Consider the following 57,090-nt stretch of genomic DNA (forward strand, 5'->3'; position numbering starts at 1 on the left):
GCCTCACCCTCACCTGACCCCACCCCCTCCCCACCGGGGGGGGGGCACAGCCAGGGGGGGGGGCGGGTGCGGGGGGCGCACGCGGTGCGTGGACGGCGCGCCGTGCGGGGGGCGGGTGCGGTGAGGCTGGTGCGGTGGGGGGGCGGGTGCGGTGGGTTAGCGGGTGCGGCCTCGGGGCTTGAGGGGGAGGTTGGGGATGGCCGGTGCGGGGGTGCGGTCGCCGTCGTAGCCGTGGACGAGGCCGAAGCGGTCGCTGTCCATCCAGTCGGCGCGCGCCTGGGTGATCTCCTCGCTGGTCCGCCCGACGAAGTTCCACCACATGACGAGGCGCTCCTCGAAGGGTTCGCCGCCGAGCAGCATCAGGGAGCCGCCGACGTCCGAGCGGATGGGCAGTTCGCGGCGTCCGCAACCGAGGTAGAGCATCGACCCGGGGTCGAGCGGCACCCCGTCGACGACGGTGTGTCCCGCCATGGTGAGGACGGCGTACTCGAAGTCGGGCTCCAGCGGGAGGCGCAGGTCCGCGCCGTCCGCGACCTCGATGTCCGCGCCGACGATCGGGGTGAATGCGCGTCCCGGCGAGGAGGCGCCGTCCACATCTCCCAGCAGCACGGTCGCCTGGAACCCGGGCCCGGTCGCCACAGGCAGCTCGGCGTGGAACTCCCAGGTCGGGTCGGTGTGGCGCGCGCCGTCCGGCAGTGCCACCCACAGCTGCGCGCCGTGCAGCATCCGGCTGTGCTCGCGCGGCGACTCCTCCGAGTGGGAGATGGCCCGTCCCGAGGTCATCAGGCCGAGTTGGCGCGGCCTGATGGTCTGCAGGCTGCCCAGGCTGTCGCGGTGCAGCACCTCCCCCGCGTGCAGCCAGCTCACGGTCTGCAACCCCATGTGCGGATGCGGCGGCACCTGCATGCCCGGCTGCCGTGCGATGTCGTCCGGCCCGTAGTTGTCCACGAAGCACCACGCGCCGACCATCCGCCGCCCGAGCGTGGGCAGCAGCCGCCGCACCTCCGTCCCCTCGCCGAGCGAGACGATCCGGGGCTTCAACAGCTCCCGCACCGGCTCACCCTTCACGTCGTCCCGTCCCCCGCACGCCACGGCCTCCGGCCGCGTCTGAAGATCACTCACCAGTTCCCCTTTCCCACCGACAACCTTGCCATCCGCCTCGCTGAACACCTTCACGAGGACCCCTAATCCCGGCATACGGCGGGGCCTCGCCTGCGGCCCGCAACTCGCACGTGGCGGCGTGCGAACTGCGGGGCGCGGGCGGGCGGGAGTCGTCAGGCGGCGGGTGCCGCGGCCCGGGCGTCTCGAGCGACGCGGATGAACTGGAGGACGACGCCCAGGGCCAGGAGCGCGGCGGCGGATCCGTGGACGGCGAGTGCGAAGGCCACGGTGCCGCCGTGGGTCATGACGGTCAGCATGTCACCCACAGGAAGGAGCAGGTCGAACAGCATGATCCAGGCGAGGGCCCGGTGCTGGCGGAGGGCGAGGAGGGTGAAGACGGCTCCGCCGATGGCCAGGTCGCGGAAGCCCTTCACGTCGAAGTAGCCGGTGGCGTTGCCGGTCGGCCAGGGCTTGATGCCGAAACCGTCCGCGGCGTGCGGGTTGAGCAGGAATCCGAGCCCGAAGTAGGTGACCAGCAGACCGGTCACGATGGCGATACCGGTGGCAGTGCGGCTCAGCAGACGTCCGGCAGGAGCCGGGACAGCGACCTCAGCAGTCGCGGCGGGCGGGAACTCGGCGACGAGCGGTCCGGCAACCGGGCCGGAGGTCGAGCCGGAGGTCCCACAGTCAGTGGCGCCGTCGGTGGCGGGAGCGGTGGCGGCAGCGGTAGCGCCGTCGGTGGTGGCAGCGGCGGTTTGGGCGAGGACGGCGGCCTGGGGAGGGGTGGTGGCGGTGACGTTCACGGGGGGCTCCTTCGTGGCGATCTAGCGTTGCCAGGAACAAGAGCGACGCTAACACTAGCTGTGCTCGAATGTCTAGCAGTGCTAGAATTCGGTCATGTCCGTACAGCAGCGTCGCGAACGCGAACGAGCCGACCGTCGGCGACTGATCGTCCAGACGGCGCGGGAACTGGCCGAGGCCGAGGGGTGGGACGCCGTCACCACCCGTCGGCTGTCCGAGCTCGTCCAGTACAGCCAGCCCGTCTTGTACAGCCACTTCAAGGGGAAGGCCGCGATCGTGGCGGCGGTGGCCGTCGAGGGGCTCGCCGACCTCGCGGCCACCCTGCGCGCCGCGCGCGAGAAGGCGACGGACGACGTCGGCGCGCTGCGCGCCATCACACACGCGTACATGGACTTCGCGGCCAAGCATCCGGCCGCCTATGACGCGATGTTCGTCCAGCCCATCGACGTCACGTTCGGAACGGGCGAGTCACCGCGGGCGCTGCGGGACGCCTTCCACGAGCTAGCGACCGTGCTGGAGCCGTTCGCCGGAGAGCGCGACCTGGAGACCTTCACCGAGCTCGGCTGGAGCTGGATGCACGGGCTGGCGACGCTGACCAAAGGAGAGCGGCTACGGCCCGACCACGCCGATTCGCGTCTCGAACTCATGGTCGCCATGCTCAGCCGCAGCTGAGTGCACCCGCCTCCTCCAGGGGAAATCCCGTTGATCAAGGAACCCGGACACCACCAGGCTGCACACGTGGTCACCTCCTCCCGATCGCGATGTTCCCGTCGCGCACTGCAGCGTCCCTTCCCAGTCACTGCGAACCACCGGCTGCGTCAAGGCGGACACCTATCAGGGGCAGCGGCGGGCGCCTGCCCCAATCGGCGGACACCTGCCGGGGCAAGAATGCCTGCTGCAATCAGCGGCGGGCGCTTGCTGTGGGCAGCGAGGGGACGCCGCCGGGTGGGTTTTGGGGGTGCGTCCGGGGGTGGGGGTTGTGGGTATCAAGTGGGGGCGGGAGGGGCTATGGGCGCTGCGGGATCGGGTCGGCGGGTCGGCGACGTGGACGGGGTGGTGGTACTTCGGATGGTGTTGGAGACCGGCATCGTGGAGTTCACGAACGCGGATGAGCTCGACGATGACGGCCTCACCGAGCACATCCGGTCGCATCTGGACGACGCGGACGTCCTCCCCCGGCTTCGTGGCGAGAGCGGGCAGGGGTCCTGCTCGGACGTCCTGGACGAGGTCCCCGCGCTGTCCGCCGGGTTCTCGCTCGACCTGGACGGACGCTGCCTCATGCCGCCCGGATGCTGCTCCGACCTGGGCGTCCTGTCGGATTGGCGGGAGGCGGTGGGGCAGCGCTCGACCACCCCGGCAATGCTCTGGGTCGGGCATCCCTGGCTGCTGGTCGCCACGGGACCGGACGACCGGCTGTCCCTTTCGGGGCCGACCGAAAGCAGCCGAGGCCCAGCGGACCACCTGCTGACCGTCGGGCGGACGGCGCTTCGCCGAGCCGTCGACGCGGCGACGGCCGACCGCGCCCGATTCGCCAGGAGAGTCACCGACGTCTGCGCCGAGCTGGCGGGAGAGCCCCTGGCGGTCCCGCTGACCCGGACACTCCTCGCGGACGCCGACTGACGTCCCGCAGAGGCCGCCTCTACGGCTCCAGGACCAGGCGCCCCAGGACGGCGCGGTCCTCCAGCAACTGGTGCGCGCGCACGGGCTCGTCCAGCGGAACCCGCTCGCCGATGACGCCGCGCAGCTTGCCGGAACGCAACAGCTCGGCGAGTTCGTCCAGGTCGGCGCGCGCCTGGTCGGGGGCGGCGAGGCGGTACGGCATGATCGCGAAGCCGATGAGGCTGGTCAGCCCGAAGACGCTGGTCACGGGCACGCTCGTCAGGTCCCCGGCGGACGCGCCGTAGACGACGGCCCGTCCGAAGGGCGCGAGCAGGCCGAGCGTGCGGTGCAGTGTGTCCCCGCCGATCGCGTCCAGGGCCAGCTGGACACCCTCGGGCGCGGCGGCCTTGACCTGCTCGGCCCAGTCCGGCGCGGTGTGGTCGATCACGACGTCCGCGCCCAGCTCGGACAGCAGTTTCCGCTTCGCGTCCGACCCGGCCGTCGCGATGACCGTCCCGGCCCCGCGCAGGCGCGCGAGCTGGACGGCGAGGTGTCCGATCGTGCCCGCACCGGCCGTGACCAGCACGGTCTCCCCCGCGGCGACCCGTCCGACGGTGAGGCAGCCGAGCGCGACCGCGCCGGCGAGAGGGACCAGGCTGGCGGTCGCGGCGTCCAGGCCGTCCGGAACCGGGACGAGCCATCCGGCGTCCAGGATCACCCGGTCGGCCCACGCGTCCACCGACAGCCCGGCGACCCGGGTTCCGGTCAGGGCGGAATCGACGTCCGGGCCCGTCCGCTCGATCGTCCCGACGACGTCGCCGGTGAGGGTGCCCGGCACGTCCCGGTACCAGATAGACGCCGGGTCGGTCTCGCGCCTGAGCTGGACGTCCACGTAGTTGGTGCCGATCACCTCCGGCCGGACGAGCACCTGGCCGGGACCGGGCTCGGGGACCTCGGACTCCTCCACCGCCAGGACCTCGGGGCCGCCGTGGGCGTGGAAACGCACGTGTCGCATGATGTCTCCCCATGGACGGCCGCGCAGGGCCGCCCGATAAACTGGACCATCGGTCAAGATTCACCATATTGACCGCCGGTCAACTTGTCTACGGGAGGAGGCCCGCCACATGGCGAAGGAACGTGCCGACGCGGCCCGCAACCGGCGCGCCATCCTGGCCGCGACCGAGCGGCTGCTCGCCGCGCACCGTCCGCAGGACATCTCGATGGAGCAGGTCGCGGCCGAGTCCGGCGTCGCGAAGGGCACGGTGTTCCACCGCTTCGGGAACCGCTCCGGCCTGATGCTGGCGCTCATGGTCGAGCGCGCGCACGCGCTGGAGGACGCCGTCCGCACCGGCCCGCCGCCCCTCGGCGAGGGCGCCCCGGACCGCGACCGCCTGCTCGCCTTCGTGGACGCGATCGTGGACGTCGTCAGCCGCAACAAGAGCCTGCTCGCCGAGCTCTCCCGCTCCGGCGTCACCATGCCGTCCAGCGACGAGTACCACGCGGAACAGGAGAACCCGCACGCCGTCTACACGTTCTGGCACGGCCACATCGGCGCCCTGCTCCGCGCCGAGAACCCCGCCGTGGACGCCGACACCGTCGCCCACGTCCTCCTCGGCTCCCTGCACAGCGACCCGGTCCTCGTCCAGCTCACCGCCGAGGGCCCCGACCGCCTCAAGATCGCCCTCCGCACCATGGTCACCGCCCTCCTGGACGCACCACCCACGTCAGACGCGTAGCGCGACGCGCATGAGTAAGGGCCGGGACGAGTCCCGGCCCTTCGTTCGACGCCCGACGTCACGGCTTGCGGGCTACTCCGCCCAGGAACCAGACGAGGTCGGAGTCGTCGGCGGGGACCTCTTCGGGACGCCACCAGGGGACCCAGACCAGGCCCGGGTCGATCATCTCGAAGTCGCCGAAGAAGCGCTGGACGTCCTCGCGCGACCGGGCCAGCGCCGGTGAGGCCGTCCGGGAGTAGATCTCCTCGAGGCGGTGCACCACGTCGGGGCGCAGGTCGGGCGAGCCGTGCGTGATCGCAAGGTAGCTGCCGCTCGGCAGGGCGTCGCGGAGTTCGGACAGGATGGCGTGCGGTTCCGCGGCGTCCGGCACGAAGTGCAGTATCGCGAGCAGCAGCAGCGCCACCGGACGGTCCAGGTCGAGAAGCCGCCGGACGTCCGGGTGCGCGAGGATCGCGCTCGGGTCCCGCAGGTCGGCCTGGATGACCGTGGTCCGGTTGTTGTCGGCGAGCAGGGCCCGTCCGTGCGCCAGCACCACCGGGTCGTTGTCGACGTACACCACGCTCGCGTCCGGGTTGATCCGCTGGACGATCTGGTGCACGTTGTCCTGCGTCGGCAGCCCGGTGCCGATGTCGAGGAACTGATCGATCCCGTGCTCCTCGGCGAGGAACCGCGCGACGCGTCCCAGGAAGGCCCGGTTCTCACGGACGACCCGCGGGAACAGCGGATCGGCGCCCACGGCCTCCCGGGCACGCTCCCGGTCCACCCCGAGGTTCTCCTTCCCGCCGAGCAGGAAGTCGTACATCCGGGCCACCGACGGCGTCCGCTCCTCGACCTCCGACGGACGCCACTTCTCCGGCCGCGCGGAGGGCAGCTCGGTCGGTTCCGCCATGTTCTCCTCGTTCCACCAAATGTGCCGCCAAACACACCTGGGGATCAGTAAACCAAGCCGAACCGCCCCCCGCACGCGTTTCGCCACGTCCGTCCGACCGGCCGCCTCTGCCCCGAATGAAGCACGCGGTTTCGGCGAATGCGGGTGAGCGACTCTCCAGTGGCAGCGACTAGTAGGCCCTCACCGGCAGAGTGCGGCTCGTGGCCCCCAGGAAGAAGCCCTGAGCCGGGAAGACCACCCGGAAGTAGTAGCCCTTGCCGCGCTTCAGGTTGTTGAAGGCGAACCACTCATTCCCGACCTTCGCCGCCCTCAAGGTGGTCGTCTTGTAGAAATGCCAGGTCTTGGTGCCCTTGCGGCGGTAGTACAACCTGACCTCGCGACCACGCAGGGAGGCGAACGTCAGACCGGCGATGTAGTCGGTCATCTCGCCCGTGACCTGGGTGGGCTGATTGACGTGCGAGCGCCACGCACGGGCCTCCGAGAACCGGACCTTGTCCGTGAGCGTGGTGGTCACGGCGGCGCTGGTGCTCGCGAGGGTTCCGGAAGGCTCGGCCAGAACATGGGCCCGCAGCGACCACGTCCCCGGGATCACGCCCGTCGACGCGCGGATCGTCCCGTCCTTGCGGGTGAAGACGTCCTGGCCGTCGTCGTGCCACACGGTCGAGCCCTTCGTCCGCCAGAAGAACCGGAGATGCGCGAAGGGCAGGGGCGTCCACCGGGCGCCGTCCCACTGCTGGACCATGCCCGTGATCGGGAAGCGGCCCGACACCGACATGGAGTGGACCTCACCCGAACGCGGCATCTTCAGGGACACCACCCGCGTGGCGCCGAAGGGCGTCGTCGACGCGGTCGCCACGCCGGGAACGGTCAACGCCGCTCCCACGGCCGAGCACGTGGCCGTCGCGAGCGCGAGAGAACGGAACACGAGCAAGATCGACTCCACTCGGACCAGGGGGAAGGGGAGGATGATCTTAGGCCCGCGCCCTCTCGCTCCGGCCGATCCACCACTGACCACCATCGGCCGCCCAGGACGACGCCCCAGGCCACCCCGAGACTGAAGGCGCCGTCGGATACGCGGAAGCAGCGGCGGAACGTCAAGGCCTTCGGCCACCCGTGAAAACGGCGGCGGGAGCCGACGCGATGCGCCGGCTCCCGCCGTCGGTGGTTCAGCGCCGTGGAGGCGCGGTGGGTCAGCTGCAGCCGCTGGTGGAGCCGCAGCCCTCGCAGACGTAGCAGCTACCGGCCGGGCGCATCTTCGTGCCGCAGGTCAGGCAGAGCGGCGCGTCGGCCGTGCGGCCCTGGCGGCTCTCGATGACCTCGACCGACGAGTGCGGCGCGGCCGGGGCCGGAGCGGGCTCCGGGTTCGAGGCGGCGGTCGGAGCCGGGGCCGGGGCGGCCGGGGCCCGGGTGATCTCGGCGGACTGGGCCAGGATCTCCCGCTCGGTCTCGGCGTCCGAGGAGTGCAGGGACGCCGGGTCCTCGCCGTTGGCCTGCATCGCGCGCTCGGCGGCGGACAGGATGCCGAGCTCGGAGCGGGTCTCGTAGTCGAGGTGGTCCAGGGCGAGGCGGCGGAAGATGTAGTCCATCACCGAGGTCGCCATGCGGATGTCCGGGTCGTCGGTCATGCCCGCCGGCTCGAACCGCATGTTGGTGAACTTCTCGACCCAGGTCTCCAGCGGCACGCCGTACTGGAGGCTGATGGAGATCGCCATGGAGAAGGCGTCCATCACGCCGGCCAGGGTGGACCCCTGCTTGCCGAGCTTCAGGAAGACCTCGCCGAGACCGTCGTCCGGGTAGGACGAGGCGGTCATGTAGCCCTCGGCGCCCGCGACGGAGAACCGGGTGACCATCGCCGGACGCTGCTTCGGCAGCCGCTTGCGGACGGGCCGCACCTCGACCGGCGCCGCGACGGCGGCGGGCTCGGCCTTCGGCTCCTCCTTCTTGCCGGCCGCCGACAGCGGCTGGCCGACCTTGCAGTTGTCGCGGTAGATCGCCAGGGCCTTCAGGCCGAGCTTCCAGCCCTCGAAGTACACCTTCTCGATGTCCTCGATGGCGGCCTGCTCGGGCATGTTGACCGTCTTGGAGATCGCGCCGGACAGGAACGGCTGGACGGCCGCCATCATCCGGACGTGCCCCATCGGGGAGATCGCGCGCTCGCCCATCGCGCAGTCGAACACCTCGTAGTGCTCGGGGCGCAGGCCCGGAGCGTCCACGACGTGGCCGTGCTCGGCGATGTACTCGACGATCGCCTCGATCTGCTCCTGCTGGTAGCCGAGCCGGGTCAGGGCGCGCGGCACCGTCAGGTTGACGATCTGCATGGACCCGCCGCCGACGAGCTTCTTGAACTTCATCAGCGCGAGGTCCGGCTCGATGCCGGTGGTGTCGCAGTCCATCATCAGGCCGATGGTGCCGGTCGGCGCGAGCAGCGACGCCTGCGCGTTGCGGTACCCGTTCTTCTCGCCGGTCCTGAGGCACTCCTGCCACTGCTTGGTCGCGGCGGTGTGGATGGCCTTGTCGATGTCGTCCAGGGTGCGGATCTCGTCGTTCGCCGCGGCGTGCTTGCGCATGACGCGCTTGTGCGCGTCGGCGTTGCGGGCGTACCCGGCGTACGGGCCGACGACCCCGGCGATCTCGGCGGAGCGGCGGTAGGCGACGCCGGTCATCAGGGACGTGATGGTCGCGGCGAGCGACCGTCCGCCCTCGGAGTCGTAGGCGTGGCCGGTCGCCATCAGCAGCGCGCCGAGGTTGGCGTAGCCGATGCCGAGCTGGCGGTAGTCCCGCGTCGTCTCGCCGATCTTCTCGGTCGGGAAGTCGGCGAAGGTGATCGAGATGTCCATCGCGGTGATGATCAGCTCGGTCATCTTCACGAAGTTCGCGACGTCGAAGGTGTCGTCGGCGCGCAGGAACTTCAGCAGGTTGATCGACGCCAGGTTGCAGGACGAGTTGTCCAGCGACATGTACTCCGAGCACGGGTTGGACGCGGTGATGCGGCCGGTCTCGGGGTTGGTGTGCCAGTCGTTGATCGTGTCGTCGTACTGGATGCCCGGGTCGGCGCACTCCCAGGCGGCCTTGGCCATCCGGCGGAACAGGTCCTTGGCCCTGATGGTCTCGATGACCTCGCCGGACAGGCGTCCGCGCAGGCCGAACTCGCCGTCGCCCTCGACCGCGCGCATGAACTCGTCCGACACGCGGACCGAGTTGTTGGCGTTCTGGTACTGGACGGAGTTGATGTCCCTGCCGCCGAGGTCCATGTCGAACCCGGCATCCCGCAGCGCGCGGATCTTGTCCTCCTCACGCGCCTTGGTGTCGATGAACTCGGCGATGTCCGGGTGGTCGACGTCGAGCACGACCATCTTGGCGGCCCGGCGGGTCGCGCCGCCGGACTTGATCGTCCCCGCCGACGCGTCCGCGCCGCGCATGAACGACACCGGGCCGGACGCGGTGCCGCCGGACGACAGCAGCTCCTTGGACGAGCGGATCCGGGACAGGTTCAGGCCCGCGCCCGAACCGCCCTTGAAGATGATCCCCTCTTCCTTGTACCAGTCGAGGATCGACTCCATCGTGTCGTCCACCGAGAGGATGAAGCACGCCGAGACCTGCTGCGGCGACTTGGTCCCGACGTTGAACCAGACCGGCGAGTTGAAGCTGAACATCTGGTGCGCGAGCGCGTGGGTGAGCTCGTGCTCGAAGATCTCGGCGTCGGCGTCCGACGCGAAGTAGCCCTGCTCGACGCCGGTCGTCACGTACATCCGGACGACCCGGTCGATCAGCTGCTTCAGGCTGTGCTCGCGCTGCGGCGTGCCGACGGCGCCGCGGAAGTACTTGGACGTCACGATGTTGACGGCGTTCACCGACCAGAAGTCGGGGAACTCGACGCCGCGCTGCTCGAAGTTCACCGAGCCGTCGCGCCAGTTGGTCATGACGACGTCACGGCGTTCCCAGGTGATCTCGTCGTACGGGTGCACACCGGGCGTGGTGAAGATCCGCTCGACCTTCAGCCCCTTGCGGCCCCCCTTGCCGCGCCGGGCCGCCGAGCCGCTGCTCACCGTCTCCGTCATGACCACTTCCCCCTCTCGGGCCCTCCCGCAAGGGCCCTGTCCAGGTAAAACCCCGCCCAGGGGCCGCCTCATCCCGCCCCGGGCGCTGAAAAACGTACTGCTGGAAGTCTTTTGAACCGCTGAAACGTCACGCTCGAATCCGCCGTGCGCCGTGCTAGCTGGACGCGTCGGCGCCCGTGGGAGGTCGTACCCCCACGTCCTGCGGGGCGGACGCGTCCGCCGCCGCTCCGCCACCGGGGGAACGTCCCCCCGCGGCGCCGCCCGGCCCGTCCGGTCCGCCGGGTTCACCCGGCCCGGCCTCGCCGGTCTCCGTCCCGCCGGCCACCCGGCGCAGCACCTCGATCTCGCGCGCGAAGTCGTCCAGCGACTCGAAACCCCGGTACACCGAGGCGAATCGCAGGTAGGCGACCTCGTCGAGCTCGCCGAGCGGCCCCAGGATCGCCAGGCCCACCTCATGCGAGGGAACCTCGGCCGATCCGGTCGCGCGCAGCGCCTCCTCGACCCGCTGGCCGAGCTTGGCCAGCGCGTCCTCGTCGACCGGGCGGCCCTGGCAGGCCCGGCGCACCCCGGCGACGATCTTGTCACGGGAGAACGGCTCGGTGACCCCGCTGCGCTTGGCCACCATGAGCAGGACGTTCTCCTGGGTGGTGAACCGCTTGCCGCACTCCGGGCACGACCGGCGGCGCCGGATGGCGGCCCCGTCGTCGGTGGAGCGGCTGTCGATCACCTTGGTGTCGGGGTTGCGGCAGAACGGGCAGTGCACGCGCGTCCCTCCCTCTCCCGACGGTCAAGCCATGTCCACGGAACCGCCCGCACAAGACACAACTTGTGGTTAATGACGTCCGTGTAACTACTAGATGTTGTGGTCAACCGTAGAGCGCGGGGGACGCCTTCGCAACCTGGAACGGAGGCCCCACGCGTAGACCCTGGTCACACCGAGCGTCCCGGCGTCGCCCTCGGCGTGTCGCGTCCGCCCGACCACCGTCCGTCACCACGAAAACCCACCATGACCTGCGCGAACACCGATCCCCCGAGGTCACGGCGTCATCCCGCCGGACGCCTCCGCGAGACGTCCCCGGCGGGCGGTCACCGCCCCCTGCCGCGGGCCCCTGCGACCACGTCTCCGCACCGCCACAAGGCGTCCGCGCGGCCCGGGTTCCGCAGGGCCGCTGCGTCCGACACGAGCGCCCGGCTCGGGCGTCCGGCTCGGGCGTCCGGCTCGGGCGTCAGGGCGCGGGCACGCGCAGGCGCTGCCCGGGCTGGACGATCGCGTCGTCCGGCAGCCCGTTCAGTTCCAGGATCCTCCGCACGGTCGGCCGCGGGTCCGTTCCGGGCTCGGCACGCCCGGCGATCCCCCACAGCGTGTCCCCCGGCCGCACCACGACCGGGACCACCCTACGTCCGTCCGGCACCGGAAGATCCCGATGATCTTGTCCACCCGCCGACGCCGACAACGCCCCCGCCATCCACAGCGCCAGCAGCACGATCACCGCCCCGAACACGACCACCACGACCCGCCCCCGCCGCGTCAGCCGCACCCCACCGGCACGACTGTCCTCCCGCGCGCCCGCGCGAGGCATCGGACGCCCCGACCGCCCGCCAGACCCCACTCCCCCAGACCCTCGCACCACCCCTCCACCAGGACGCCCCAGACGCTCGCCCCCAACCCGCCGCCGCACCGGACGTGCCCCGCGCGCCGCCCCCACCGAACGCATCGCGTCCGGCGAACGCACCGGGCGTGTCGGCCGCTTTGCCCCCGCCGGAGTCGCCGAGCGTGTTGGAGCGGCGGGACGCGGGCGGCGGGCCGTCGTGGGAGATGGCGCGTCGGGGCGTGGGCGGGAATCCAAAGTGCCCGGATCGTCCGGGATATCGGGCTCCTGTAGGGGCGGGACGAGATGGAGATGACCTCGGCGTCGGTCGGATTGCCGCGGAGGTCGGGCGGCCGGTTCGTTCGCCGTCACACGTCCCTCGCGGGGCATTTGCACCGCCATGTCGGCCCCCTTCACCGCGCGTACCCGCCGTTCGTGATCGAAAATGTTTTCGATCGAACGCATGTACGATGTTGTAGCGCACGCGAGGGTGAAAATCGAGAACCATCTTCGAACAATTGTTTGATCATTAAGCGGATCCGCGATATCGTGCCGTGACGAGGAGTGACGGAGCGACGCGCCGGGAGGCGAACGAGCGATGAGCAGCAAGGTCCGGGAGCTGCCCGACGGTCCCAGCGACGAGAGCGGCCTGACCCAGCGCCAGCGCATGGTGCTGGAGGTCATCCGAGACTCGGTGACCAGGCGCGGCTATCCGCCCTCGATGCGCGAGATCGGCGAGGCGGTCGGGCTGACCAGCACCTCCAGCGTGTCGCACCAGCTCCGCGCGCTGCAGCGCAAGGGCTACCTGCGCCGCGACCCGAACCGTCCGCGCGCCGTCGAGGTCCGGGTGCCGGGCACCACGCCGGTCCGCACCGAGGACGAGAACTTCGAGGCCCCGAACGGCGTCGTCGACTCGCACGGCCGCACCGCGCCCGCCTACGTCCCGCTCGTCGGGCGGATCGCCGCCGGTGGCCCGATCCTCGCCGAGGAGGCCGTCGAGGACGTCTTCGCGCTGCCCAAGCAGCTCGTCGGCGAGGGCACCCACTTCCTGCTGAAGGTCTCCGGCGACTCGATGATCGAGGCCGCGATCGCCGACGGCGACTGGGTCGTCGTCCGGCAGCAGCCGGTCGCCGAGCAGGGCGACATCGTCGCCGCCATGATCGACGGCGAGGCCACGGTGAAGACCTTCAAGCGCCGCGACGGGCACATCTGGCTGATGCCCGCGAACTCGGCCTACGAGCCGATCCCGGGCGACGAGGCCAGCGTCCTCGGCCGGGTCGTCGCCGTCCTCCGCAAGATGTGACGCTCGCTCCTCCGGCGTTCCGCGCACGCTGAAAAGGGCCGTCCCGCTCGAAGGAGCGGGACGGCCCTTTTCACGTGCGCGTCAGACGCGTCTCTCGGAGTCCCGCCGCGAACGGCAGCGGCGGACTCGCCCGAGCCGCCGGAACGCCCGTTGGCGTCCCGGCGGCTCGGATGGTGCGGGTCGTCCGTCCCGCGAGAAGGTCAGCGCTTCGGGACGATGTTGACGATCTTGGGGGCGCGGACGATGATCTTCGCGATGTCGGCGCCGCCCAGGGCGTCCTGCACCTTCGGCGAGGCCAGGGCCAGGCGCTCCAGGTCGCCGGCGGTGATGGCGGGCGGGACGTCCAGCCGGTCGCGGACCTTGCCCGCGACCTGGACGACGCAGGTCACCGACTCCTCGACCAGCAGCGCCGGGTCGGCCTGCGGCCAGCCCGCCCTGATCACCGGGGCCTGGCGGCGCAGCAGCGCCCACGCCTCCTCGGAGGTGTAGGGCGCGAACAGCGACAGCGCGATCGCGATGGTCTCGGCGGCCTCCCGGACGGCCGGGTCGGCGGCGCCGGGGCCGGAGTCGATGGCGCGCCGCGTGGCCGACACCAGCTCCATGACCCGGGCGATCGCGACGTTGAACCGGCCCGACTCGACCAGCGAGGTGACCTCGTCGATGGTGCGGTGGGTGACGCGGCGCAGCGCGACGTCGCCGTCCGACGGCTCGACGCCCGGCTCGGAGGCGACCTCGGTCGCGATCCGGTGGACGCGGCCCAGGAACTTCAGCATGCCGTGCTGGGAGACGTCCGCCCAGTCGATGTCGTCCTCCGGCGGGCCGGAGAACAGCATCGCCAGCCGGACGACGTCCACGCCGAACTCGTCGATCTGCTCGCCCAGGTCGACCAGGTTGCCGGTGGACTTGGACATGCCCGCGCCGTTCAGGATGACCTGGCCCTGGTTCATCAGGCGGCGGAACGGCTCGGTGAAGTCGACCATGCCCATGTCGTACAGGACCTTGGTGAAGAACCGGCTGTACAGCAGGTGCAGGATGGCGTGCTCGACGCCGCCGGTGTACTGGTCGACCGGCATCCACTTCCGGACGGCCTCGACGTCGAACGGGCCCTCGGTGTACCGCGGCGAGCAGTAGCGGAAGTAGTACCAGGACGAGTCGACGAAGGTGTCCATGGTGTCGGTGTCGCGCCGGGCCGCGCCGCCGCACTTGGGGCAGGACACGTTCACCCAGTCGTGCGCGGACGCCAGCGGGGACTCGCCCTTGGGCGCCAGGTCGGCGCCGCGCAGGTTGTCCGGCAGGACGACGGGCAGCTGGTCGTCCGGGACGGGGACCTCGCCGCACTCCTCGCAGTGGATGATCGGGATCGGGCAGCCCCAGAACCGCTGCCGGGACACCAGCCAGTCGCGCAGCCGGAAGTTCACCGACGCCTTGCCGGTGCCGCGCTCGGCCAGCACCTCGATGATCTTGGCGATGCCCTCGGCCTTGGCCAGGCCGTCGATCGGGCCGGAGTTGACGATGCGGCCGTCGCCCGCGGTGGCGACGCCGGTCTCGGCCGGGTCGGCCTCGCCGGTCTCGAGCACGACGCGCACGGGCAGGCCGAACTTCAGCGCGAAGTCCAGGTCGCGCTGGTCGTGCGCCGGGACGGCCATGATCGCGCCGTGCCCGTACTCGGCCAGGACGTAGTCGGCGGCCCACACCGGGATGCGCTCGCCGTTCACCGGGTTGACCGCGTAGCGGCCCAGGAACACGCCGGTCTTCTCGCGCTCGGTGGACAGCCGCTCGATCTCGCTCTCCCGCGAGACCTCGTCGCGGTAGGCCTCGAACGCGGCGCGCTGCTCGGGCGCGACGATCTCCTCGGCCAGCGCGGCGTCGGCGGCGACGACCATGAACGTCGCGCCGTACAGCGTGTCGGGACGGGTGGTGTAGACGGTGACCGGCTCGTCCCGGCCCTCGATGACGAAGTCGACGTCGGCGCCGGTGGAGCGGCCGATCCAGTTGCGCTGCATCAGCAGGACGCGCTCGGGCCACTTGCCCTCCAGCTGCTCCATGTCGTCCAGCAGCCGGTCGGCGTAGTCGGTGATCTTGAAGTACCACTGGGTCAGGACGCGCTTCTCGACCAGCGCGCCGCAGCGCTCGCAGTGCCCGCCGACGACCTGCTCGTTGGCCAGCACGGTCTGGTCGTTCGGGCACCAGTTGACCTGGCCGCCCTTGCGGTAGGCCAGGCCGCGCTCGAACAGGCGCAGGAACAGCCACTGCGTCCAGCGGTAGTACTCGGGGTCGGAGGTGTGCAGGCGGCGCGACCAGTCGAAGGACGGCGCGTACCGGCGGAACGATCCGGCCTGGGTCTCGATGTTGGCGTAGGTCCACTCGGCGGGGTGCGCGTCACGCTTGATCGCGGCGTTCTCGGCGGGCAGGCCGAAGGAGTCCCAGCCGACCGGGTGCAGGACGTTGAAGCCCCGCTGGAACCAGAAGCGCGCCGGGACGTCCCCGATGGCGAACGCCTCGGCGTGCCCCATGTGCAGGTCGCCGGACGGGTAGGCGAACATGTCCAGCGCGTAGCGACGCTCGCGGCCGTCGTCCTCCTCCGCGGCGGCGAACGGCAGGAGTTCGGCCCACCGGGCCTGCCACGTGTCCTGAACCGCCCGGGGGTCGTACTGCTCGTCGCTGCTCACGGTCGCTACTCCGGTCCTTCTGAAACGGGATGGTCCGACTGCTCTGGGTGGAGTTCCGCGCCCTGGGCCGTGCCGAAAAAGGGCCCCGGAACATGCGAAGACCCCTCACACAGGAGGGGTCGCCGCGCCGACGCGTCTCTATCGCGTCAACGCGGCGGTCCAAGGAGCAGCCTGGCTCGCATACCCCAAGAGTAGCGCAGAGGCAAGGCCACCGGCCTCCCCGATACCGCGGCGGTGGCGGGCCCGGCGCGCTCCGCGCGGTCCGGGCCGTCCGGGCGGATGGGGGGTTGACGAGAATCCGACAGGAAGGTTTCTTGTCAGTAAGGGCCGGTCCCCGGTTCCTCCGGTCCCGGCCACGCCCCCTCCGGAGCCCTGCCCGAAGGCTCCCCCCGCCAAGGAGACGCGCATGCCCGGAACGCGCACGTTCACTCCACGCAAGACCACGCTCCTGCTCGCCGCCGTCGCCGGACTCGGCCTGCCGCTGCTCAGCGCGGCCCCTGCCCTCGCGCACGGCTACACCACGTCGCCGCCCAGCCGGGCGCTGCTCTGCAAGCAGGGCGTCGTGAGGAACTGCGGCCCGATCCAGTGGGAGCCGCAGAGCACCGAGGGCCCGAAGGGATTCCCGTCCGCCGGGCCCGCCGACGGGACGCTCTGCGCGGCGGGTGACTCCCGCTGGGCCCCGCTGGACGACCCGCGCGGCGGCGCCTGGCCCGCCAGGTCCCTCACGTCCGGCGCGTCCTTCTCCTTCACCTGGACGCTGACCGCCGCGCACGCCACGACCTCGTTCCGCTACTTCGTCACCAGGGACGGCTGGAACCCGGCGCAGCCGCTCACCCGCGCCCAGCTCGACCCGACGCCGTTCCTCCAGGTCGACTACGGCGGCAGGATCCCGCCCTACAGCGTCACCCACACCGGAACGCTGCCGGTGAAGCACGGCCGCCACATGATCCTCGCCGTCTGGACCATCGCCGACACCGCCAACGCCTTCTACCAGTGCTCGGACGTCGACTTCGGCTGATCACCGCGCCGACAGGTCCGCCCGCCGCCCCGGGGAGGGACGGCGGGCGGACCTTCGGGCGCGAAACCGGGGCGGGTGAGGGTCAGTTGCCGGAGGAGTCGCGCGCGAGGGAGAGGACGCCGGTGATCTGGACGCGCGTGAGGGCCAGGTCGGCGCCGACGGCGTTCAGGGTCTCCTCCTCGGAGAAGGTGAGCGGGCCGTCCAGGAGGGCGATCTCGGCGGCGGCGCGGAGGATGTTCTCGCGGGCCTCGGGGGCGAGGGTGTCCGCGGAGCGGGCCATCTCGACCCGGATGTCGTCGAAGGACCGGCCGAGGTCGGCGTCCAGGGCGGCGGTGTCGTACCCGACGCCCGCCTGCCGGACGATCTCGACCGCGCGCTCCCGGGCCCCGGGGTAGGTGACGTCCCCGGACCGGAGCACCTGGACGACGGCCATCCGCAGCAGCGTGCCCGGCATCGTGGAGAGCTGGGCGCTGGTCGGGACGGCCAGGACGCCGGTCGTCCAACGGCCGTGGCAGGTGTCGCACTGGACGATCTCGGGCCCGGTCTTGTTGAGCGGAAGGACCGGGATGAAGAACAGGGTGAAGAAGTTGCGCCCCTGGCGGCGGCGGTACTCGCGGTCGCCGCCGCAGTTCGGGCAGTGGAACACGCCCCGGTCGAGCGTGAAGTACACGACCCGGAAGCCAAAGATGATCAGCACGTGGCAGGTTCCCCTCTGTCGCGGCCCCGGCGGCCGCCTCGCGGCGGCCCTTCGGCCGCGTCCCCGCCCCCGGCCGCGCCTTCGGGACGGTCCTCGGGACGGGGTCGCCGCCATGCTAGCGATGAACCACGACACATCCGGTAAAACCGGGCGTTCAGCATTCCTGCAGCAAGAAAGCCCATGTCAGGGGCTGGCGCGCCCGCCCACCCATGGGCAAGGATGTCGGCAAAACTGCATAAACTCGTCAGTAATAACTGCCTGGTGACTCAGCGCGAGGAGTGCCATGTACAACCTGTCCGTCCTGCTGGAGGACGCCGCCCGCGAGACCCCGGACCGCGACGCCCTGGTCTTCGGTGATCTGCGGCTGTCCTACACGTTCCTGAACACGGTCGCGAACCAGGTCGCCAACCTGCTGCGCGAACGCGGGATCGGACCGGGCGACAAGATCGCGCTCTCCTCGCCGAACCTGCCGTACTTCCCGATGGTGTACTTCGGGGCGCTCAAGGCCGGAGCGGTCGTCGTCCCGCTGAACGTGCTGCTCAAGCCGCGCGAGATCGCCTACCACCTCGCCGACTCCGACGCCAAGGCGTTCTTCTGCTTCGAGGGCACCCCGCAGCTGCCGCTCGGCGAGACCGGGCACGCCGGGTTCGAGCGGGCCGAGAACTGCGAGCACTTCTTCCTGCTGCCCGCGAACCCGGCCGCGACCGAGTCCCCGATCGACGGCGCCGAGCTGTTCTGGGCGGCGCTCGCGGGCAGGTCCGGCGAGTTCGAGCCGGCCCCGACCGAGCCGACCGACACCGCCGTGATCATCTACACCAGCGGGACGACCGGCCAGCCCAAGGGCGCCGAGCTGTCGCACAGCAACCTGCTGACCAACGCGATGATCGACGACACGCTGTTCGCCCGGTCCCCGCACGACGTCACGCTCGTCACGCTGCCGCTGTTCCACATCTTCGGGCAGAGCTGCGTGATGAACGTCAGCCTCTACCGCCGCGCGACCATGGTCATGCAGGCCCGGTTCGACGCCGACGAGGCGATCAGGCTGATGGTCAAGGAGAAGGTGAACTTCTTCGCGGGCGTCCCGACGATGTACTGGGGGCTGCTCACGCACGAGACGTCCGCCGAGGACATCGCGACGATCAAGGAGAACCTGAACGTCTCGGTCTCCGGCGGCGCGGCCCTGCCGATGGAGGTGCTGAAGGGCTTCGGGGAGAAGTTCGGCATCCAGATCCTCGAGGGCTACGGGCTGTCGGAGACCTCGCCGGTCGCGTCGTTCAACCGTCCGGACCGTCCGACCAAGCCCGGCTCGATCGGCCTGCCCATCTGGGGCGTCGAGATGAAGCTGATCACCGACGACTGGAAGGACGTCGAGGGCGAGGGCCCCGGCGAGCTGGCCGTCCGTGGGCACAACGTCATGAAGGGCTACTACGGGCGGCCCGAGGCGACCGAGACCGCGATCAGGGACGGCTGGTTCCGCACCGGCGACATCGCCCGCCGCGACGACGAGGGCTACTACTACATCGTCGACCGCTCCAAGGACATGATCATCCGTGGCGGGTACAACGTGTACCCGCGGGAGCTCGAAGAGGTCCTGATGAGCCACCCGGACGTCTCCCTGGTGGCCGTCGTCGGCATCCCGCACGACTCGCACGGCGAGGAGATCAAGGCGTACGTGATCCGCACGCCCGGCTCGTCCCTCACCGAGGACGAGCTGATCGCGTGGGGCAAGGAGCAGTTCGCGAACTACAAGTACCCGCGCGTCGTCGAGTTCCGCGAGGAGCTCCCGATGACCGCGACCGGCAAGATCCTCAAGCGCGAACTCCGCTAGCGGACCCCGCGGTCCGTCCGGGAAAGCGGCCGGACGGTCCGGCGAACCTCTCGTGACGGCGGCGCACCGAGCGCCGCCGTCACCACGGGAGGAATCGCATGGCGTTCAAGACGACACGGACCTTCAGGGCGAAACCGGCGTTCAAGGCGACCGTGGCGCTCTCCACGGCGACCCTGCTCGCGGGGACCGCCCTCCCCGCGAGCGCGGCCCTGGCGGCCCCCGCGCCGTCCCGGGCCCCCGCGGCCCCGTCCCACCCGGCCCCAAGGCCGCCCTACCTGCACGGGAACTTCAAGGACGGCCTGGTCAGGAGCGGCCCGGACCGCGAGGCGAAGGCGCGGCGTCCGCACGCGACCCCGGCCGCCGGCGAGCACGTCCTCAAGGCGGACGTCCTGGACCGCGACGGCAAGGCCCCGTCCACCCAGCGCGCCAGCCAGCTCTACGTCTGGCCGCTGAACGGTGACGACCCGATCGGCATCGACGTGGCGGACGGTCACGGAGAGGCGCCCGTCCCGGACGGCGGCTACGTCCTCGCCATCAAGATCCGCGACACCGCGCCGGACGGCCGGACCAGCGTCGTCCAGCTGTACGACCCGAAGGTCGAGGTCAAGGCCGACACCACCGTGACGCTGGACGGACGCGCGGCCCGTCCCCTCCGCGTGACGGCCGACCGGCCGGACGCCAAGACCGCCGACTCCGCCTCGGTCATCTCCCAGCGGCTCGGCACCAAGTACCGGGCGGTCACGACGCTGCGGGCCGACGACGTCTACGTGACGCCCGCCGCGCCCGGCGACGACCTGCAGCTCGACGTCGCCGCGCGGCTGACGAAGGACGGGGCGCAGAAGGGCAGCCCGTACGCCTACAACATCAGCTCGTCGGTCAAGGGCATCCCGGCCGACCCGAGCGTCCGCGTCCGCACCGCCGACCTCGCCGAGGTCCGCACCGGGTACGCGAGTCCCGGCGGTCCGAACTGCTCCAGCGGCTACGCCTCCCCCTCCTGGACGACCGACATCGAGTACGCGCTCCACAACGATGTGGGCTCCCTGCCCGCCGAGCGCATCGAGTACTTCACCCCCGGCGTCGACTGGTACCTGAGCCAGGCGGTCACCGACGAGTCCTGTTCCTACAACGACTACGACCTCCTCCTACGCCACGAGTGGTTCCCCGGCCCCGGTCGCCACGCGCGCACCTGGGGACAGGCGCCGTTCGGGCCGGGCCAGGGCGGGCTCACTCCCGACAGCGACGGCGCGAACCTCGTCGAAGTGCCCATGGTCAGCAGCGCCGACGCCGACACCGTCGCGGGTGGCCTCTCGTTCACCCAAGGGACGACCTACCTGATCGACGCCTCGGGCACGGTCGTCGCGAGCAGCAGCGTCCCCGGCTACCTCAACGGCTCGCCACCGGCCGCGCCCGGCTCGTACACGCTCACGGTCGACGCGAAGCGCTCGGCCCCCTGGACGGACCTCTCGCCCCAACAGCACATCGCCTGGAACGTGAAGGTCACCGACCCGAAGGCCACGCTCCCGCTCGGCGTCGTCCGCTACAAGGCCCACGGCCTGGACGCCTCGAACCGCGCCGCCGTGAGCTCGTTCCAGACGCTCTCCCTCACCCCGGACGGCCTGACCACGAACACGGCCCCGAAGCTCTGGACGTCCACCGACAACGGCACGACCTGGCAGTCCGTCCCGGTCTTCAAGGACGGCACCGGCTGGAAGGCCGCCTTCCGCAACCCGGCGCGGGCGGGCTTCGTCTCGCTCCGCACCCAGGTCGGCGGCGTCGTCGACCAGACCGTGATCCGCGCCTACGGCGTCCGCTGACCGAACGCGAACGGCGTCCTGGCCTCACTCGGAGGCCAGGACGCCGTTCCCTGTCTCAGCCGGAGGCCCCGGCCGATGCGTCGTTTCAGACGAAGAACCCGATGACGCTCCGGATGCGTCCGTCCTCGAACTCGACCGCGTCGTAGCCGGTGGCGACCTCGCCGAGCTTCCAGGTGAACAACGCCTTGCCGTGGTGCTCGCCGATGACCTCACCGAGCCTGAACCTCAGGTCGCCGAACTTTCCGTGGGCGACGCCGATCGCGTCCGACAGCGCCTCGTGCCCGCGCAGGCCCGCATAGTCGGGGTCGGAGTAGACCGAGTCCTCGGTCAGGACGGACTTGATCAGTTCCATGCGGGCGGCGGCGTCCCGCTCGTTCCAGACCTCGATGTAGTCGCGGATCAGCTGGTCGTTGTTCATCGGACGGCTCCTTCGAGCGAGGGTGACTGTTCTGAGCTGGAAACAGATCGGGGGGACTTGAGCGCGAGGGCGATCAGCCCCCCGACGACGGTGACGGCCGCGGCCGTCCATCCCGCGGCGTGCAAGCCGGGGAGACTCTGGGACGAGGAGGTGGCGATCGCGACGAAGACCGCGAGGCCCATCGCGCCGCCGACCTCCTTGGCGGTGCTGGCCAGGCCGGACGCGACGCCCTGCTCGTCCGGTGCGACGCCCGCCCCCGCGGAGGCGAACAGGGTGACGAAGCCGAGGCCGCCGAACAGCCCCCACACGACGCTGCCGGGGAGCAGCGTCCAGAAGCCGCCGCCGGACGTGGCGCCCGCGACCGTCATCGCGATGCCCACACCGGCGCCGACCATCGAGACGGCGAGCGTGGTGCGGACGCCCCAGCGGCCGATCGCCCTCGGCGCGGCCTTCAGGGCTCCGTACATGCTGACCAGCGTCAGCGGCAGGAACGTCAGCCCCGCCTCCAGCGAGCTGTAGCCGCGGACGGGCTGCAGGTAGGAGACCAGGATGTAGTAGCCGCCGCCGAGCGTGCTCTGGAAGAGGGCGATCACGATCATGGTGGTCGCCAGGCCGCGGCTCCGCGCCAGCCGCAGCGGGATCAGCGGATCCCGGGTGCGCGACTCCACGACCAGCAGCACCGCGAGCAGCACGACGCCCGCCGCCAGCGCGCCGAGGGCGCGCACCGAGACCCATCCGGCGTCCGAGCCGCTGGCCAGCCCGAACACCAGCAGCGCCGAGCCCGCGGTCGCGAGCACCGCGCCCGGCACGTCGAACGAACCGGACGTGCGGGCCGGGTCGGCGGGCAGCAGCCGCGGCGCGGCCAGGGCGCAGCCGAGCGCCAGCGGGACGTTCACGTAGAACACCCACTCCCAGCCCAGGTAGTTCGTCAGCACCCCGCCGAGCAGCGATCCGGCGGCGAGGCCCGCGCAGCCCGCCATGCCCCACGCGCCGAGCGCCCGGTTCCGCTCGGGACCCTCGGCGAAGCCCCGATAGATGAGCGTGAGCGTCGCGGGGGTCAGCAGCGCCCCGCCCACTCCCTGGACGGCGCGGGCCGCGATGAGCGTCCCCGCCTCGGCTGCCAGCCCGCCCGCGAGCGACGCCACGCCGTACAGCGCCAGGCCGGTCATGAACATGCGGCGCGGTCCGAGCCGGTCCACGGCCCGTCCGCCGAACAGCAGCAACCCGCCGAGCCCGACCGCGTAGGCACTGACCACCCACTGCACGGACGACGGGCCGAATCCCAGCGCCTTCCCGATGTCGGGCAGCGCGACGTACACGATGTTGTAGTCCAAAGCCACGATGAGCTGCGTCAACGCCAGCAGCCCCAGGCGCAGCCGATGCTGTTCCATCTCCCACCCTATATGCCGTTGATTTACTACACGCCGTTCAAAGTTCTACACGGCGTACAGTAGCCCAACACTGTAGAGTGTCAAGCGTGACCGAGCAGACGACGACTCCGACGACCCGGACGCCGAACCGCCGCGCCCGGCTCCGCGCCCAGACCAGCGACGAGATCAAGGAGATCGCGCTCCGGCTCATGGCCGAGGGCGGTCCGGACGCCATCTCGCTGCGCGCCATCGCCCGCGAGATGGGCATGACGGCGGGCGCGATCTACAGCTACTTCCGCACCCGGGACGACCTGGTCACGACGCTGATCGGCGACGTCTACACCGCCCTGGTGGAGGCCGCCTCGGCCGCCCGCGACGCCGTCCCCGAGTCCGATCCGGGCGGCCGGATCATGGCCTGGGCGCAGGCCATGCGCGAGTGGGCGATCGCCGAGCCCGCGGGCTTCCGCCTGATCTACGGCGACCCCGTCCCCGGCTACCAGGAGCCCGTCGACGGTCCCGGCCAGGCCGCCGAGCTGCGCGCCTGCACGGCCCTCACCGACCTCGTCGCCGCCGCCTGGCCGACCGCCGCCCCCCTCCAGCAGGACGGACGCTCCTACAGCTGGGACGACTTCGACCCCGGCCTCGTCGCCCACGTCCGCGAGGACTTCCCCGACCTGCCGCCGGAGGCCATCGCCCTCACGCTGCGCGTCTGGGGCCGCATGCACGGCCTCGTCGCCCTCGAGATCTACGGCCACCTCCGCCCGCTGATCCACGACCCGGCGACCGTCCACCGCGACGAAATGCGCGCCCTGGTCGCCTCCCTGGGCCTGACCGCCTGACCACGCGCCGCGCGACCGCGCCGGTGCCGCCGGAATGTTGTTGTCGCTCCCGCAGGGGCGCGGCTAGCGTGCGGCAGGTGGACCACTTCTCGCGTTCCTGGACGGCGTTGCTGGCGGCCGTGGCCGAGACCCCGGACGAGGACTTCGAGCGTCCGTCCGGATGCGCCGGATGGTCGGTCCGCGACCTGGCCTGCCACCTGGTCATCGACGCTCAGGACGTCCTGATCACCCTGGTCACGCCCGCCGACGGCGCACCAACGGCCGACGCGGCCACCTACTGGGACGTCCAGGACGAGCCCCCGACCGGCGACGATCCCTTGGACGCCCTGATCCCCCGCCTAGCCGCCGCCTACGGCGAGCCGCGCTGGCTCAAGTTCCACCTGGACGACGTAGGCACCGCAGCCGGACGCGCCGCCACCCTCGCCGACCCGGCCGCCCGCGTCAGCACGCAGGACAAGGTCCTCACGGTCGCCGACTACCTCACGGCGTACGTCCTCGAATGGACGCTGCACCACCTCGACCTGATCGCCGATTTCCCCGACGCCGCCGCCCCTCCGGCCGAGTCAACGTCCGCCGCCCGCGCCCTCCTGGAACGGATCGCCGGGGCCCCGTTCCCGGCGTCCCTCTCCGACAGGGCCGCTCTCCTCATCGGCACCGGCCGCCGCGTCCCCACCACCGAAGAAGAAGCCGCACTCGCCGACTTCCCGCCGAAGCTCCCCCTCATCCTCGGCTGACGCTCAACGACCGAGCCCTGAGAGAAAGCCGAGCACCTGATCCCAGCCCTGCCGCTTGGCAACGGCGTTCGCAGGACGGCTACCGCCCAGGTCGCTCAAGAGGCCAGTGACCGGATGCCGGAGCTTCGTGCCCCCAGCGAGGTAGGGAAATGTGCCGACCCCGTGCCCGGCCCCCGGATACACCAGCGTCCGGTGAGGAAACCGATCGTGGGCGTCGTCGAGTTCGCTCATGATCTGTTGAGCCGACGCCTCCGAGGCCCACAGCTTGTCCTGGGTTCCGGCGACGGCCAGGACGGGCCCGTTGATGTGATCAACCGCAAGAGGCGCCAGCGGGATCTGCTCTCCCCCACGGGTCCATGCGACGCCGCTGGGGTAGCCCCCGTGGATGGTGGATGCGGGCGCGTAGTCGATGACGCCGTGAACGATGCCGGGGTAGAGCTGAGCGACCAGGAGCGCCGCCTCACTGCCTCGGGAGTATCCCTGGACGATCAGGTGGGCCGGATCGACGCCCGGCTGAGCGGCCAGCAGACGAGCGGCGCGCGCGAAGTACTCGATGGGGATGTTCTGGAGGGTCTGGGGCAGCCCGGGTTCGGCGAAGTAGGCGACGCTGAGAGTCGGAAAGCCGTGCGAGGCGAGGAGTGCGGCCTCTGGCAGCCCGGTGTTTCCGCCCTCGGACCCGCCGATCAGCAGGACGGCCGGATGGCGCGGCGTCCCACGCGGCGGCAGGAACAGGCGTCCGGAAACCTTGTCGGCAGCGAGCGTGAACGTCTTCTGGGTGACACCGGACGCCAGCCACTGGCGCGTCAGCGTCCGCTGAGCCAGCCGTTTCCCGTGCGCGGTCACACCGATCGTCACCTGGAAGGACGGCTCCGGCGCATAGAAGCCCTGCTGGTCGGGATCGCCGCTGGGCGGGTTCATCGACCAGAACAACCCCATACCGTCCACGCCGGTGTAGGTCCCAGATGTCGGACGATCGCGCCCCAGGTCAACGGCCCCGTGAGCGTCCGCGCGGAACGTCACCTCCCCGCGCCAGGACTTCCTTTGATAGTCGGACGCGGTAGCGGTCACGCTGACCCGATCCCCCGCCCGCAACCCACTGACGGAGATGTGGACGGCCCGATCAGCAAGACCCGTCTGGGCGTCCACATTCAGGACGGCATGAGTGCTGTGCGCCTGACTGCACCCAGCGAGGGAACTCACAGCGAGGAGAACCACTCCCGCAGCCGAACCTAACCCCCGCGCAAAACCACCAGAAGAGCGCACCACCACAACACCAAAGTGCGCCCACCAAGGGGCGCACTCCAGCGAATGACTACATCCGGTCAGCCGATCCCGGCCCGGACCTTCCCGAACAACAGGGCCAGTGCCTCCCGCGACAACCTCAGATGCCCCGCACCAGGATTCTTGCTGTCCCGAACCCCAACAGCACCGACCAGGCCAGCCAACTCGACGCAGGCTCCCTGTTCAGGGCCACTGCGACTCGCCTTCCGCCACACGGCCTCTTCATTCATTGGACGCCTCGCGCACACGCCCGAAGAGTTCGGCGAGCGCAGAACAGGACAGGCTCAGGTGACCTGCATGCGGAGCCTTGCTGTCGCGGACGCCGACCACACCAGCCAGGCCAGCCAACTCGACGCACTCGCCCTGCTCAGTACCGCTGTAGCTCGACTTGCGCCACACGGCCTCGTCATTCATGAGAAGACCTGCCCAAGCTCCCGAGAAGCTCGGCGAACGCCGAGCGAGACAGAGTGAGGTGCCCCAATTCCGGAGCCTTGCTGTCGCGAACACCGACGACATCCACCAGGTCGGCCAGTTCGACGCACGCGCTCTCTTCGGGGCCACTGGCTTTGGCCTTGCGCCACACAAGCTGATCAGTCACGGAACGCCTCCATAACTCGCCGGATCAGCTCGATCGAGCGCTCCACGCTCAAGGCCGATCCACTGATCCGCTCGTACCTCAGAGCGTACTTCAGGACATCGGCCGGCGACGCTACCAGCCGCCCCGTCCCGGGGGCGTCCGTGTAAGCGGCCTCTCCCCAGGGATCTCCTGTGAGGAGCTGAAACGAGCCCGCGAGGCCCGCATGCGCACCGCACTCCCACGAGCGGGGCACGACCCGAATCATGATGTGAGCCTGCTCGGCCGCGTTCAGCAGATATTCGAGCTGCTCCCGCATGATGCGCGGGGACCCGACCGGCCAGTCCAGGGCGTTCTGGCTCAACAGCAACGAGACGTTGGGCGGCGCCTGCTCACGCGCGAGCATCTCCTGACGCTGCAAGCGCCTCATCACGATGCCCTCGACATCAGTCTCGATGGATGAGGCGACCAAAGCGCGCGCGTAGTCCTCGGTCTGGAAGAGCCCCGAGATGACCTGCGCCTCGTAGAGACGAAGCCACGTCGCCTGCTGCTCGAACTTGACGTACTGGGGGAACCATTCGGGATCGTGCCCAAAGCTCGCATACCACACGAGCAGCGCGAAGAGATCGACCGTCCCCAGCGCCAGGTCGGCCTTCTCCGCAAGAGCCAGGTCGAGTCGCTCCTCCCCACGCTCAATCCGGGAAACCTTCGACTTGCTGATCTGGAGAGCACGCCCGAGCGCCTCCCCGGACAAACCCTTCCGTTTCCGCGATTGCCGCAGGTAGTGAGCACTGAAGTTCCACAGGTTGCTCTTGGGGTCCGGAAGCTGAAGAAGCGACTCACGCGTGGCCATGACACCCTCCCTCTTTCCCAACCTTTCCCGGATGCTGACGGTACACGCGACATCACGCCGCGTCAGGAGAACTGTGTGACTCACGGCACAGGATTCTCGGAAGGCGGGTGGCGAGGGTGGGCGATCAGGTGGGGGACGGCGGGTCGATGTTCCGGCGGGCGTTGTTCGTCAACGCGGACGCGTCGGACACGGCACGGCTCCTGACCAGGCAGGTTCTCGAGAAGTGGGGGCTGGTCGAGTTGCGGGACGAGGCGGAGACGATCGTGGGCGAGTTCGTCGCGAACGTGGCGGCCGTCCAGCCGCAGGGGACCGTTTTCGGGTTGCGGCTCATCCTCGATCGGACGCAGGTCGTCATCGAGATCCACGACCATTCGCCGGACGAGCCGCGTTGGCCCGCGCCCGCGCAGGAGCTCGACCTCCTCGCCGAATCCGGACGCGGCCTTTTCATGGTGCGGGCCCTGGCAAACCAGTACGGCCACCGGTTCACGTCCGGCCGGATCAAAATCGTCTGGGCCACGCTGTCCGCGCCCATCGCCTATGGGAACGGACGGGAATCCGTCACGGGAGCTGAGACTGTGCAGTCGCCAGCTTCTGAGTACCGATGACGCGGAGCAACTTCAGCGCCTCGTGCGAGTCCGTTCCGGGCGTCGCCGTGTAGAGGATGACCTTCTGGTCCCTTTCCGGCACGACGAGCACATCGCAGTGCAACTCCATAGGGCCGACCACCGGATGCACCATCGTCTTGGTGTTGCTACGCCGGATCTCCACGTCGTGCTCCGCCCACACGCGACGGAACAACTCGCTCCCCTCCAGCAACTCCTCTAGCAAAGCCTTGATGCCCGGGTCGTTCGGGTAGCGACCGCGAGCCGCGCGAAGGTCGGCGGCCGAGGCCCTGGCGAACTGGAAGTACTCGTCCTCCTCGGTGATCTGCGCCGACTCCGCGACCAGGAAGAACCAGCGGAGCGGGTTGCGGTCGCGGGGCGGCAGCGCCGAGAAGTCGGCGAGGAGCGCCGAGGCCATCGCGTTCCAGGCGAGGACGTTGTAGGCCGCGTCCAGCACGTAGGCGGGGGTGTCGTCCAGGCGCTCCAGCAGGTGGACGATGCCGGGCGGGACGTCCTGCGGCGGCCCTTGCGGCGGGGCCGGAGGCTCGCCCGCCAGGTGGAACAGGTGGGTGCGCTCGTCGTCGCTGAGCCGCAGGGCACGCGCCAGCGCGCCGAGGATCTGCCTGGACGGGTTGGGTCCGCGCGCCTGCTCCAGCCGGACGTAGTAATCGACCGACATGTCCGCCAGGCGCGCGACCTCCTCGCGGCGCAGGCCGGGCGTGCGGCGGCGCGATCCGGATGGCAGCCCGACGTCTCCCGGGCTGATGCGGGCGCGGCGGACGCGTAGGAACTGTGCGAGCTCGGCCTTCTCCACGCGTCCATTCTGCGGCGGTTTCAGAGCCCAAGGGTGGTACCGCTGATCCCAGCTTCGCGGAGTCTCTCCTTCGCGCGGACGGATGCGGCCAAGCTGACCTGCATGAACGAGAAGCGCATCGCCCTGGTCACCGGGGCCAACAAGGGAATCGGGTTCGAGGTCGCGCGGATGCTGGGCCGCGAGGGGATGACCGTCCTCGTCGGGGCACGCTCGGAGGAGCGCGGCGAGAAGGCGGCGGCCGAACTCACCGGCGACGGGCTCGACGCGCGGTTCGTCCGGCTGGACGTCACCGACGACGAGACCATCGAGGCCGCCGCGAAGTGGATCGAGACCGAGTTCGGACGGCTCGACGTCCTCGTCAACAACGCCGGGATCGCCCCGGCCGAGGCGAGCGTCTCGCCGAGCGAGCTGGCCGTGGCGGCGCTGCGCATGACGTACGAGACGAACGTGTTCGGCGTCGTCGCCGTCACGAACGCCATGCTGCCGCTCCTGCGCCGCGCCGACGCCGCGCGCATCGTGAACGTGTCGAGCGAACTGGGCTCGATCACCCTGCTCAGCGACCCGGACGGCGTCTACTATCCCTTCAACCTGCTGGCCTACAACTCGTCCAAGACGGCGCTGAACGGGATCACGCTGTCGTACGCGAAGGAGCTGGCCGACACCGGCATCAAGGTGAACGCCGCCAATCCCGGTTACACGGCCACCGACCTGAACGCGCACACCGGTTTCCAGACGGTCGAGCAGGGCGCGGGCTTCGTCGTGCCGCTCGCGCTCCTGCCCGAGGACGGCCCGTCCGGCGGCTTCTTCACCGGGACCGAGCCGCTCCCCTGGTGACGCCGGTGGGCGTCAGAACGCGCACTCCAGGTGCTTGATGCCGTTGATGAAGTTGGATTCCAGGCGTTCGGGAGGCGCCGTGGTCCGGATGTCCGGCAGGCGGCGGAACAACTCGCGGAACATCACGGTGATCTCCTGCCGGGCGAGGTGCGCGCCGAGGCAGAAGTGCGGGCCGGGCGCGCCGAAGCCCAGGTGCGGGTTCGGGTCACGGGTGATGTCGAACGTGTCGGGGTCGTCGAACACGGTCTCGTCGCGGTTGGCGGAGCAGTAGTACATCAGGACCTTGTCGCCGTCCTTGAACCACTGTCCGCCCAGCTCGTAGTCGCGCGTGACCGTCCGTCGCATGAGGTTCACCGGGCTCGCGTACCGGACGATCTCCTCGACGGCCGTCGGCGCGAGCCGTTCGAAGTCCGACGTCCAGAGCGCGCGCTGGCCGGGGTGCCGGGTGAGGAGGTCGAGGCCGTGCGCGATCGCGTTCCGCGTCGTCTCGTTGCCCGCGACGATCAGCAGGATGAAGAACGAGCCGATCTCCGCGTCCGTGAGCGACTCGCCTTCGACGTTCGCGTGGGTGAGGACCGAGGTCAGGTCGTCGGCGGGACGCTCCGCGCGCTGCGCGGCGATCTCGTGGACCATCTGCCGCAGCTCCTCGCCCGCCGCGATCACGCTCGGCCCGAGCTCGGCGAGGTCGGGCATGTACTCGGGGTCGAACGAGCCGACGATCAGGTTGGACAGCTCGAAGACGCGGTCGTGCCGCTCCGGCGGGACGCCCATCAGGTCACAGATGATCTTCAGTGGGAGCCGTCCGGCGACCTCGGCGACGAAGTCTCCGCCGCCCTTGGGCCGGAAGTCCTCGATGATCCGGACGGCCGCTGCGTCGATCGCGTCGGTGATGCGGGCGACCACGCGGGCCGTGAAGGCGCGCGACACGATCCGGCGCAGGCGGGCGTGCCGCGGATCGTCCATCGTGATCATGGAGCCGAAGTACTCCATGAACTCCGGCGGCGGGTCGAGCGTCCCGGCGATCGTCCCGCGCGAGGAGCAGAACACCTCCGGACGGCGGCTCGCCTCGGCCACGTCCGCGTGCCTGACCAGCGCGTAGTGCCCGTTCCCTCGCTGGAACCCGAACGCCTCCATCCACGGCATCTCGGGCTCGGGGAACAGCACCGGGCGGTCCGCCCGCCGCAGCTCCGCGAACACCGCGACCCGCTCCTCCCAGGGCTTCGCCCAGAACGCCAGGTCACCCGGATTGACGCTCGCCGGGTTGACGCTCGCCGGGTCATCGTCCGCCGGTCCGTCTGGGCTGGTGTGATGGTGGAGATCGTCCGGGCCGGACATGGTCACCGCCTCTCGCGCACGTCCCTCCATCGTGGCAAAGCAAGCGCTTGCGTCAACCCTGGAGTTCAGCGGGCGTCGATCCAGCGCAGGATCCGGCGGTTCACCTCGTCCGGACGCTCCAGATGCAGGAAGTGACCGGCGTCCGGGACGAGTTCGGCCCGCGAGTCCAGCGGGAGGGCACCCAGGAGCGCGGCCCGGTCGGCGAACACTCCGTCCGCGCCGAAGCATCCGTCGGACGCTCCGTGCAGGTAGAGCGTGGGCCGCTTCCCCGGACGCGACGACGCGTCCTGTTCGGCGGCATAGCGCGGCAGGTGCAGGGACGCGTCGAGCATCGCCCGGTAGTAGCCGATCGCGGCTTCCATGTGGGCGGGCGTGGCCATGCACCGCATGAAGCGCGCCACCTCGTCCGCCATGCCGCCGACGCCCGTCGTGCCGTCGGCGCCGTCGCTCGCCGCCGTGCCGTAGCCAGGCGACCAGTCGCGCCAGAGCCCTGCGACGAAGTCCTCGGTCATCGCCATCGCGGCGAGCGGCGTCTGCATGAGGAAGACGTAGAACGAGCGCTTGAGCTGCTCATATGAGAAGAACGACTGGAGGATCGCGCCCATCGGCGGGACGGCCAGCGTGACGACGCGCCGCCAGCGTTCCGGCGCGGACGCCGCCGCGGCGTAGGCGGCCGACGCTCCCCAGTCGTGCCCGATCAGGACGGCGTCGCCGTCCCCGCCGAGCACCTCGTGCAGCGCGTTCGCGTCGGCGGCGAGCGCGCCCGTCTGGTACGCGCCGTCCTTCGGGATCGCGGTGGGCGCGTACCCGCGCATGAACGGCGCGACCGCGCGGTACCCGGCGTCGGCCAGCTCGGGCAGCAAATGCCGCCACGTGTGCGCCGAGTCGGGGAAGCCGTGGAGGCACAACGCCAGCGGCCCGGACGCGGGCCCGGCCGTCCTGTACGCGAACTCCAGCCCGTTCGCCTCGACCACACCCGACCCGATCGCGGGGTCCGTCATCGGGAACCTCCCAAGCGCTCGCTTCGCCCGTGAGCCTATCGAACCGTGAGAAGACTCACGAGATGTGCGGATCTCGTTATTATCTCGGCCTGTTTACATCGGAATCCGTACTTGGTTAGCATCTAGACAACTGGATCGCTCGCAGACAGCGAGGGATACTCGGCTTTGCGAGGAAGAGTGATGACACACCCGTCCGAGTCGCTTCAGTCGGCCGCCCGCGACCACCTGTGGATGCACTTCGCCCGGCACTCCCCGGTCGCGGCCGGGGCCGAGGTCCCGATGATCGTCCGGGGCGAGGGCGCGTACGTCTTCGACGACAAGGGCCGGCGCTACCTGGACGGCCTCGCCGGGCTGTTCACCGTGCAGGCCGGGCACGGCCGCGAGGAGCTCGCCCAGGCCGCCGCCAAGCAGGCCGCCGAGCTCGCCTACTTCCCGATCTGGTCCTACGGCCACCCGAAGGCCGTCGAGCTCGCCGCGCGGCTCGCCGACCTCGCCCCCGGCGACCTCAACCGCGTCTTCTTCACCACCGGCGGCGGCGAGGCGGTGGAGAGCGCCTGGAAGCTCGCCAAGCACTACTACAAGCTGGTCGGCAAGCCCACCAAGCACAAGGTGATCAGCCGCGCGGTCGCCTACCACGGCACCCCGCACGGCGCGCTGACGCTGACCGGCCTCCCCGGGATCAAGGCGCCGTACGAGCCGCTCGTGCCGTCCGGGTTCCGCGTCCCGAACACCAACATCTACCGGGCGCCCGCGCACGGCGACGACCCCGAGGCGTTCGGCCGCTGGGCCGCCGACCGCATCGAGGAGGTCATCGAGTTCGAGGGCCCCGACACCGTCGCCGCGGTCTTCCTCGAGCCGGTGCAGAACGCGGGCGGCTGCTTCCCGCCGCCGCCCGGGTACTTCCAGCGCGTCCGCGAGATCTGCGACAAGCACGACGTGCTGCTCGTCTCGGACGAGGTGATCTGCGCGTTCGGCCGCCTCGGCACGATGTTCGGCTCGCAGAAGTTCGGCTACGAGCCGGACATCATCACCTTCGCCAAGGGCGTGACCTCGGGATACTCCCCGCTCGGCGGCATGCTCGTCGCGGACCGGCTGTTCGAGCCGTTCGCGCAGGGGACGACCATGTTCGCGCACGGCTACACCTTCGGCGGACACCCGGTGTCGTCGGCCGTCGCGCTCGCCAACCTCGACCTGTTCGAGCGCGAGGACCTGCTCGGCCACGTGTCCCGCCAGGAGTCGGCGTTCCGCGCGACCCTGGAGAAGCTGCTCGACCTGCCGATCGTCGGCGATGTCCGCGGCGACGGCTACTTCTACGGCATCGAGCTGGTCAAGGACAAGGCCACCAAGGAGACCTTCGACGGCGAGGAGACCGAGCGGCTGCTGCGCGGCTTCCTCGACAAGGCCCTGTTCGAGAACGGCCTGTACTGCCGCGCCGACGACCGCGGCGACCCGGTCGTCCAGCTCGCGCCGCCGCTGGTCAGCGACCAGGCGCAGTTCGACGAGATCGAGCAGATCCTCCGGTCCGTCCTGACGGAGGCGTGGGCGAAGCTGTAGCCGCACGCGGGAAGGGGCGGGCCGCGCGGCCCGCCCCTTCTCCCATGCCCGTTCCTATGTCCGCCGGATGATGTCGGCGGCGTACTCGCCGATCATGACGGACGGCGCGTTGGTATGGCCTCGGATGATCTCCGGCAGGATCGACGCGTCCGCGACCCGCAGCCCGTCGACGCCGCGAACGCGCAGGTCAGGATCCACGACGGAGTCTTCGTCGGTGCCCATCCGGCAGGTTCCGGTCGGGTGGAAGAGGGTCTCGGCGTGCGCCCGGACGTACGCCCTCAGCGCCGCGTCGTCGTCGCCCTCCCGGTGCGGCGTCATCGGACGCGTCGCGTACTGGGACACGGGCTCGCCGTCGAGCAGCTTCTCCCCCATCCGCAGCCCGGTGACCAGGCGCGGAAGGTCGCCGGGCGCGGACAGGTACCCGGGGTCGATCAGCGGTTTGGCGTACGGATCGTCCGACGCGAGGGCGATCCGCCCGGACGACTCGGGCCGCAGCAGCACCACTCCCAGCGTCACGCCGTGCTCGGTCGGCTCGTCGAGCCCGGCGCGGATGAGCGGGACGGGCGCGAACACCAGCTCCAGGTCGGGCGCGGGCTGCTCGGGACCGCTGCGGGCGTACACCACGCCCTCCCCGACGTTCGAGGTGAACGGCCCGCGCCTCAGCAGCAGGTAGCGCGCGATGTCGCCACGGCTCCCCGCGCCGACCAGCGTGACCGGTTCCGGACAGTGCCGGAGCAGCATGATCGCTAAATGGTCCTGGAGGTGCCGTCCGACCTCGGATCGCTCGACGACCGGCTCGACGCCGTGTTCACGCAGGTGGCCCGCGTCGCCGATGCCGGACAGCATGAGCAGGTGCGGGGAGCCGACCGCGCCCGCGCTGAGCACGACCTCGCGACGCGCGTTGACGCCGCCGCCGCGCGCGAGCCGGACGCCGACGGCCCGTCCGTCCTCGACCATGATGCGCGCGACCTGCGCATTCGTCAGGATCCGCAGGTTGCGCCGCCGCCGGGCCGGACGCAGGTACGCGTCGGCGGTCGACCAGCGGCGGCCTCGCCGCTGGCTCACCGGGACGATCGAGTAGCCCTCGTTGTCCGGGCCGTTCAGCTCGTCCAGCCGGGTCAGGCCGGCGTTCTCGCACGTCTGCAGGAACGCGCGGGTCGTGACGTTCGGGTCGCGTTGCTCGGAGATCGTGACCGGTCCGTCCGTCCCGTACACGTCGCCGGTGTTGCTGCCGACGCGGCCCTCGGCGCGGCGGAAGTACGGCAGGACGTCGTCGTAGGTCCAGCCTGGCACGTCCCAGCCGTCGTAGTCGGCGCGGGTGCCGCGCGCCCACATCATGGCGTTCATCGAGGACGACCCGCCGAGCATCCGGCCGCGCGGCCAGTAGATCTCGCGGCCGTCCAGCCCCGGCTGCCGGGCGGTCTGGAAGTCCCAGTCGAGCGTGGTCTTGAAGAGCCTGGTGAAGGCCGCGGGGATGTGGATCTCCTGCTTCCGGTCGGTTCCCCCGGCCTCCAGCAGAGCGACCCTGACCGAGGGGTCCTCGGACAACCGGGCGGCCAGCGCCGCTCCGGCGGACCCCGCGCCGACGATGACGTAGTCGTAATCCACACCTTAGAGATATCACCTGCTCGCTCTGTTGACTCGAGATAACCGCGTTTCGGTCTGACCGATTGCGGCGCTGTGATGCATGCCACAGTGCTCGCCACGAACCGTTCGCGCCACGATCACGTCTGGGACAAAGCACCCCCTTTCCGGCGAGAGGATCTGCCCGATGGCACGTCGCGCGATCGCATCCGTAGCCGTCGCCCTGGGAGCGGCACTGACCCTGTCCGGCTGCCTCGGCGACTCCAAGTCCGACGCGGGCTCGGACCCGGTCACCCCGGGCACCGCGTCGCCCGCCGCGTCCTCCCCGTCCGGCGCGGGCACACCCACCGACACCGCGAGTCCGGCCGACTCGTCCTCGCCCGGGGGCGGCGCCGCGCCGACCCCGAACGGCTGGAAGACCGTCGGCGGCCCCGAGAACCAGCTCGCCCTGGCCGTCCCGCCGAACTGGACGCCGATCTCGCTCACCCCGGGCGACCTGGCCGACCGGCTCGACCAGGTCGGCATCCAGGGCGCCGACCAGGCCACGATCAAGCAGGGCCTCGCCACCCTCCAGGCGCGGAAGGCGATCTACGCCCTCGACCCCAAATCGGTCGTGGACGGCTACGCCACCAACGTCAACGGACTCTGCCAGACCACCGGCGGGATCACCCCCGACCTGCTCAAGAGCGCCGTCAACAGCGGCCTCACCCGCGTCGGCGCGACCGACGTGACCACCACCGACATGCCGATGGCCGGGCAGCAGGGCGTCCGCGCCGACTACAAGCTGCGCACCGGCGCCGGCGTCCTCGAGGGACGCCAGTACGAGGTCATCGGCCAGGACCGGCTCTGCGTCGTCACCGTCACCGCCCGCGAGGGCCGCATGCCGAGCGAGGCCGACGCCATCGCGTCCACCCTCCGCTTCACCTGACGCCCTCCCCCGAAGACGCGGCGAAGCCCGGCGCGCGGTACGACCGCACGCCGGGCTTCGCCCCTTTTCGTCAGCTGTCCGATAACTGGTTTCGGACGCCTGGCCTGGTCAGGAGGCTCCTGGTCAGGAGGCCCAGGTCGGACGCAGCGGCATGTGCGCCGCGCCCTTCTCGTCCAGCTTCACTCCGAGCGTCTGGTGCAGCTGGATCCAGTTCTGGTCGAACCCGACGACGCAGCCCGCCATGTAGACGCGCCAGACCCGGGCCGTGCCCTCGCCGACCTCGGCGACGGCCTCGTCCCAGTGGGCGTCGAGGTTGCGGCCCCAGCCCTGGAGGGTCCGCGCGTAGTGCTCGCGCAGGTTCTCCTGGTGCCGGATCTCGAAGCCCGCGTCGTTCATCCGCTGCTGGACGAAGCCGGGGCCCTCCAGCTCGCCGTCCGGGAAGACGTAGCGGTTGATGAACCCGCCGGGCCTCATCGCGGGCGCGAGGTTGTCCGGACGGGTGATGGTGTGGTTCAGCATCCGGCCGTACGGCTTGAGCTTGCCGTGCAGGAAGGCGAAGTACGCCGGGAGGTTGTCCTTGCCGATGTGCTCGGTCAGGCCGATCGAGCTCACCGCGTCGAACCCGGTCTCGGTCACGTCCCGGTAGTCCAGGTGCCGGACCTCGGCCAGGTCGGACAGGCCGCGCTCGGCGATCGCCTTCTGCGCCCACTCGGCCTGTTCCTTGGACAACGTCACGCCCAGCGCCTTGACGCCGTACTCCTTGGCGGCGTGCATGACCATGCCGCCCCAGCCGCAGCCCACGTCCAGCAGCCGCATCCCGGGCTGGAGTCCGAGCTTCTTGGCGACCAGGTCGTGCTTGAAGAACTGCGCCTCCTCAAGCGTGGCCGTCTCCGTCGGGTAACACGCGCAGGTGTACGCCATGGACGGCCCGAGCACCCATTCATAGAACGTGTTGGACACGTCGTAGTGGTGCGAGATGGCCTTGGCGTCCCGCTTCTTGGAGTGTCGCAGCCACGAGGGCACGCGGCTGAACGGCGCCTCCTGCGGCGGCGGGTCGAGACGGCGTGAGACGGCGGCGCGGAGCAGCGGATCCCGCAGCACCGCGCGCATCAGCCTCGCCTTGTCCCGCCCGCTCAGGTCCCCCATGACCCGCTGCAGCGTCGACAGCGTCTCGTACATGTCCCCGTGCACGTCGAGAAAGCCGCTGACGTAGGCACGCGCGATCCCCAGCGACCCCGGCGCGTGCACCATGTGCGACAGCGCGTACGGCGAGGTCACCTCGATCCGGATGTCGGATCCGGGGCGCCCCGCGCGCGACCCGTCGTAGGCGACGAACTCCACTGGCGCGTCAGGCCCGATCAGTTCCTCGAAGACCCTGGCCAGCGTCATTGTGATCCCTCCTGTCTCCTCGCCCCGCGCCCGACGGGACGACGGTGTCACTCACCACCGGCCCCGGGCCCGGGGCCTCCCCCCGATGCCGCGGACGATCAGCGTCCGCGCACGCACTTGTCGTAGAGATCCAGCAGCCTGGCGTCCGGGTCGTAGGTCCCCTTCAACCGCCGGTAGGTCTGCCCGTCGTAGTGCTTCCAGAACTCGTCCCGGCTGTAAAAAGCCGTCGAATAGAGGGACTTGTGACCGTCAAGCCGCGCGACCTCGCGCTCGATCATCCGGTTGTGGTACTCGGGGATCTGGCCCGGCGGAATCCGGACCGTCCCCCAGAAGCCGGCGTTGACGTAGGCGCGGCCCGCCTCGAGCGGGTACAGCGGCCAGTTCTCGCGGGCCTTGATCGGGCACAGCCAGACCGGCTTCATCCCGACCTTCTCGTGGAAGAAGTCGAGGAACGCCGGGAGGTTCTCGACCGGCACCTCGATGTCCTGGATGACGTCCTCGCGCGGACGCTTGCCACTCCACCGGTCCACGCGCGCGACGAGCTGGTAGCGGCGGTCGTAGGCGACGAGCTTGCGGTACACGTCCGAGCGCTTGTACTTGTCCGGCCACACCCGCCGGACGGTCGGGTTCTGGACGCCGAACGCGCCCGAGCACCAGAACCAGTCGGTGTCCCAGCGCCAGATGTAGTCGCGGACGGTCAGGAAGTCGACCGACCGCTGCTGGATGCTGCGGTAGTAGATCCGCTGGCCCGTGTAGTCGGAGGTGTAGGGCGCCTCGTCGGTGAAGAACCCGAGCGTGATGTACTGCTCGGCCGCCGAGAAGACCGTGCCGTCCATGAAGTCGACGGTCTCGCCCTCGTACTCGCCGGACTCGGTGATCGTGCCCATCGCGCGGGCGAGCTCCCCGGCGCTGTCGAAGCGCAGGTGCCGCAGCCGGACGAACCGCTTGACCGGGATCAGGTCGATCACGATGCGGAGCGAGTAGCCGAGCGTCCCGTAGGAGTTCGGGAACCCGTAGAACAGGTCGGAGTGCTCGTTGTCGCGGGTCGCGGTGACGATCTCACCGCCGCCGGTGAGGATGTCCAGCTCCCGGACGGCCTCGTGCGGCAGCCCCTGGCGGAACGAGGTCGACTCGACGCCGAGCCCGGTCACCGCGCCGCCGAGCGTGATCGTCTTGAGCTGGGGGACGACCGTCGGCATCAGGCCGTGCGGCAGGGTCGCGTCCACCAGGTCCTCGTAGGTGGTCATGCCCTGGACCTGCGCGGTCCGGCTCTCCGGGTCGACGCTCAGCACCCGGCCGAAGCCCGAGACGTCCAGGCCCGGCCCCTGCGCCGGGTCCCGCCAGCGGAACAGGTTCGAGGTCCTCTTCGCCAGCCGCACCGGCGACCCCTTGGGGATCGCGTCATAGGACCGGCGCAGCGCCTCGACCGCGCGCTGATGATCGTCGTTGACCGCAAGCTCCGTCATCTAGCCCCTCCCGCACACAGTAAACAGATCATCCCATGTATGTTCCACACAAATTTGGCGAGAGGGTCATCACAGGGCCGGACGGGAATAAACCACCCCATCCCGCCCACCGGCACACCCACGTTTCCGCAGGCGATACGGCCCTCGCCGCCATCAGAGACGATCGTTTCACTCGTGGCCAAGACAGGCCACCGCCCACCCCGAAGGGCCACCCGGATCGGGCAGCCGGGCGGCCTGGTGGCGTGCGCGGTGGGACTTTCGCCGTGCGGGGGCGTCCTACTTGACGAGGCGGAGGATGAACGGCGTGCGGAACGGCTGCCCGGTGAGCGCGAACACTGCCGCGACCGCCGCGACGAGCCAGGTCACCGCGTAGAGGACGGCCCCGAGCCCGAACGTCACGATCGTCACCAGCAGGATGGTCAGCTGGAAGTTCAGCGCCTCGACCGCGTGCTCCCGCACGTACGCCGACCGCTTCCCCGCCGTCAGCATCATGACCAGCGGCCCGACGAACACGGTGAAGTACCCGAGCCCGTGCGCCACCGCCGCCAGCATCCGCTCCTCGGACGTCGACGGCCCGGTGACCGCCGCCGGCGTCCGCCCCGCCGGCGCGACGGGCTGGAGGTCGAGCAGCACCGCGTCCAGGTCCCGCCGGGTCTTGGACGTCATCGCCAGATGCGTCCGCATGTCGAACTCGTCATGGTCGAGGCGCCCCTCGGCGTAGGCATCCTGAAGCCGCTCGACGACCTGCTCGCGCTCCGCGTTCGAAACCCTCAGATCCGCATACCCGCTGTCCATATCCCCATGGTGCGCCCCCGGGTCGTCCGGCCACCATCAGGGAAGTCCCTGAGCCACCCCTGAGTCGCCCCCGTCCGCATGGACCACTCCGTCCGCCCGACGTGTCCCGCCCGTCCCGGGCACCAGGTCAGGCCCGTCCGAACCGTTCCTCACAGAATTCGGGATCGAAATCGGCCAATACAGAACGGCTGCCCACGACCCTGACTTCGGGTCGTGGACAGCCGCCGGAGACCGGAACCGGACATCGGAGCGATGACGCTCAGACACCGGACGGAGGACTACCGCCTCGCGTACTTCTTCCCGGGGGTGAGGTGATTGGCGAACAGCTCGGAAACGGTCACGAAGACATACCCCTTCGCGGCGAGCCGGCTGATGATCCTCGGAACGGCGGCGACCGTCGTCGGATGGATGTCGTGCATGAGCACGATGTATCCCGGCCGCGCGTGGCCCACGACGCGACTCTCGACCGTCTTGCTGTTCCGGTCGCGCCAGTCGAGGGGGTCGACCGCCCAGATGACCTGCGGCATCCCGAGCCGCTTGGTCACCGCCGCCACCCGCGAGTTGGTCGCCCCGTAGGGCGGACGCATCAGCTTCGGCGTGAACCCGGTCGCCGCCCGGACCGCCTTCTGCGTCTTGGTGATCTCACTCGTGATCCGCGCGGTGGAGAGCCGCGACAGATCGGCGTGCGTGTAACTGTGGTTGCCGACCTCGTGCCCGGCCGCGAGCTCCTTCCGCACCATCTCCGGATGGGCCTTGACGTTCCTTCCCACCGGGAAGAACGTCGCCCGGACGTGCCGGGCGGCCAGATACTTCAAAAGCTTGCCGGTCCCCGACACCGGCCCGTCGTCGAACGTGAGCGCGATGCACTTGACCTTGCGGCAATCGATCTTCCGCGGGGGTGCGGCCACCGGCCCCCGCTGCGCGCTCACCAGCTGTGCCTGGTTCACCGTCTGCCGCGAAGCGGCCAGACCGACGTTTCCGGCCGCGACTCCGGGGGCGAGTGAACTCGCCCACCCGCAGGCCGCCGCGACGGCCATCGCCGCGGCTCCCCGTCGGACCAACGCCTGCCCCATCATGACGCCTCCCGGCGTGCCCGTTGCATTGATCATCGGAGTCCGCCAGTCTAGGCCCACCTGACGCCGTCCGCCCGGGACGCGCCGAATGTCGGGGAACGGTTATCCCCCCGGCGATCGTTGACCCCGTAATCACCCACGCACAAGAAGGAACGGACGGGACACGATGAGATTCCGAGACCGTTTCGGAATCCGCAGAAATCGCGGAACAACGGTCGCCAAGCTGGACCGCGAGGCCACCGACGCCGACATCGAGGCACTGATCGCCTTCGCCCGCTCACGCCAGGGCGTCGAGTTCTACGTGGAACCCGAGACCTTCGCCACCGACACCACCGCCGTGGCCGTCGCCACCGACGGCGAATGGACCCGCCGCCGCGTGGGCTCCCCCAAGGTCATCGGCAAGGTGGCCCGCGACCTCGGCCTTCCCATCTACGACGTCCAGATCGTCGGCTACCCGCCCCGCATGCGCGCCTGGAACGAACGCAACCGCAACCGCCGAATCGACCCCGGCGCCCCCGGGGAAGCCGTCCGCCGCCCCTAACCCGCCCCCCGAAAAAGCACAGGGCACAGGGTCAGCACGCAGCGCGGGGCGACAGGCAGCCAGGATCGGCACACAGCCGCTCAACACGACACCAAGCCACCCAACGCATAGCCCCCACACGACGCGAAGCCCCACGACGCGACCTCCCCCGCACCACGTGAAGCCCATGCACGGCATGAGGTTGTCCACACCACCTGATGCCTGCCGCACGGCGCGAAGTCGCCCGCGCGACGTAACCCGCGCGACACGACCCCCGCCGCATAACGCCACGCGCCATGACCCGCCCGCCGCGCCCCACGCTCCACGCTCCACGCTCCACGCCCCACGCCCCACGCCCCACGCCCCACGCCCCACGCGGCACGACTCCCGCGGCGTAACCCCACGCGGTATGAGCCGCCCGCCACGCCCCACGAGGCGCGACCCGCCCGGCGCGAACCTGGCGCTGTCCTCCGGACGCGCGGCGCGACCTTACGCGGCGTGATTCCAGCGGCACGACCTCGCACAGCTTGCCCGACACAGCGCGACCCCGCCCGTCACGACCCGCACAGCGCGATCCCGCGCCTCACGCCCCATGCAGGTGCGACCCCGCGCGGCATGACCTGCCAGCCACGCCCCACGCGGCGCGACCCGTGCGGCGCAACCCCACGCGGCGGGCAGTCGGGCGCACGAAGAGGAGTCGCCCACCGAGCGGTCGGCATGCGGCAGGGGGCGCGGCAGTCAGCACGACGGAGCGCAGATCCGGCATGCGAGGCAGGGGCACGGGCTACGCGCCCGATACGGAGCGGGACGACTCTCCGCAGCCGATATGAGGCGGAGACGGCGCGGGGTACGAATCGGCACAGAACACGCGCCCTGCCCAGCGCGAACCCGGCACGAGACGACGCGAACCCGGCACGGGATGGGTCTGCGCGGTGCTGGGTCGGCACAGGACACAGGGCACGGAGTCGGCCCGCGGCGCGGATCCAGGATGGTGCGGGCGTAGAGCGCGGCATGGAGTGCAGGGGCGCTGTGGAGGGGGATGCAGCGCGAGGCGGAGACTAGGACACGCATCCAGAGCGCGGGGCCGATGGCGCTTCTGGTTGGGGCCTTTGGGTGGAGCTGGGCGGGGTCAGTGCCAGCTTCACTCATAGCCTTGGGCTACCCCGGTGACGGTCGCCCTTCTTGGATGCTTCTGGTGGGTGGCTGTGGGATCACCTCCGATGCTCACGTGCGTTGGTCGGCTTGTGGCTGGTGCGAGGACGGTCCGGGACCGCGTTGGGGTCGAGTGCGGTGGTCTCGAGCTCGGTACAGCGCCAGCGGCCGTGACGGAGCTCCATGCGGATGGCGAGGGCATGCACCCGGCCCCGGAACAGAACCACAGCGCCGCCCTCGGCCGCGCGCTCGCCCGGCTGCTGCACCCAGCACGACAGGACCTGCGGCACCGCCACCGGCCCCGACACAGCCGCCTCCTGGTGTCCGAGCACCTCCTTCCCGGCCAGGGCCTCGAGCAGCAGGTGGACGACCTGGGCCGCCACCTGCCGTGCCCCGACCGCGGACGGCTCGCCGCCCCCGGGCAGGACCCGCAGCGGCACCCGGCTCGGTGCCGCCACCACGTCCAACGCCAGGTTCCCCGCCGTGGCCGAAGCCCCGTTCTTGCCGCACCGGACGTCGCGTCCACCCATGTCTGCCTCCCGCAAGAAATCGCTGATGTGAAAAGGAGGCGGCACCCCCGTCCCTTGATGCGTTCTGGCCACGTACGGCCATTTCCGTAACACCCACCCCGCCGACCCGCGGGCGATTTGATGCCTCTACACCCGTTTTTGCCCCCTGGCGACAGTCCCGTTGAAGGGTGGGCATCTCGTGGGAGGACGGCTTCGGGATGCCTTCGTGGGCCGAGGGGCGGGGGCGCGGCGGGTGCCGGGGCTGCTCGAGCTTCGTGCTGTGGTGGGTGGTCTGGTTCTGCTCCTCTCTGACGTGGGTGGTGGACGCGAGCTTGGGTGCTCGCCGTCCAAGGGGGGTGGTGGTGGGTGGGTTCGGAGAAAGCCGATCTTGGGGCGTGGGTGGTTACGGGGGCGGGGCGCGGGTGGGTGAGGGTGGCTGCGGGGGCGTGTCGTGGGGCGGGGTGCGGGCGTTGTAGAGGCTGGCCAGGTCTTCGGGGGTCAGTTTGAGGCGGGCCTTCTTGGGTGGGACGCCCAGGGCGATGATCGTGCGGATGAGGGCGGCCATGGAGTAGGTGGGGTCGGCTTCATCGGCTCGGTCGAGGGCCACGTTGGCGAGGCCGCCCTCGCCGGTCGTGTAGGCGAGGAAGGCCAGCAGGGAGGCCGGGGCGGCGGCGTGGCGAGGGTCGGTCCGGCGGAGGACGGCGCTCCAGAGTTCGAGGTCCTGACGAGGGGTGTACTGGGTGAGGCGGACCCAGATCTCGTCGCGGACGCGGAGGTCGGTCATCAGGACGGACAGCAGGGCGGCGTCGGCGTTGGTGGGTGGGTTCTCGGACGCGCGGAGGGCCTCCAGGAGTTCGATGGCCTCCTTGGTCATGCGGACGGTCAGGGCCTCGGAGCTCGGCTCCTCCTGGGCCCACCGGTGGACGCGGGCCTCGGCCTGGAGGGTCGCTCGGCGGACGGCGGACTGGGCGTTGCCCTTCGGCGCCGCCACCGAGCGGCGCAACTCTTCGCGGTCGGTGAGGGCGGTGTGCCCGGCGTAGGCCGCGGTGGCCGCGAGCTGGGTGGTGGACGTGTCGAAGGCGCGGCCCTCAGGCGGGCAGCACTTGTCCAGGCAGGTGAGGGACCACCAGCGATCACCCGCCACGCGCATGGCCTCGATGATGCGGACACCAGAGGCCGCCAGTGCCTCCCAGACGGCGGACGCGGCGACGGTCACCGGGGCGCGCGGGCCGTAGCCGACGATGAGGGCGCTGCGGAAGCCGTTGCGGCCGACCACCATCGTGATCTGCTCGGCCATCCGTGGGACGCAGGACGGGTCGGGCGGTAAGTCGACCCGGACGGCGCAGGTGTTCTCAGGGCCGTCGAAGCCCAGCACGACGAGGCTGTCGGCCGGGTGGAATCCGAGCAGGTACGGGACGGCGGCGAGGGCGTCGTCGGGGGTCCGGATCACCAGACGGGTGGTTTCGTTGGTCATGGTTCGACCTTCGCCGACCGAACCCGCAGTCCTCCAGCCACCCGAACAACTGTGGAAAACCCGTGGGGTTCGTTAGCCGCGGTCCACGAACCGGCAGGTCGCGCCTCTGCAAGCCCGGAATCGCATCAGCCAGGACGACATCCGGTGGACGAAGGCCGGTTGGGCGTCCCCTATCGCGTTGTGGAGTTCGTACGGGTCCTTCGCCAGGTCGAAAAGCTGGCGTTCCCCCGCCTTGTACTCGACGTAGGTGTTGCGTTCGGTGCGTAGGGCGGCGTAGCTGGGCGGTAGTGGGCACGCACGAATATGGGACGGTCGGCTGTCGCAGTCCGGGCCTTCGGGGTGTGTGCTGGGGTGTCCGGCAAAGAACTCGACCAAGAGCGCCTTTCGCCAGTCCGAGGGACGGCGTCCTTTAAGGATCGGGAGTAGCGAGCGTCCCTCCGCGCACGAGGGAAGAGTGGATCCGGCAAGGTTCGTGAACGTCGGGGCCAAGTCGACCGTCCCGGCCAATGCGGATGTGCTCGTCCCGGGCCGGACCCCTGGGCCACGCACCAGAGCAGGCACGCGGATGTCTTCCTCATAGGGCGTTGTCTTGCCCGGCCAAAGCCGGTGCTGTCCCATGTGGAAGCCGTTGTCGGACGTGAAGAACAGGTAGGTGTCGTCCAGGCGCCCAGTCTCGCGGAGGGTGCGCATCAGGGTGCCGACCATGTCATCCACAGAAAGCATGGAGCGGAGGCGGTTCCGGTGGATGCGGTCCCCCCGGTTGACTGCGGCATTGCCAACAGGGCCCAACTGGCGCAGCCATCGAGGTTGGGGCCCGCTGCCCACGCGGTCGAAGGACGGAGGTCGAGGAGCCTTCGCGTTCGGAAAGGCCGATGCGTGGCGTGCGGTGAACGCGGCCGGCATGTGCGGCGCGATGGGCGCCAGGTAAAGGAAGAACGGTTTGTTACGCGGAGCCGTCCTGATGAAGGACGCTCCCTTGTCCGCGAGGACGTCGTCCAGATGGCCTTGGTGGTAGGCGTTGACGCGGCCGTTCTCGACCAGACGAAAGTCGTGCTGCTGGTACATGTGGTGCGGTGCAGGGACGTGCCAGTCGTCCCAGCCCGGAGGCACGTAACCCTTGGGCCCCTTGGCTGGGTAGCCGTTCAGGTACTTGCCTATGAGGGACGTCCGGTAACCGGCGCCATGCATCCAGGTACCAAGTGTCTCCCCGTCTTCGCCGTTGGAGTGGAAACGGCCGTAACCGCCGTCCGGCGGGGTGTTGGTACGGATGTCGTGGCTGTGCACGTACTGCGAGCGCAGAATCGTCGCCCGTGATGGGCAGCACCAAGAGTCCGAAACGATGAAGTTGCGAAGCGTGGCGCCTTCTCGGGCCAGCCTGGCGAGATTCGGGAAATTGCCCATGTCCGCTGTGGCCAGGTCATCCGCGAGCACCAGGATGATGTTCGGACGCCGTTCGCCGACGCCGCCCCCAACAGCGCTCATGCCGATGTGCGGCTCCGTCGAGGCCAGGGTGGCCGGAATCGCCGCGACCAGGTACGCCAGGACGATCAGCAACGGGCGGCGGGACTTCAAGGACGCTCCTGGCGGGCCGGATCCAGCAGAGGGATCCAGCCAACCAAGGACCGTTCCGGATCGTGCCGGACCTTGCCGTCAGGCGTCCAAGACCTGATCGTCCCGTTGCACGACGGGAGGCAGAGTGGACCAGGGGAAGTTGATCCAGCGGTCGGTGTGCCGCCACACGTACTCGCACTTCACGGTCGAGTGCGGCTTCTCGTAGACGACGGCGCAGCGGACGTCGGCGACGTGGTCGGCACAGAAGTCCCGGACGAGCTTGAGGGTCGCGCCGGTGTCGGCGACGTCGTCGGCCACCAGCACGCGCGCGCCCGAGAGGTCCACCGGGGCGGGCACGGGCGGGAGCATGACCGGCATGTCGAGGCGCTGGTCCACGCCGGTGTAGAACTCGACGTTCATGACGTGCAGGTTCTTGACGTCCAGGGCGTAGCCGAGGGCTCCGGCCACGAACAGGCCCCCGCGCGCGATCGACAGGATCAGGTCCGGCCGGTATCCGCTCTCGGCGACCATGGTGGCCAGGTCACGGCTGGCGGTGCCGAACAGTTCCCAGGTCAGGACTTCTCTTTCAGCTTCAGACACAGATGTATCTTCGCGGACGCACCGGACCGCTCCGTCCCAGGGGGCGCCAGAGGGGCGAAAGTCCATGTCACACGGCTTCCGACACGCCCATGACCGACCGAGGCGTGTGATGGGCGCAAGTCCCGACAGCATGCGCGCCAACAAAAGTGATCCAGGTCACGCACTCTCCATGAGGTGGCTGAGCACGCCGGCTTGGCCGCGAGCACGCCGGACGGAGGGGTAGCGTTGGGCGACGTGCCCGCCCCTGATCTCCTCTCCGCCTCCGCCGACACCGACGCCGAGTCTTTGGCCGGTTCCGCGCGTCCCGCATCGACCGGACGCGTGCCCGACACGGCGACGCTGCTCGCCGCCGCCGTCCAGGCCATCGGCGGGGCCGAGCGGCCCGGTCAGGTCACCATGGCGGAGGCCGTCGAGCAGGCGCTCGACGGCGGCGAGCATCTGGCCGCTCAGGCCGGCACGGGCACCGGAAAGTCACTGGCGTACCTGATCCCGGCGATCCGGCACGCGGTCACCAAGGGCCGGACCGTGGTGGTCTCGACCGCGACGATCGCGCTCCAGCGGCAGCTCGTCGACCGCGACCTCCCGCGCCTCGCCGAGGCCCTCCGCCCGCATCTCGGCACCGAGCTGAAGTTCGCGATCCTCAAGGGCCGCCGCAACTACCTGTGCCTGCACCGCGTCCAGACCGGCGTCCCGGACGAGCAGGAGGAGGACCACAGCCTCTTCGACCCGCAGCAGCTGTCGGTCCTCGGCCGCCAGGTCAAACGCCTGAACGAGTGGGCGGACGAGACCCGGACGGGCGACCGCGACGAGCTCGTCCCCGGCGTGACCGAGCAGGCGTGGCGGCAGGTCGCGGTCACGGCGAAGGAGTGCCTGGGAGCCACGCGCTGCCCGCAGGGAACCGAATGCTTCGCTGAGCTCGCGCGCGCGCAGGCGGGCGAGGCACACATCGTCGTCACCAACCACGCGCTGCTCGCGATCGACGCCCTGGAGGAGTTCCAGGTCCTTCCCGAGCACGACGTCGTGATCGTGGACGAGGCCCACGAACTGGTCGACCGCGTCACGGCGGTGGCGACCGGCGACATCTCGGCGGCGGCTGTGGACACCGCCGCGCGGCGCTGTGGACGCCTCATCGAAGAGGGCGTCGCCGACCGTCTCAAGGGTTCGGCCGAAGACTTGACCCTCCTCCTAGAGGAATTCCCCGCAGGACGCCTGGACGTCCTGCCCGATGCCCTCGGCAATGCGCTGGCCGTTGTCCGGGACGCCGCTCACGCCTGCCTCACAGCGATCGGCCCGGAGAAGAAGGAACTGGACCCTGCCGACGCGGGCGCGCGTAAGGCGGCACGCTCGGCGCTCGAGGATCTGCACGACACGTCCGTCCGGCTGTTGGAGTCCTACCAGGTCGAGATCGCCTCGCGGAACGAGGTCGTCTGGCTGGAGAAGCCGTTCGTCCAGGACGGACGTCCGAAGCGTCCGCCGACACTGCACGTGGCGCCGATCGGTGTGGGCGGGCTCCTGCGCACAACCCTTTTCGAGCAGCGCACGGCCGTCCTCACGTCCGCCACGCTCACCCTGGGCGGATCGTTCGAACCGCTGGCGCGGCAATGGGGTTTGCCTCCGCTTGACGTCCCGCCCGCGCGCGACGCCAAAGCCGACCCGGCCGAGGACAAGGCGAAGACCAAGGACAAGAAGGAACTGCCCTGGTCGGGCATCGACGTGGGCTCGCCCTTCGACCACCCGCGTTCGGGCATCCTCTACGTTGCGCGCCACTTGCCGCAGCCCGGACGCGACGGCCTCCCCGACGCCTACCTGACCGAGATCACCGAGCTCATCGAGGCCGCCGGAGGCCGCACGCTCGGCCTGTTCTCGTCGATGCGGGCCGCCCGCCAGGCCGCCGACGAGCTGAAGGACCACCTGTCGCACCCGCTGCTCTGCCAGGGCGAGGACTCCACGTCCCTGCTGGTCAAGCAGTTCGCCGAGGACGAGCGGACCTGCCTGTTCGGCACCCTGTCGCTCTGGCAGGGCGTGGACGTGCCGGGGCCGTCGCTCCAGCTCGTCATCATGGACCGCATCCCCTTCCCGCGTCCGGACGACCCGGTGGCGTCGGCCAGGCAGCGCGCGGTCGCGGCGCGCGGCGGCAACGGCTTCATGGCGGTCGCGGCGACGCACGCCGCCCTCCTGCTGGCGCAGGGCGCGGGCCGCCTCCTGCGCGCGATGGACGACCGGGGCGTCGTGGCCGTCCTCGACCCGCGGCTCGCGACCGCGCGCTACGGCGGCTTCCTGAAGACGTCTCTGCCGCCGTTCTGGGCCACGACCGATCCGGAGACCGTCCGGGGCGCGCTCCGCCGCCTCGACGAGGCCGCAGGGGCCTCCAAGACGGCAGAGGCGGCCGAAGCCGCAGGGACGGCAGAGGCCGCAAAGGAGAGCGGGCAGGAAGCCGAGTGAGTTCTCAGCCTCCCGCCCGCCACGGAAGTCGCACCTGAAGGTCAGGGACGGTAGGTCGTGAGGAAGTCACCGATCCGCCCGATCGCCTCTTCCAGGTCGTCCGCGTACTGAAGCGTGACGATCCGGAAGTGGTCGGGCGTCGGCCAGTTGAAGCCAGTCCCCTGCACGACCAGGATGTTCTGCTGCTCCAGCAGGTCGAACGCGAACCGCACGTCGTCCTTGACCGGGTACATCTCGGGGTCGAGCCGCGGGAACACGTAGAGCGCCCCCTCGGGCCGGACGCAGCTCACGCCCGGGATCTGGTTCAGCATCGCCGCGGCCCGCTCGCGCTGCTCGCCGAGGCGGCCGGTCGGCAGGACGAGCTCGTCGATGCTCTGGTACCCGCCGAGCGCCGCCTGCACGGCGTACTGCGCCGGGACGTTCGGGCACAGCCGCATGTTCGCGAGGATGTCGAGGCCCTCGATGTAGGACTCGGCGTGCTCCTTCGGACCGGAAAGGATCAGCCAGCCGGACCGGAACCCGGCCACCCGGTAGTTCTTCGACAGCCCGCCGAAGGTCAGGCACAGCAGGTCGGGGGCCAGCGAGGCGATCGAGGTGTGCTTCGCGCCGTCGTACAGGATCCGGTCGTAGATCTCGTCGGCGAAGATCAGCAGGCCGTGCCGGCGGGCCAGCTCGGTGATCTCGAGCAGCACCTCGCGCGGGTAGACCGCGCCGGTCGGGTTGTTCGGGTTGATGATCACGATCGCGCGGGTGCGGTCGGTGATCTTGGCCTCCATGTCGGCCAGGTCCGGCGCCCAGCCCGCCGCCTCGTCGCACCGGTAGTGCACCGGGACGCCGCCGGACAGCGAGGTCGCGGCCGTCCACAGGGGGTAGTCGGGGGTGGGGATGAGCACCTGGTCACCGTCGTCGAGCAGCGCCTGGAGCGTCATCACGATCAGCTCGGAGACGCCGTTGCCCAGGTAGACGTCCTCGACGTCCACGCCCTCGATGCCGGCCTCCTCGCACCGCTGGACCACGGCGCGGCGGGCGGGCAGGATGCCCTTGGAGTCGCTGTACCCGTGCGCCTCCGGCAGGTTGCGGATCATGTCCTGCAGCAGCTCGGGCGGAGCCTCGAAGCCGAACGGGGCGGGGTTGCCGATGTGCAGCTTGAGGATCCGGTTCCCCTGCGCCTCGAGTTCCTTGGCGCGCTTCAGAACCGGACCCCGGATGTCGTAACAGACGTTCGCGAGCTTGGCCGACTGGTTGACCTGCATTGCCACAGCCTATCCAGGCAAATCGCGCATCCTACGCCGCACCGGCCCCTAACGCGATCCACCTCCCCAGCGCGGACGGCCGCCCCGGCGCGGGCCGCACGTCTCCCGCGCGCACGAGGGCATAGCGTCGTCCGCCCCGGACGGGCCAGGACGGACGACGCGTCCAGCCTTCAGGATGAGGCCACAGCGGTGAGCGCGGGCAGTTTCGCCGCGCGCCGGGCCGGTCGCAGCGCCGCCAAGACGCCCGCGACCGCACCGACCAGCAAGATCACCACCAGCGGGACGGCCGGGACGGAGAACGGGTTCGACAGCGCGCTGACCAGGGCCCATCCAAGGAAGAGGCCGAGTCCCGCGCCGCCCACCGTGCCGAACAGCGACACGATCAGCGACTCCCAGCGGATCATCGCCCGCACCTGCCGCCGGGTCGCGCCGACCGCGCGGAGCAGCCCCAGCTCACGCGTCCGCTCATGGACCGACAGGGCGAGCGTGTTCGCGATCCCGAGCAGGGCGATCACGATCGCGAGGGCCAGCATCACGTACACGATCCCGAGGAACGCGTTCATCTGCTCGGTCTGGGCAGCGACGTACTCCGACCGGTTCTGGACATCCGGCGCGCCGTACGGCCGGGCGAGCGAGGTCAGCGCCGCCCGCGCGTCGCCCTCGGACACGCCCTGCTTCGGCAGGGCGAACGCCGCGACGTCGAGCGGACGCCGGTTGTGCTCCGCCCAGACCGTCCGCGGGACGAGGTAGTCCCCGGCCAGGTCGGTCCGCTTGAAGATCGCCCCGACCGTCATCGGCACACGCGACCCGTCCGAGAACGTCACCGGGACCGTCGCCCCGACACGCCATTTCCGCTGGTCAGCCACCTTCTTCCCCACTGCCAGCACCGCCGGCCCCCGCCCCGACGCCCCGCCCGCCGGCCCAGACACACCACCGCTGGACGTGCTTCCACCTGCGGGATCGGCGGGGAGGGTGCCGGACGTCACGTCCAGGCGCAGGACGCGCGCGAGTGCCGCCGGATCGGTGACGCCGAGCGTGGCGGCGTGCCCGTCCACGCGGGCGGCGCCCTTCCCGAGGCCCACGGCGGCCGAGATCTGGGGCAAGGACGCGGCGCGCGGCGCCAGGGACGGCTCGAACCCGCCGGTCGCGTTGCCTCCGCCGTTCACGACCAGGCCGGAGCGGAACGAGCCCGCCACTCCGTCGGCCAGGGACGCGCGGAGCGACCCGGCGAAGACGGTCAGCAGCGTCACCACGCCGACGCCGATCATCAGCGCGGTCGCGGCGCCCGCGGTGCGGCGCGGGGAGCGGACGGCGTTCTCGCGGGCGAGCCGTCCGGGCACGCCGCGAAGCCTGGCCGCGGGCATGCCGATGAGAGCCGCGGCCGGACGGGCCACGACCGGGCCCAGCGCCACCATCGCGGCCATCGTCATCAGCGCGCCGACGCCACCCCACGCCCCGCGCCCGACGACCGAGCCGAAGACCGCGGCCCCGATCCCGACGGCCATCACCACCGAGCCCACGATGACACGCGCCTCCGACATTCCCGCGGGCTCGGCCGCCGACTCCCGCATCGCGGCGATCGGCGGGATCCGCGCGGCCCGGACGGCCGGCCCGAGCACCGCCGCCAGCGTGACGGCCAGCCCGACCGGCGCGGCGATCAGCAGCGTCCGCGCGGTGACCACGACGCCCTGCGCGTCCAGGCCCATGCCGAACCCGCTGAACAGCAGTTTCAGCAGGGCCGCGCAGCCGATGCCGCCCGCGAGCCCGGCGGCGGTGGCGAGCCCGCCGACGACCAGGGCCTCCGCGCCGACGAGCCCGGCGAGCTGGCGGCGGCTCGCGCCGACCGCGCGCAGCAGCGCCGACTCGCGCGTCCGCTGGGCCAGCGTGATCGCGAACGTGTTGTGGATGGAGAACGCGGCGACCAGCAGCGCGACCGCCCCGAACCCGCCGAGCGCCGTCTGGAACACCTTCAGGAATCCGTCGCGGACCTCCCCGATCCCCTCCTCGACCAGCGCCTTCCCGGTGATCGCCTCGGTCCCGGCGGGCAGCGCGCGGGAGACGCGCGCGGCGAGTTCCCCCTGCCCGACGCCGGGGGCCGCACCCAGGGCCACCCCGGTCAGGCGACCGGTGCCGTGCGCCACGTGCCGCTGCGCGCCCTCCAGGCTGAACGCGGTGAACGCGGTCTCGCCGAAGGCCGGGTCCTTGCCGAACATGCTGATCCCGACGACGGTCACCGGCACCCGTTCGGGCGTGAGGACGAAGGTCCGGTCGCCGACGCGCAGTTCCCCGTCGTCCGCGGCCCGCTTGTTGATCACGACCTCGTCGGGCGCGCGCGGCGCACGCCCCTGCCCGATCCGGTAGGCGTTGAGCTTCGGGTCCTCGATCCAGTTCCCCGCGACGCGCGGCCCGCGCGCGGCGATGACCTTCCCGTCGCGGCCGAGCGTCTGTCCGGATCCCTGGATCACCGGCTGCGCGTCCGCGACGCCCGGCACGCCCTTCACCCTGACCAGGACGGACCCGTCGATCTCGCCCGGCAGCTCTCCCGGCGAATCGCTGACCTGCGTCCCGTTCCGGACCATCACGTCGGTCTCGCCGTAGGCGTTCGCGAAGTACCGGTCGATCGAGCGCGAGAGGGTGTCGCCGAGCGCGAGCGTCCCGGTGAGGAAGGCGACGCCGAGGAACACCGCGACCAGGGACGACGCGAGGCGGCGCCGCCGTCCCCACAGCTCCCGGACGGCCATCCCGATCATGCCGCACCGCCCAGGTCGCGCATGCGGTCCAGGACGCGGGCGGGGGTCGGGGCGTCCATCACGTCGACGATCCGCCCGTCGGCGAGGTAGACCACCGAGTCGGCGTGCGCGGCGGCGGCCGGGTCGTGGGTGACCATCGCGACGGTCTGCCCGAGGTCGTCCACGGACCGGCGGAGCAGCCCGAGGACCTCCGTGCCGGTGCGCGAGTCGAGGTTGCCCGTCGGCTCGTCGGCGAACACGATCTCGGGACGGGTGATCAGCGCCCGGGCCAGCGCGACCCGCTGCTGCTGCCCGCCGGACAGCTGCGAGGGACGGTGTCCGAGCCGTTCACCGAGGCCGAGCGTCCGGACGACGGTGTCGAACCACTCCCCGTCCGGTTTCGTCCCGGCGAGCGTGGTCGGCAGCAGGATGTTGTCCCGCGCGGTCAGCGTCGGCAGCAGGTTGAACGCCTGGAACACGAAGCCGACGCGTTCCCGGCGCATCCGGGTCAGCTTCGCGTCCGGCAGCGCGCCGAGGTCGACCCCGCCGACGAACACCCGCCCGGACGTCGGCGCGTCCAGGCCCGCCACGCAGTGCATCAGCGTCGACTTGCCCGCGCCGGACGGCCCCATGATCGCCGTGAACCGGCCGCCGGGCAGCGTCACGCTCACCTCGTCCAGCGCCCGGACGGCGGTCGAGCCCGTCCCGTACACCTTGGTCAGCCGCTCGGTCCGCGCCCCACCGTCCCCGCCAGACACCCCGCCCGGCGCCCCGCCGACCCCGCTCCGCACACCGCCCTCCCTGCTCAGCGCCCCGCCATCCCCGCTCCGCGTACCACCCGCACCGGTCCGCGCACCCTCCTCGCCGGTCCTCCCGGTCACCGCGCCACCGCCCGGCGCGTCCGTGTGCTTCCCTCTGTTCGTCATGGCGTCGATGCTCCGCGCGGACGCCCCCCCGCGTCGTCCGGCTGGGAGCGGCTTTCGACATGCACCCAGCGCAGCAGGCCGGGCGTCCGCGTACCGCGCAGGGCGTACGTCTCCGCCTACCGCGCCCGGCGTACATGATCAATTGAACGCGATGTCCAATTGTGATGCGGGCAACATACAAGCAGGCTTGATTGCTTGTAAGTGCGTCCGTACCGTCGAGGACGTGTCAGTAAGTACTCGCCGACGCCACTCGCGCCGCAGGTCCGGGGATCGCCGGACCCAGGAGGAGCGCCGCTCCCGGACGCAGGCGCGCCTGCTCGACGCCACCATGGAGTGCCTGGCCGACCTCGGCTGGTCGGGCACGTCCACGACCGAGGTGGCGCGCCGGGCGGGCGTGTCCCGGGGCGCCCAGCAGCACCACTACCCGACCAAGATGGTCCTGGTGGCGGCCGCGCTCGAGCACCTCCTGGAACGGCAGCGGCTCGCCTACGAGACCGCGTTCGCGGTGCTGCCGCCCGAGCGGCGCAACGTGGAGGGCGCGCTCGACCTGCTCTGGGAGGTGTTCCGGGGCCGTCCGGCCCGGGCGCTGCTGGAGCTCACGGTCGCCGCGCGCACCGACGACGAGCTGCGCCCGATCTGCCGCGACCTGAACGAGCGCATCCTGCAGGTCATCCTGGAGACGTTCGGACGCCTCTTCCCGACGACCAACATGCCGGACGACGCCGTACCGACCATGCTGCGCGGCGTGTTCGCGATGTTCGTCGGCCTGTCGGTCCAGCACGCGCTGGACGGCGACGCCGAGGGCCACCAGAAGGCCGTCCTCGCGCAGGTCAAGAGCATCGCCACCCTGATCATCCCCGCCCCGCCCACCGCGGGCGCCGCCGCCGCTCCGGACGCCTCCGCCACGGCGGACGCCCCGCCCGACCCCGACTCGGGAAGCACCGTCCCCCTGACCCCCGAGGGAGCACGACCATGACCAAGGCCCCCACCGACCTGGCCGAGGAAGTCCGCGAGCAGGTCAAGGACCGCAGGTCCTACCTGGGCGTCATCGACCGCCTGAACAGGGCGTCGGTGGACAAGCACTGGGAGGCGTACCGGGACATCCCCTGGGACGACCCGGACTTCCAGGTCGACCGGAACGACCCCCGGTTCGTGCTGCCGGACTTCGACCGCCTCGGCCGGACGCAGTGGTACCGGTCGCAGCCGCCGGAGGTCCAGGCGCAGATCGGGCTCTGGCGGGTCGCGACGGCCATGAAGATCGGCCTGCAGTTCGAGAACCTGCTGAAGCGCGGCCTGCTGAACTTCGCCTACTGGCTCCCGAACGGCCGTCCGGAGTTCCGGTACGTCTACCACGAGACGACCGAGGAATGTCATCACGGGATGATGTTCCAGGAGTTCGTGAACCGGACGAAGCTCCCGATCAAGGGCATGCCGAAGTCGCTCACGGTCGTCGCGCAGGCGGCCCCCTGGATCCCGCTGATCAGCACCGAGATGTTCTTCATCTTCGTCCTCGGCGGCGAGGACCCGATCGACTACGTGCAGCGCAAGTCACTCAAGGGCGGGCACATCAAGCACCCGCTCGAAGAGACGATCATGCGGATCCACATCGCCGAGGAGGCCCGGCACATCTCGTTCGCCCGGCACTACCTCAAGCACCGGATCCCGTCGATGCCGAAGGCGCGCCGCCGCGTCCTCGGTGTCGCGACCCCGATCGTGCTGGGCGTGATGGCGCGGATCATGCTGTCCCCGCCCGGCCCGATGGTGCGGCACTTCGACATCCCGAAGGACGTCGTCCGCGAGGCGTACCGGAGCCCGGTCGCGAAGGCGGAGATCGCCAACTCGGTCGGCAAGATCCGCGACCTGATGGCCGAGCTGGACGTCGTCACCCCGGTGAACAAGCTGATCTGGAAGGCGTTCGGCATCTGGGACGAGCCGGGACACCGCCGTCCGCTCCCGGACGAGAAGCCGTCCGGCCGCACCGCCAAGGCGTCCTGACCCGGACCCCGGCCTCCCCCGCCGGACGGTCATGCCGGGGCCGCGCGCGGCGGTCCGCGGCGGCTGGCTAGACTGCCCGGACACACTATTGAACCATCCATCCAATTAGCCACCGCGGGACCGGCCGCACTCCCCCTCAGGCCGGTCCCGCGGCCCGCGCACCCCCGGCCCCCGAGCCCCAGACATCGAGCGGAGCAGCGACGATGAGCATTGCGATCGTGACCGGCGGCGCGTCCGGCATCGGACGGGCGATCGCCACCGCCCTGGTGGCCCGCGGCGACACCGTCGTGGTCACCGACATCAACACCGAGGGCGCCGAGCACGTCGCCGGACGGCTGAACACCCTCGGCCGGGGCAAGGCCACGGCCGCCCGCCTCGACGTCACCGACGCCGCCGCCGTCACCGAGCTCTACCAGGGCGTCAGGGCCGAGCACGGCAGGCTCGACCTGGTCTTCAACAACGCGGGCATCGCCATCGGCGGCCTCGCCGAGGAGCTGACCCTCGACCACTGGAACCGGGCGATCGACATCAACCTCAAGGGCGTCGTGCACGGCGTCCACGCGGCCTACCCGATCATGCTCGAGCAGGGCTCCGGCCACATCGTCAACACCGCCTCGCTCGCCGGACTCGTCCCGATGCCCATCGGCATCCCCTACACCGCGACCAAGCACGCCGTCGTCGGCCTCTCCCTCGGCCTGCGCGCCGAGGCCGCCACCCGCGGCGTCAGGGTCAGCGTCGTCTGCCCGTCCTTCGTCGACACCCCGCTGCTCACCAACGTCAACCCCGACCTCCCCGCGACGCCCATGTCCGGTGACGCCAAGGCCGATATCCAGAAGGCGTCCCCCCGCCTCTACACCGCCGAGAAGCTGGCCCGCGACATCATCCGCGGCGTCCAGCGGAACCAGGCCCTCATCGTCGCCCCCGCGTCCGGCCGGGCCGCCTGGCGCGGCGCCCGCCTCAACCCCGCCGCCGCCGTCCGCGTCGCCCAGATCGCCGTCAGCCGCGTCCGCGCCGACCGAAAGCACTAATCCGTCCCCGACGGACGCTCCTGCCCAACCCCCGCGCACACGGGCACGCCCCGCAGCCGGTCACGAGGACTGGATCTGCTCCCCGAACCGCCGCGCGCACACGCTGCTCGTGCGCACGGGGGGGGTTAGGTAGACCTTGCAGCCGCAGCGGGCCCGGGTATCACGCACCGCTCGTGCGCGCGGGGTCAGCTTTCAGGCATGTCGGGGGCCAGCGCGTAGGCGACGGCCGCCTCCTGGTCGAGGACGGCCCCGGCGTCACGTTCGCGTTCGTAGGCGACGTCGCCGAGCCGGGCGCGGGCGGCGCGTTCGGCCTCGTCATGGATGTCGCCGAGCGCAAGGATGGACAAGCCGGGTGTGGTAGCGGT

The 57,090-nt window shown here is 70.7% G+C and carries 50 protein-coding genes and 1 pseudogene (1 of these 51 running past the window's edge); 18 read left to right on the forward strand and 33 right to left on the reverse strand.

All coding sequences use genetic code 11. From position 1 onward, the window contains the following. Positions 1-156: 156 nt before the first annotated feature. On the reverse strand, positions 157-1,122 hold the full coding sequence (locus tag P696_RS0141360) for a pirin family protein (protein ID WP_026416922.1): 966 nt from the start codon (positions 1,120-1,122) through the stop codon (positions 157-159). Between the two features lie 152 nt (positions 1,123-1,274). After that, positions 1,275-1,904, reverse strand: coding sequence for a DUF4267 domain-containing protein (locus P696_RS55425; RefSeq protein ID WP_051469087.1), 630 nt, complete (start codon positions 1,902-1,904; stop codon positions 1,275-1,277). A gap of 94 nt (positions 1,905-1,998) precedes the next feature. On the opposite strand from P696_RS55425, the gene P696_RS0141370 reads away from it, so the two are divergent. After that, on the forward strand, positions 1,999-2,574 hold the full coding sequence (locus tag P696_RS0141370) for a TetR/AcrR family transcriptional regulator (protein WP_026416924.1): 576 nt from the start codon (positions 1,999-2,001) through the stop codon (positions 2,572-2,574). Between the two features lie 336 nt (positions 2,575-2,910). Then, complete coding sequence (locus P696_RS0141375; protein ID WP_157430241.1) at positions 2,911-3,522, forward strand: hypothetical protein; 612 nt, start codon at positions 2,911-2,913, stop codon at positions 3,520-3,522. A 19-nt stretch (positions 3,523-3,541) separates the two neighbouring features. Here P696_RS0141375 and P696_RS0141380 read toward each other — a convergent pair whose 3' ends face one another. Further along, entirely contained in the window at positions 3,542-4,516 is a 975-nt protein-coding gene (locus tag P696_RS0141380) for a quinone oxidoreductase family protein (RefSeq protein WP_026416926.1), read from the reverse strand. A gap of 109 nt (positions 4,517-4,625) precedes the next feature. Between P696_RS0141380 and P696_RS0141385 the strand changes: the two genes are divergently transcribed. Continuing rightward, on the forward strand, positions 4,626-5,237 hold the full coding sequence (locus tag P696_RS0141385; protein WP_026416927.1) for a TetR/AcrR family transcriptional regulator: 612 nt from the start codon (positions 4,626-4,628) through the stop codon (positions 5,235-5,237). Between the two features lie 58 nt (positions 5,238-5,295). Here P696_RS0141385 and P696_RS0141390 read toward each other — a convergent pair whose 3' ends face one another. From P696_RS0141390 to P696_RS51695, 5 genes and pseudogenes are all read right to left on the reverse strand, one after another. After that, the gene (locus P696_RS0141390) at positions 5,296-6,126 is read right to left on the reverse strand and encodes an SAM-dependent methyltransferase (RefSeq protein WP_034489633.1); all 831 of its coding nucleotides are present in this window, start codon (positions 6,124-6,126) and stop codon (positions 5,296-5,298) included. Positions 6,127-6,295: 169 nt separating this feature from the next. Further along, on the reverse strand, positions 6,296-6,982 hold the full coding sequence (locus tag P696_RS0141395; RefSeq protein WP_157430242.1) for a hypothetical protein: 687 nt from the start codon (positions 6,980-6,982) through the stop codon (positions 6,296-6,298). A gap of 334 nt (positions 6,983-7,316) precedes the next feature. Next, positions 7,317-10,184 (reverse strand): vitamin B12-dependent ribonucleotide reductase, encoded by a 2,868-nt coding sequence (locus tag P696_RS0141400; RefSeq protein WP_026416930.1) that lies wholly within the window; start codon positions 10,182-10,184, stop codon positions 7,317-7,319. A gap of 316 nt (positions 10,185-10,500) precedes the next feature. Then, positions 10,501-10,947 (reverse strand): annotated as a pseudogene (nrdR, locus tag P696_RS51690) (transcriptional regulator NrdR); the annotation flags it as partial. Between the two features lie 463 nt (positions 10,948-11,410). Beyond that, positions 11,411-11,764 (reverse strand): LysM peptidoglycan-binding domain-containing protein, encoded by a 354-nt coding sequence (locus P696_RS51695; RefSeq protein WP_064744334.1) that lies wholly within the window; start codon positions 11,762-11,764, stop codon positions 11,411-11,413. A gap of 607 nt (positions 11,765-12,371) precedes the next feature. Here P696_RS51695 and lexA point away from each other — a divergent pair. Then, positions 12,372-13,076 (forward strand): transcriptional repressor LexA, encoded by a 705-nt coding sequence (lexA, locus tag P696_RS0141415; RefSeq protein WP_026416931.1) that lies wholly within the window; start codon positions 12,372-12,374, stop codon positions 13,074-13,076. Positions 13,077-13,276: 200 nt separating this feature from the next. Here lexA and leuS read toward each other — a convergent pair whose 3' ends face one another. Then, positions 13,277-15,745 (reverse strand): leucine--tRNA ligase, encoded by a 2,469-nt coding sequence (gene leuS / locus P696_RS0141420; RefSeq protein ID WP_026416932.1) that lies wholly within the window; start codon positions 15,743-15,745, stop codon positions 13,277-13,279. Between the two features lie 406 nt (positions 15,746-16,151). Here leuS and P696_RS0141425 point away from each other — a divergent pair, with 406 nt between their 5' ends. Beyond that, entirely contained in the window at positions 16,152-16,763 is a 612-nt protein-coding gene (locus P696_RS0141425; protein WP_026416933.1) for a lytic polysaccharide monooxygenase auxiliary activity family 9 protein, read from the forward strand. A gap of 82 nt (positions 16,764-16,845) precedes the next feature. On the opposite strand, the gene P696_RS51700 is transcribed toward P696_RS0141425, so the two are convergent. Continuing rightward, entirely contained in the window at positions 16,846-17,460 is a 615-nt protein-coding gene (locus P696_RS51700) for a zinc-ribbon domain-containing protein (protein ID WP_051469091.1), read from the reverse strand. Positions 17,461-17,743: 283 nt separating this feature from the next. Here P696_RS51700 and P696_RS0141435 point away from each other — a divergent pair, with 283 nt between their 5' ends. Next, on the forward strand, positions 17,744-19,288 hold the full coding sequence (locus P696_RS0141435; RefSeq protein ID WP_026416934.1) for a long-chain-fatty-acid--CoA ligase: 1,545 nt from the start codon (positions 17,744-17,746) through the stop codon (positions 19,286-19,288). A 98-nt stretch (positions 19,289-19,386) separates the two neighbouring features. Beyond that, positions 19,387-21,102, forward strand: a complete 1,716-nt coding sequence (locus P696_RS0141440; protein ID WP_026416935.1) for a hypothetical protein — start codon at positions 19,387-19,389, stop codon at positions 21,100-21,102. Positions 21,103-21,187: 85 nt separating this feature from the next. Here the strand turns inward: P696_RS0141440 and P696_RS0141445 are convergent, their stop codons facing one another. After that, entirely contained in the window at positions 21,188-21,520 is a 333-nt protein-coding gene (locus P696_RS0141445; protein ID WP_026416936.1) for a nuclear transport factor 2 family protein, read from the reverse strand. Beyond that, positions 21,517-22,911, reverse strand: a complete 1,395-nt coding sequence (locus tag P696_RS0141450; RefSeq protein ID WP_026416937.1) for an MFS transporter — start codon at positions 22,909-22,911, stop codon at positions 21,517-21,519. The genes P696_RS0141445 and P696_RS0141450 overlap by 4 nt, the downstream gene beginning before the upstream one ends. A gap of 86 nt (positions 22,912-22,997) precedes the next feature. On the opposite strand from P696_RS0141450, the gene P696_RS0141455 reads away from it, so the two are divergent. After that, positions 22,998-23,729 (forward strand): TetR/AcrR family transcriptional regulator, encoded by a 732-nt coding sequence (locus P696_RS0141455; RefSeq protein ID WP_026416938.1) that lies wholly within the window; start codon positions 22,998-23,000, stop codon positions 23,727-23,729. Between the two features lie 77 nt (positions 23,730-23,806). Then, positions 23,807-24,463, forward strand: coding sequence for a maleylpyruvate isomerase N-terminal domain-containing protein (locus P696_RS0141460; protein WP_026416939.1), 657 nt, complete (start codon positions 23,807-23,809; stop codon positions 24,461-24,463). Between the two features lie 3 nt (positions 24,464-24,466). Here the strand turns inward: P696_RS0141460 and P696_RS0141465 are convergent, their stop codons facing one another. From P696_RS0141465 to P696_RS0141470, 5 genes are all read right to left on the reverse strand, one after another. After that, entirely contained in the window at positions 24,467-25,609 is a 1,143-nt protein-coding gene (locus P696_RS0141465) for an acyl-CoA thioesterase/bile acid-CoA:amino acid N-acyltransferase family protein (RefSeq protein WP_211246008.1), read from the reverse strand. A 176-nt stretch (positions 25,610-25,785) separates the two neighbouring features. Then, a complete protein-coding gene (locus P696_RS55430) occupies positions 25,786-25,974 on the reverse strand; it encodes a DUF397 domain-containing protein (RefSeq protein ID WP_084339031.1) in 189 nt (62 codons plus the stop codon). Beyond that, positions 25,967-26,158: a DUF397 domain-containing protein gene (locus P696_RS55435; RefSeq protein ID WP_084339033.1), complete on the reverse strand. Its 192-nt coding sequence runs from the start codon at positions 26,156-26,158 to the stop codon at positions 25,967-25,969. Before P696_RS55435 ends, P696_RS55430 begins: the two co-directional genes overlap by 8 nt. After that, the gene (locus tag P696_RS55440; RefSeq protein WP_084339035.1) at positions 26,151-26,342 is read right to left on the reverse strand and encodes a DUF397 domain-containing protein; all 192 of its coding nucleotides are present in this window, start codon (positions 26,340-26,342) and stop codon (positions 26,151-26,153) included. The genes P696_RS55435 and P696_RS55440 overlap by 8 nt, the downstream gene beginning before the upstream one ends. Continuing rightward, on the reverse strand, positions 26,335-27,171 hold the full coding sequence (locus P696_RS0141470; protein ID WP_026416941.1) for a helix-turn-helix domain-containing protein: 837 nt from the start codon (positions 27,169-27,171) through the stop codon (positions 26,335-26,337). Before P696_RS0141470 ends, P696_RS55440 begins: the two co-directional genes overlap by 8 nt. A gap of 116 nt (positions 27,172-27,287) precedes the next feature. On the opposite strand from P696_RS0141470, the gene P696_RS51705 reads away from it, so the two are divergent. Further along, positions 27,288-27,776, forward strand: coding sequence for an ATP-binding protein (locus P696_RS51705; RefSeq protein WP_157430245.1), 489 nt, complete (start codon positions 27,288-27,290; stop codon positions 27,774-27,776). On the opposite strand, the gene P696_RS0141480 is transcribed toward P696_RS51705, so the two are convergent. Further along, entirely contained in the window at positions 27,730-28,587 is an 858-nt protein-coding gene (locus P696_RS0141480) for a helix-turn-helix transcriptional regulator (RefSeq protein ID WP_026416942.1), read from the reverse strand. The two genes, P696_RS51705 and P696_RS0141480, sit on opposite strands and share 47 nt — an antisense overlap. 102 nt (positions 28,588-28,689) lie before the next feature. On the opposite strand from P696_RS0141480, the gene P696_RS0141485 reads away from it, so the two are divergent. Beyond that, the gene (locus tag P696_RS0141485; protein WP_026416943.1) at positions 28,690-29,421 is read left to right on the forward strand and encodes an SDR family oxidoreductase; all 732 of its coding nucleotides are present in this window, start codon (positions 28,690-28,692) and stop codon (positions 29,419-29,421) included. Positions 29,422-29,433: 12 nt separating this feature from the next. On the opposite strand, the gene P696_RS0141490 is transcribed toward P696_RS0141485, so the two are convergent. After that, the gene (locus P696_RS0141490) at positions 29,434-30,786 is read right to left on the reverse strand and encodes a cytochrome P450 (protein ID WP_245628014.1); all 1,353 of its coding nucleotides are present in this window, start codon (positions 30,784-30,786) and stop codon (positions 29,434-29,436) included. Positions 30,787-30,821: 35 nt separating this feature from the next. Beyond that, a complete protein-coding gene (locus P696_RS0141495) occupies positions 30,822-31,757 on the reverse strand; it encodes an alpha/beta fold hydrolase (protein WP_034489639.1) in 936 nt (311 codons plus the stop codon). A 180-nt stretch (positions 31,758-31,937) separates the two neighbouring features. Here P696_RS0141495 and P696_RS0141500 point away from each other — a divergent pair, with 180 nt between their 5' ends. After that, positions 31,938-33,311: an aspartate aminotransferase family protein gene (locus tag P696_RS0141500; protein ID WP_026416946.1), complete on the forward strand. Its 1,374-nt coding sequence runs from the start codon at positions 31,938-31,940 to the stop codon at positions 33,309-33,311. 54 nt (positions 33,312-33,365) lie between these two features. On the opposite strand, the gene P696_RS0141505 is transcribed toward P696_RS0141500, so the two are convergent. Then, positions 33,366-34,919 (reverse strand): GMC family oxidoreductase, encoded by a 1,554-nt coding sequence (locus P696_RS0141505; RefSeq protein ID WP_026416947.1) that lies wholly within the window; start codon positions 34,917-34,919, stop codon positions 33,366-33,368. Positions 34,920-35,082: 163 nt separating this feature from the next. Here P696_RS0141505 and P696_RS0141510 point away from each other — a divergent pair, with 163 nt between their 5' ends. Continuing rightward, on the forward strand, positions 35,083-35,823 hold the full coding sequence (locus tag P696_RS0141510; RefSeq protein ID WP_026416948.1) for a hypothetical protein: 741 nt from the start codon (positions 35,083-35,085) through the stop codon (positions 35,821-35,823). A 123-nt stretch (positions 35,824-35,946) separates the two neighbouring features. Here the strand turns inward: P696_RS0141510 and P696_RS0141515 are convergent, their stop codons facing one another. The 4 genes from P696_RS0141515 to P696_RS51710 all read right to left on the reverse strand — a co-directional run bounded on the left by P696_RS0141515 (position 35,947) and on the right by P696_RS51710 (position 40,402). Further along, on the reverse strand, positions 35,947-37,212 hold the full coding sequence (locus P696_RS0141515; RefSeq protein WP_026416949.1) for a class I SAM-dependent methyltransferase: 1,266 nt from the start codon (positions 37,210-37,212) through the stop codon (positions 35,947-35,949). Positions 37,213-37,310: 98 nt separating this feature from the next. Next, on the reverse strand, positions 37,311-38,678 hold the full coding sequence (locus tag P696_RS0141520) for an FAD-binding oxidoreductase (protein WP_026416950.1): 1,368 nt from the start codon (positions 38,676-38,678) through the stop codon (positions 37,311-37,313). Positions 38,679-38,954: 276 nt separating this feature from the next. Then, complete coding sequence (locus tag P696_RS0141525) at positions 38,955-39,473, reverse strand: DUF1707 and DUF4870 domain-containing protein (RefSeq protein ID WP_026416951.1); 519 nt, start codon at positions 39,471-39,473, stop codon at positions 38,955-38,957. Between the two features lie 278 nt (positions 39,474-39,751). Further along, positions 39,752-40,402, reverse strand: a complete 651-nt coding sequence (locus P696_RS51710) for a polysaccharide deacetylase family protein (RefSeq protein WP_245628015.1) — start codon at positions 40,400-40,402, stop codon at positions 39,752-39,754. A gap of 310 nt (positions 40,403-40,712) precedes the next feature. Here P696_RS51710 and P696_RS0141535 point away from each other — a divergent pair, with 310 nt between their 5' ends. After that, positions 40,713-41,087, forward strand: a complete 375-nt coding sequence (locus P696_RS0141535; protein ID WP_026416952.1) for a hypothetical protein — start codon at positions 40,713-40,715, stop codon at positions 41,085-41,087. Positions 41,088-42,277: 1,190 nt separating this feature from the next. Here P696_RS0141535 and P696_RS57745 read toward each other — a convergent pair. The 4 genes from P696_RS57745 to P696_RS0141555 form a co-directional block, all read right to left on the reverse strand. After that, positions 42,278-42,748, reverse strand: a complete 471-nt coding sequence (locus P696_RS57745) for an Rv3235 family protein (protein ID WP_026416953.1) — start codon at positions 42,746-42,748, stop codon at positions 42,278-42,280. A gap of 382 nt (positions 42,749-43,130) precedes the next feature. After that, positions 43,131-44,201 carry a DUF4192 domain-containing protein gene (locus P696_RS51715; RefSeq protein WP_051469093.1) on the reverse strand — a complete coding sequence of 357 codons (1,071 nt, stop codon included), beginning with the start codon at positions 44,199-44,201 and terminating at the stop codon, positions 43,131-43,133. A 72-nt stretch (positions 44,202-44,273) separates the two neighbouring features. After that, on the reverse strand, positions 44,274-45,773 hold the full coding sequence (locus P696_RS51720) for a sulfatase family protein (RefSeq protein ID WP_034489642.1): 1,500 nt from the start codon (positions 45,771-45,773) through the stop codon (positions 44,274-44,276). A gap of 78 nt (positions 45,774-45,851) precedes the next feature. Next, positions 45,852-46,352 (reverse strand): phosphoribosyltransferase, encoded by a 501-nt coding sequence (locus tag P696_RS0141555; protein WP_026416954.1) that lies wholly within the window; start codon positions 46,350-46,352, stop codon positions 45,852-45,854. A 234-nt stretch (positions 46,353-46,586) separates the two neighbouring features. Between P696_RS0141555 and P696_RS51725 the strand changes: the two genes are divergently transcribed. Then, complete coding sequence (locus tag P696_RS51725) at positions 46,587-48,794, forward strand: ATP-dependent DNA helicase (protein WP_425394187.1); 2,208 nt, start codon at positions 46,587-46,589, stop codon at positions 48,792-48,794. A 41-nt stretch (positions 48,795-48,835) separates the two neighbouring features. Here the strand turns inward: P696_RS51725 and P696_RS0141565 are convergent, their stop codons facing one another. The 3 genes from P696_RS0141565 to P696_RS0141575 form a co-directional block, all read right to left on the reverse strand. After that, a complete protein-coding gene (locus P696_RS0141565) occupies positions 48,836-50,047 on the reverse strand; it encodes a pyridoxal phosphate-dependent aminotransferase (protein WP_026416955.1) in 1,212 nt (403 codons plus the stop codon). 170 nt (positions 50,048-50,217) lie between these two features. Then, a complete protein-coding gene (locus tag P696_RS0141570; RefSeq protein WP_026416956.1) occupies positions 50,218-52,797 on the reverse strand; it encodes an ABC transporter permease in 2,580 nt (859 codons plus the stop codon). Beyond that, on the reverse strand, positions 52,794-53,567 hold the full coding sequence (locus P696_RS0141575) for an ABC transporter ATP-binding protein (protein ID WP_034489644.1): 774 nt from the start codon (positions 53,565-53,567) through the stop codon (positions 52,794-52,796). The genes P696_RS0141570 and P696_RS0141575 overlap by 4 nt, the downstream gene beginning before the upstream one ends. Positions 53,568-53,925: 358 nt before the next feature. Here P696_RS0141575 and P696_RS51730 point away from each other — a divergent pair, with 358 nt between their 5' ends. The 3 genes from P696_RS51730 (at position 53,926) to P696_RS0141590 (ending at position 56,725) form a co-directional block, all read left to right on the forward strand. Next, a complete protein-coding gene (locus P696_RS51730) occupies positions 53,926-54,678 on the forward strand; it encodes a TetR/AcrR family transcriptional regulator (RefSeq protein WP_245628016.1) in 753 nt (250 codons plus the stop codon). Then, complete coding sequence (locus P696_RS51735) at positions 54,675-55,697, forward strand: AurF N-oxygenase family protein (RefSeq protein ID WP_051469098.1); 1,023 nt, start codon at positions 54,675-54,677, stop codon at positions 55,695-55,697. Before P696_RS51730 ends, P696_RS51735 begins: the two co-directional genes overlap by 4 nt. A gap of 203 nt (positions 55,698-55,900) precedes the next feature. After that, positions 55,901-56,725 carry an SDR family NAD(P)-dependent oxidoreductase gene (locus P696_RS0141590; RefSeq protein WP_026416958.1) on the forward strand — a complete coding sequence of 275 codons (825 nt, stop codon included), beginning with the start codon at positions 55,901-55,903 and terminating at the stop codon, positions 56,723-56,725. Positions 56,726-56,910: 185 nt separating this feature from the next. On the opposite strand, the gene P696_RS51740 is transcribed toward P696_RS0141590, so the two are convergent. Next, positions 56,911-57,090, reverse strand: partial view of an ATP-binding protein gene (locus P696_RS51740; protein ID WP_051469100.1) — the end only. 2,130 nt of this gene lie beyond the right edge of the window; only the last 180 of its 2,310 coding nucleotides appear in the window; its start codon lies beyond the right edge, outside the window; the stop codon is at positions 56,911-56,913.

The sequence above is a fragment of the Actinomadura oligospora ATCC 43269 genome, assembly GCF_000518265.1.
GTDB lineage: Bacteria > Actinomycetota > Actinomycetes > Streptosporangiales > Streptosporangiaceae > Spirillospora > Spirillospora oligospora.

Excerpts from the sequence above, each read along its gene's own strand:
- P696_RS0141370 (WP_026416924.1), top strand. The coding sequence starts at position 1,999 with ATGTCCGTACAGCAGCGTCGCGAACGCGAACGAGCCGACCGTCGGCGA.
- P696_RS0141375 (WP_157430241.1), top strand. The coding sequence starts at position 2,911 with ATGGGCGCTGCGGGATCGGGTCGGCGGGTCGGCGACGTGGACGGGGTG.
- P696_RS0141380 (WP_026416926.1), bottom strand. The coding sequence starts at position 4,516 with ATGCGACACGTGCGTTTCCACGCCCACGGCGGCCCCGAGGTCCTGGCG.
- P696_RS0141385 (WP_026416927.1), top strand. The coding sequence starts at position 4,626 with ATGGCGAAGGAACGTGCCGACGCGGCCCGCAACCGGCGCGCCATCCTG.
- P696_RS0141390 (WP_034489633.1), bottom strand. The coding sequence starts at position 6,126 with ATGGCGGAACCGACCGAGCTGCCCTCCGCGCGGCCGGAGAAGTGGCGT.
- P696_RS0141400 (WP_026416930.1), bottom strand. The coding sequence starts at position 10,184 with ATGACGGAGACGGTGAGCAGCGGCTCGGCGGCCCGGCGCGGCAAGGGG.
- P696_RS51695 (WP_064744334.1), bottom strand. The coding sequence starts at position 11,764 with ATGCCTCGCGCGGGCGCGCGGGAGGACAGTCGTGCCGGTGGGGTGCGG.
- lexA (WP_026416931.1), top strand. The coding sequence starts at position 12,372 with ATGAGCAGCAAGGTCCGGGAGCTGCCCGACGGTCCCAGCGACGAGAGC.
- P696_RS0141425 (WP_026416933.1), top strand. The coding sequence starts at position 16,152 with ATGCCCGGAACGCGCACGTTCACTCCACGCAAGACCACGCTCCTGCTC.
- P696_RS0141435 (WP_026416934.1), top strand. The coding sequence starts at position 17,744 with ATGTACAACCTGTCCGTCCTGCTGGAGGACGCCGCCCGCGAGACCCCG.
- P696_RS0141440 (WP_026416935.1), top strand. The coding sequence starts at position 19,387 with ATGGCGTTCAAGACGACACGGACCTTCAGGGCGAAACCGGCGTTCAAG.
- P696_RS0141445 (WP_026416936.1), bottom strand. The coding sequence starts at position 21,520 with ATGAACAACGACCAGCTGATCCGCGACTACATCGAGGTCTGGAACGAG.
- P696_RS0141450 (WP_026416937.1), bottom strand. The coding sequence starts at position 22,911 with ATGGAACAGCATCGGCTGCGCCTGGGGCTGCTGGCGTTGACGCAGCTC.
- P696_RS55430 (WP_084339031.1), bottom strand. The coding sequence starts at position 25,974 with ATGAATGAAGAGGCCGTGTGGCGGAAGGCGAGTCGCAGTGGCCCTGAA.
- P696_RS55435 (WP_084339033.1), bottom strand. The coding sequence starts at position 26,158 with ATGAATGACGAGGCCGTGTGGCGCAAGTCGAGCTACAGCGGTACTGAG.
- P696_RS0141470 (WP_026416941.1), bottom strand. The coding sequence starts at position 27,171 with ATGGCCACGCGTGAGTCGCTTCTTCAGCTTCCGGACCCCAAGAGCAAC.
- P696_RS0141485 (WP_026416943.1), top strand. The coding sequence starts at position 28,690 with ATGAACGAGAAGCGCATCGCCCTGGTCACCGGGGCCAACAAGGGAATC.
- P696_RS0141490 (WP_245628014.1), bottom strand. The coding sequence starts at position 30,786 with ATGGAGGGACGTGCGCGAGAGGCGGTGACCATGTCCGGCCCGGACGAT.
- P696_RS0141495 (WP_034489639.1), bottom strand. The coding sequence starts at position 31,757 with ATGACGGACCCCGCGATCGGGTCGGGTGTGGTCGAGGCGAACGGGCTG.
- P696_RS0141500 (WP_026416946.1), top strand. The coding sequence starts at position 31,938 with ATGACACACCCGTCCGAGTCGCTTCAGTCGGCCGCCCGCGACCACCTG.
- P696_RS0141510 (WP_026416948.1), top strand. The coding sequence starts at position 35,083 with ATGGCACGTCGCGCGATCGCATCCGTAGCCGTCGCCCTGGGAGCGGCA.
- P696_RS0141515 (WP_026416949.1), bottom strand. The coding sequence starts at position 37,212 with ATGACGCTGGCCAGGGTCTTCGAGGAACTGATCGGGCCTGACGCGCCA.
- P696_RS0141520 (WP_026416950.1), bottom strand. The coding sequence starts at position 38,678 with ATGACGGAGCTTGCGGTCAACGACGATCATCAGCGCGCGGTCGAGGCG.
- P696_RS0141525 (WP_026416951.1), bottom strand. The coding sequence starts at position 39,473 with ATGGACAGCGGGTATGCGGATCTGAGGGTTTCGAACGCGGAGCGCGAG.
- P696_RS0141535 (WP_026416952.1), top strand. The coding sequence starts at position 40,713 with ATGAGATTCCGAGACCGTTTCGGAATCCGCAGAAATCGCGGAACAACG.
- P696_RS57745 (WP_026416953.1), bottom strand. The coding sequence starts at position 42,748 with ATGGGTGGACGCGACGTCCGGTGCGGCAAGAACGGGGCTTCGGCCACG.
- P696_RS51715 (WP_051469093.1), bottom strand. The coding sequence starts at position 44,201 with ATGACCAACGAAACCACCCGTCTGGTGATCCGGACCCCCGACGACGCC.
- P696_RS0141565 (WP_026416955.1), bottom strand. The coding sequence starts at position 50,047 with ATGCAGGTCAACCAGTCGGCCAAGCTCGCGAACGTCTGTTACGACATC.
- P696_RS0141570 (WP_026416956.1), bottom strand. The coding sequence starts at position 52,797 with ATGATCGGGATGGCCGTCCGGGAGCTGTGGGGACGGCGGCGCCGCCTC.
- P696_RS51735 (WP_051469098.1), top strand. The coding sequence starts at position 54,675 with ATGACCAAGGCCCCCACCGACCTGGCCGAGGAAGTCCGCGAGCAGGTC.
- P696_RS0141590 (WP_026416958.1), top strand. The coding sequence starts at position 55,901 with ATGAGCATTGCGATCGTGACCGGCGGCGCGTCCGGCATCGGACGGGCG.